A 57,465-nucleotide genomic window follows, 5' to 3' on the forward strand; every position below is an offset into this window, starting at 1 on the left:
ACCAGGCCCGGCTGTTCGGCCTCGACCACGCCCTTGAGCACCTTGGCGACGCCCAGCGGCTCGACCGTCTCGTCCGACTTCACCAGAATGGCGCGATCGGCACCCATGGCCAGCGCCGTGCGCAGCGTCTCCTGGGCCTGCTGCGGGCCGACCGAGACCACGACGATCTCCGCAACCTTGCCCGCTTCCTTCAGGCGGATCGCTTCCTCCACCGCAATCTCGTCAAACGGGTTCATCGCCATCTTCACATTGGCAAGCTCAACACCGCTGCCATCGGCGAGTGCCCTGACCTTCACGTTGGGATCGATCACTCTCTTTATCGCGACCAGCACTTTCATTAAACAGCCTCGACCTTGTTTTGTAGATAATGTTAAACTCCATAATATGAAATTATCGGATAATGGCGATTTTATAAAGGGGGTTGTTTAAAAAATCAAACTACCCTATGGTGAGGCCACTGAGAAACAGGTGTCCTCGCCAATGTCCATCGACAATGATTTCCGTAACCAGATCCTTTCGAGCGTGGAGCGTTTCGTCGCCGATCGCATTGCGCCGCGAGCATCCGAAATCGATGCCGCCAATCTTTTTCCGGCAGATCTCTACAGGGAGGCGGCTGCGCTCGGCGTCTTCGGCCTCTGGATTCCGGAAGAGTATGGCGGCATCGGGCCGGACATGGTCACGCCGCTTCTGATTTCCGATGTCATTGCGCGCGTCAGTCCATCTTTTGCCCTGATCTTCTCCAATTGCGGCGACGCCGTTACCCCCATTGTCAATTTTGGAAGCGATGAGCAGAAGCGTCGGTTGTTGCCGGGTATCGCGGCCGGCACCACTATTCCCTGCTTTGCCCTGACCGAGCCGGGCTCCGGGTCCGACGCGGCATCGATCTCGACGCAAGCAGAGGAGGTGGATCGTGGCTACCGGATCAGCGGGCGCAAGATGTGGATCACCAATGGCGGTGTCGGCGATGTGTTCACGGTTTTTGCCAAGACCGACCCGGACGCCGGCAACAAGGGCATCTCGGCCTTCATCATTGAGCGCGGAGCACCGGGCTTCACGATCGGCCGCAACGAGGACCTGATCGGCCTGCGCGGTTGCCCGGCGACGGAACTTGTTTTTGAGGATGTGTTCGTTCCGGCCGACCAGATGCTGGGCGAAAAGAACCGTGGCTTCAGGATTGCCATGTCGACGCTGGATGAGGCCCGCCTCAACTGTTCTGCCATGGCGCTGGGGGCCGCCACCGGCGCGCTGCAATGTGCCATCGACTACGCGAAGGAGCGCGTCCAGTTCGGCAAGCCGATCATCGAGCATCAGGGCCTGGCTTTCCTACTGGCCGACTGTGCGGCCCGCCTGACCGGCGCCCGCGCCATATGGCAACGCGCCATGACCATGCTGGAGCGGTCACGCAGCCGGGAGGCGAGCACCATCGCCGCCATGGCGAAACTGCTCAGCACGGAAGCGGCGATGCGCGTGACAACCGAATGCGTGCAGGCGATGGGCGCCAACGGCCTGTCGAAAGCCTATCCGGTGGAGCGCTTCATGCGGGACTGCAAGCCATTCGAGGTTTTTGACGGCACCAGCCAGATCCAGAAGCTGCTCATCGGCCGTCATCTCGAAAAATACGGACTGCCGGAGGTCTCGCACGAAGAGATCGCGGCGCTTGGAATCGCGGCCGAATAGCCCGCACCAATCTGGAGACTGACATGAGCAAGGGTACTGTTTTCGCCACCGGTGCAGCCGGGGGCATCGGGGAAGCTACAGTCGCTCGGCTGCTGGAGGATGGGTACACCGTCGTCGCTGCCGACCTCAGCCAAGACGGACTGGAAATCCTGGCCAGACGGCATGCGGGGCAAAAACTGCATATCGTGCAGGCGGACCTGACCGATGAGACGGCGGCGCGGGCGGCCGTGAACACGGCTCGCGAGAAGGCCGATCAGATCGACTATCTCGTCAATCTGATCGGCTGGTTCGGCACGCAACCTTTCGTGCAGGAAGACTCCGCCTACTGGCGCAAGACCATCGCCATCAATTTCGAGGCGCTGCTCTATGTGACGCACGAGATCCTGCCTGAAATGATCGCCCGCAAGAAGGGCAAGATCATCAACGTCACCTCGGATGCCGGAAAGGTAGGCCAGAGTGGCGAGGCGGTTTATTCGGGCATGAAGGGAGCTGTCATTGCCTGGACCAAGAGCCTCGCGCGCGAGAATGCACGCTATGGTCTCAACATCAACTGCACGGCGCCCGGACCGACGGAGACGGCGCTCGAACTGGCGCAGGACCCCGACATCATCGGCCGCGTAGTCAAGGCCATTCCTTTCCGCCGTTTCGCCAGGCCATCGGAGCAGGCCGCCATGATTTCTTTCCTGTGCGGGCCGGACTCCGACTTCATCACCGGTCAGGTCTACAGCGTCAGCGGCGGACTGACGATGATCTGACCGGTAACCGGTCCAACCTGAACTCAAGAGGGGATGCCATCCATATGGCCATCGATTTCCTGTGCAATCATTTCACTGCCGACAGCATCGCCAAGAACTACCTTCACAATGAGGAGGAGGCGGCGCGTTTCGCCCAGATCGGCCTGACCGACAATCTGGTTGGCAATGACCCCGAAGTCTTTCTGGCCGAGATGTCGAAGATCGGGGTGGAGAAGCTTCTGGTGCCGTCGATCGTCACCTGGTCCTACTGGCGTTCCGAGCCGGTCGAGCACACGACGCCGGAGGAGGTCATCGAGATCCGCAAGGCGGCGCCCGATCGCATCTACGGGCTCTATGGCGTCGACGTGCGCAAGCGCATGGCCGGTGTGCGAGAGCTGGAAATGCTGGTGCGCGAGCATGACTTCCGCGGCATCCATATTCACCCCCATGGCTTCGGCTTCCCGCCGGACCATGCCTACTACTTTCCGTTCTACGCAAAGTGCGAGGAACTCGGCGTTCCTGTCGTGATATCGATGGGCCACACCGTCGACCTGATGCCGATCGAGAACGGCAAGCCGATCCATCTCGACAAGATCGCCCTCTATTTCCCGGACCTCAGGATCGTCTGCGCCCATACGGGCTGGCCCTGGGTGGAAGAGGCGATCGCGCTCGCCTGGAAGCATCCCAATCTCTATATCGGCACCTCGGCCTACAAGCCCAGGAACTGGTCGCCGCAACTGGTGAAGTTCATCAATAGCTGGGGCAAGGGCAAGGTGATGTGGGGAACCGATTTCCCGCTCATCATGCAGAAGGAATCCATCGAGCAGGTGAAGGCGCTGGGCCTGAAGCCGGATGCGGAGGCATCGCTTCTGCACGGCACCGCACAGCATGTCTTCGGGCTCTGAACAGACAAGAGGGAGTTTCATCATGAGCGGAGAATCGGGACTTGAGGCCGCCTTCGAAAGCGGCGTGGCCAAGCTGATGATCGCGCGCGAGCGACGCCGCAATGCGCTCGACGATGCAACGATGGAAGCGCTACGCGATGCCCTGATCAGAGCCAAGCGCGAGAGCATCGGCGCCATCGTGTTGTGCGGCGAGGGCACCAAGGCGTTTTGTGCCGGATCCGACCTGAAGGAAATGGCGGAGCAGAGCTATGACGAGAGGCTGATGCACACTGAACTCGGCCAGGAGATCGGCGACCTCATTGAAGCGCATCCGGCAGTGGTGATCGCAGCGATCGAGGGGTATTGCCTCGGCGGCGGGCTGGAGATCGCCTCGGCCTGCGACTATCGCATTGCCGGGCGTTCGGCTGTCCTCGGCCTGCCCGAGGTGGCGATCAACGCCTTGCCGTCATGGGGCGGAACGGTGCGCATCCCGCGAATCGTCGGTGTGGGACGCGCACGCGAGCTGGTGATCTTCGGACGTATGCTCAGCGGAGCCGAAGCGGAGCAATGGGGGCTTGTCGCCCGCGCGGTAGACGATGGCGCCGCCGTAAACGAGGCCATGGAACTGGCGCGTCAGATCGCTTCCGGGCACGATCGCAGGACTGTGTCGATCGCCAAGCACCTTCTGAGTTTCGGCTATGGCATACCTGCCCGCAGCGGCCGGCATCTGGAATATCTTGCCGATATGAACCAGCTTGGCAGCGATGCTGTGGAGCAGGGCGTGGCCAGGTATAAGAGCTGACCGGCTGGCGCGGACGGGAGGAGAGAAGATTGAACGAGCAATTTGCCGAAGAGGCAAGGCCCGCACAGCGCCTCGACGCTTTGCTGTCACCACGGTCGATCGCGGTCATCGGCGCATCGCCGCGTCCCGACACGCCCGGTCACGATACGCTCAGGCAGCTTGCCCGCATCGGCTATGCAGGCAAGATCATCCCGGTAAACCCGAAATATGAAGAAATCGCCGGCCTGCGCTGCGTTCCCAATCTGGCGGCCCTCGACGAGGCACCGGACCATGCCGTCATCGCTGTTAACAACGACATCGTAGAAGCCGCTGTCGGCGAGGCTGCGGCACGGGGTATCAAGGCCGCGACCATTTTCGCAAGCTGCTATCTGGAAAATGACACCAGCCCGAAACTGGTCGACCGGCTGAGGAGGGAGGCGCAGCGGAGCGGCATGTCGATCGTCGGCGCCAATTGCATGGGCTTCTACAACATGGCGCATCGTGTTGCGGCGAGCTGGTTCCCGATCGAGGACCTGCCCTCCGGACCGATCGCGTTCGTCAGTCATTCGGGGGCGGTTTTTGCGGCATTCCTCGGTCTGGACCAGCGACTGGGTTTCAGTCTGGCCGTCTCGGCAGGGCAGGAACTGACAACCACGGTCGCCGACTATCTCGACTATGCGCTGGACCTGGAGGAAACGCGCGTTGCGGCGCTTTTCCTCGAAACCATACGCGACCCCAAGGGGTTCGAGAGGGCGCTTGAGAAAGCGCGCGCACGCACCGTTCCGGTGGTTGCCATCAAGGTCGGCCGCACCAGCCAGAGCGCCCGTCTTGCGGAAAGCCATTCCGGCGCCATCGCCGGAAATGACGCCGCCTATCAGGCGCTGTTCGACAGATATGGCGTGATCCGTGTCAGGGACGTCGATGAACTGGCGGCGACGGCGACATTGCTTTCGTCGCCAAAGCGCTATGTTTCCGGCGGTCTCGCGGCGATTACCGATTCCGGTGGTGCGCGCGGCCTGCTGATCGATCTGGCCGAGGACGAGAAAGTTCAGTTTGCCGATATCGGAAAGGCCACGCAGAAAATCCTGAGCGAACGGCTGGATTATGGCCTTGAGCCGGTGAACCCGCTCGACGCCTGGGGCTCTGGCCGCGACTATGTCGGCGTCTACCGCGATTGCCTGAACGCGCTTATGGCGGACCCGGCAACCGGTATCGGTATGTTCCTGTTCGACATCGGACTGGAGGACCATCTGTCTTGCGGTTTCGTGGATGCCTGCATCGAGGTCGCGACCGCCAGCGAAAAGCCGGTATTCGTTGCCACCAACTTCGGCAAGCTGCCGCGCACCGGACTGGCGAACCGGCTGCGTGAGGCGGGCATTCCGCTGATCGACGGAGTTGGCCCGGCGTTGCGTGCGGTCAGGCATCTGATGAATATGAAGCCTTTCGCGGCCGCCTCTGCCTATGGGGAACGCTCTGGAGCGATGTCGGAGGTCGCTGCCAACTGGAACGAGATGCTGACACGGCCATCGGGCGGCTTCGTTGACGAAGCCACGGGCTATCGTCTGCTTTCGGACTGGGGCATGAACACGCTCCAGTATGAGACGGTCGACAGCGCGCAGGCGCTCAGCGAGGCGCTTGACGGCTTTATCCTGCCGGTTGTCCTCAAGACGGCCGTTCCCGGCATCCTGCACAAGTCGGATGTTGGCGGCGTGCGCGTCGGCCTGCCCGACCGCGCTGCGGTGGAAGCGGCCTACTCCGATATGGCGACGCGGCTCGGTCCGCAGGCCCTGCTGGTGGAGATGGCGCCAAAAGGTGTCGAGCTCATCGTCGGCGGGCTGGTCGATCCGCAGTTCGGGCCGATCGTCATGATCGGTGCCGGCGGCGTCATGGTCGAGCTGTTCAAGGATGTGACCTTCGTGCTGGCTCCGGCCTCGCGGGACGAAATCCGCACCGCGATCAGCCGGCTCAAGGCCTCGGCCATCCTCGACGGGTTCCGCGGATCGGAGGCGGTTGACCTCGAGGCAGTGGTTGATGCCATCCATTCGTTCGCACAGCTGGTCGCCGACCTTTCCGACAGCATCACCGGCATCGAGATCAATCCGCTTCTGGCGACATCGAAAGGCTGCATTCCGCTGGATGTGCTGGTGACGCTGAAGCGCTGAGTTGATTTGCTCGTCTCGGGACTGGAAAGCCGGCGTCATGGTGTCGGCTTTCCAGTCCTGTTTTTATCAACGCCACCTGCGATGGGCGCCTGCTCCGATCATGGCGTGTGCGCCGTCCGGGCCGCATCTGAAATATAGTCGCGCTGGTCTTTCCATCGTCTGGCCTTGTACTCGCTGCGAGCAAGGCTTTCGGGCGCGAGAGCGGTGACTTCGAAGCGCAAAGCTATCTTGCTGCGGATTTCGCTGGCGATCCGTTCGCAAAGTAAGGCGGCCTGACCCGGCTCCAGAAAGCTCTTCGGCATAAAGCGCAGTTCCGCCTGGTCGGAGCCGTCAGGCGTGGTGCTGAGCAGGATCTCGTACTCATCGACTTCGTAAAAGCCGAGCACAACCTGCTCGATTGCCTGTGGCCACACATTGATACCCTTGATGCGATACATTTCGTCCAGACGGCTGATCGAACCGATTTCGATACCGCAGAATGGGCGACCGCATCGGCAATAGGAACCGCTGTGATAGACCGCCAGATCTTTCATACGGCAACGAATGACCGGCGTGTCGAGGTGATAGAGGCTGGTCAGAACCACCTCGCCTTTTTCCCCGTCGCGCGCATGTTTGCCGGTGGCCGGATCTATGACCTCAAGCAGTACATGCGGATCTATGTTGTGCAGCAGGCCCGGCCGGTTCTCCGCGCCCAGGCCTTCCTCGCATGTGAACATGTGATCGTTGCGCGATTGCGTCGAGCCATAACGGTCGAACACGCGTGCGTCCCAGCCGCGCTCGAGCCTGCCATACCAGCGCAGCGATGCGCCTTCCCCGCCGCAGAACAGCGCCTCCACGCCCGACACATCGGCACCCTCATCCCGGATCGCTGCCAGATGCCATAAGTAAGATGTCGTGCCAATCAGCCCTTTCGGTTTGAAACGATCGATAAGTTCCAGCTTGCGCCGGGCATCGTAGTTGCCGGCAGGAAGAACGTTGAGCCCGTAGTCGAGCGCCCCGTGATATTCCAGCCTGCCGCCGCCCAGCATGGTCAGCGGCAGAGTGAGCAAAGCCGTGTCGCCCGGCCGCAGGCCGGCCCATCGGTACATATAGGCGTAGACCGCAGAACTGCCCTGCAATTCGCGCAGCGTTTGCGCATGCAGTTCCTGCCCCTGTCCGGACGTGCCGCTGGTGGTGAAAAGCATGAGTGGCCCGGCATTCCCGATGAGATGCCGGAGACGGCTCCCATAAGGCGGTTCGTTCACCTGATCCGCGATGAAGTCGCTCTTCTCGACTGTGGGCACGCGCTTCGTGAAATCCTCCAGCGAATTGATCCTGGTGATATCCAGGCCATGCTCACGCCAGAGACGGGCATAGAAGCCATTGGTGTTAGAGACGTGATCGAGCAATGCCCTGACCCGGCGAAACTGCAGCGCCCGCAATTCGGCATGCTCCATCTGCTCGAATGCATCGCGCATGATCGGCAGGGAATTCAGCATCATTTTGTCTCTTTCGGACCGTCGCGCACCTCGGCTGCATCCTTCCGGGTTCCGGTCAGTGCCGTCAGGTTCAGAACGTCATCAATCCGTCGCGGACCAGATGGCGTGCTATCAACAGGCGCTGGATTTGCGGTGTGCCGTCGAAAATCTGGAAGGTCCGGGAGTCGCGCATCAGGCGTTCAGCAGGGTTTTCCTTAGACAGCCCGCTGGCACCCATCACCTGCACGCACTCGGTGGTGACGCGCACCGCCATTTCCGTACACAGCAATTTGGCGATCGAAGCGATTGCGCTGGTTTCCCTTGCTGCGCCGCGGCCCATGGCGTCGAGCCCTTTAAACCAGACCGTTCTGCACATCTCGATCTCTGCCGCGAGTTCGGCGATCAGAAACTGCAGGCCCTGATGATGGAAAACTGGCTTGCCGAATTGCTGACGCTCAAGCGCATATGAGCGGGCGATTTCAAGCGCTGCTCTTGCTGCACCAAGCGCCATGCCGGCAGCGTTGAGCCTGGCCGAGTCGAGCGTCAGCATGGCGATCCTGAAGCCTTCATTTTCCTCGCCGAGACGATGGCTGTCCGGCACGAAGACATCCTCAAGCACCAGTTCGCTGGTCGGATTGCCGCGCAGGCCGGTAAGCGGCTCGTCCCGGCCTCGCTCGAAACCCGGGGCGCCGTTCTCGATAAGGAATGCGGAGATGCCGCGTGATCCGGCGTCGGGATCGGTCTTGGCGAAAACGACGAAGACATCGCCCACCGAACCATTGGTGCACCACATCTTCCGGCCGTTGATGCGGTAACCTCCTTTGACCCGGACAGCGCGGGTGCGCATGGCGGATACGTCCGATCCCGCCAGCGGCTCTGACATCGAGATGCAGGGGACCCTGATGCCGGCAGCCACATCCGGAACGATCGAGGAGGAAAGGGCCGGCGTCGCTTTCGCGATAATCGGGGTCAGCACGTCGGCGCAATTGGCGAAGGTTACGGCAAATGCCGGGCTGGTCCGCGCGATGCGTTCCGCTGCCAGCAGCGGCAGGACGCGATCCTCGCCGATGCCGCCCAGCTCTTCCGGTATGTCCATGCGAAAAAGGCCGAGTTCACCCGCCTTGCGATACAGATTTTCCGGGAATTCGGCGGTGAGCTCCATATCCGGAACGGCTGGCCGGACATGCTCATGACAGAACCGGTCGACAGTTGCGAGGACGGAGGAGCGAAGGGAAGTGTCAGTCAATCTGTTGGCCCCGATGTTATGTTGGCTTTGCCGGAGAAATGTAGGATTGTTTAGAAAATAAAGTCTTTTTTCCGTTTAACCCTTGCCAGTTGCGTGAAAATACCCATAGATGTTTGAAAAAATCAACACACAAAAGAGAATATCGGAGGGGAAGGGAAGATGGAGGCGGAAGCCTGTTACCTGGATGTCGGGCAGTGGGCCCATCCCTTCGGCCATGCCCCATGGCATTTCGAGGGAGAGACCGTCAGCGTATTCGTGGAGGCGGAGCCGCGGTCGCTGGCTGCTTTCGTGCCGCTGCCATTGACCCTGTCGGGTCCGCCCGTTTTCAGGCTCACAGTGCATGCCCTGCGCTCCGATTGCGGCCTTGGTGCGGAATGGGCCGCGCGCAATCCGCAGCGGTCGCAGTTCCACGAGGCGGTAATTGCGTTCAACGCCGCCATCGATGGTGTCGACGGTAACTGGGACCCGTTCATGTGGACCGATGCGGAGGCGCAGCTCTGCGTGGGCCGTGAACTCTACGGCTTCTCCATGCGGTTGGGAGACGTTGCAATGACCAGACGCCCGGCCTTGAACGGCTGGCGCCGTGGCGATTTCGTCTCGGCCCGCGTCGGTCAGGATGGTGTTCCGATCATGTCGCTGGAAATGCAGATGGAAGGTGCAGGCTCGCAGGCGGCCGCACCACCCGTGCCGGGTACGCCGGTGTTCTATTCGCGCCGGACACTGCCAAGGCCCGACAGTCCGGCTATCTCCGATATCGTGCTCAGCCGCACGACGATGCAGAGCCTGCGATCGGGGGAAGTCTGGTCCGGCAGCGGCAGTTTCCGCATTTGGGACGAGCGGCTTGCAGCGCTGGCTGGCGGCAGGGTGCTTGGCGCGCGCTGGAGCAGTTTCGAGATGACCAAGCCGCCGGCCGAGGTCCTCGGACGGTGGGTGGCCAGGAGTGGAGAACTGACATCATGATAGACCTTCGCAACAAGACCGTTCTTGTCACGGGTTCGTCCCGCGGTATCGGCCGGGCGATCCTGGAAACCTGCCATGCGGCCGGAGCTGGCGTCGTGCTTCACTATGGCCGCAATGCCGGCGCTGCCGATGAAATCACGTCGCGGCTGGGCGCGGAGCGGTGTCTGGCGGTGCAGGGCGAACTCTCTGAACTCGCCGATGTGAAGCGGCTGTGGCAGACTGCCGTCGACTGGACAGGAAGAGTGGATGTTCTGGTGAACAATGCCTCGATCCGCATGGATCTCGATATCGAAGCTCCGGATGAGGAGTGGGACCGGGCGTGGCGGAAGGTACTGGACGTCAATCTCATAGCGCCCGCGCATCTCGCACGAATGGCAGTACGGCATTTCCAGCAGCGCGGCGGCGGAGCGATGATCAACATTGCCAGTCGGCCGGCGTTCCGCGGTGACACCGCCACCTGCCCGCATGATGGCGCGGCAAAGGGCGGGCTGGTGTCGCTTACCCGCCAGATCGCGCGGCATTACGGCGGTGACAATGTGAAGGCGTTTGTGGTCGCCCCTGGCATTATCGAGACCGATCAGGCCACGGAATTCTTTGAGGCCAGCGGGCGTGCCGCGTGGCTGGAAGAGATTCCGGCCGGACGCTTCGGCCGTCCGTCCGACATCGCCGGTATTGTGGCTTTCCTCGCTTCGGGACTGGCCGACTATGCGACCGGATCGACGATAGACGTCAATGGCGCCTCATATGTACACTGACCGATGCCTCAGAAGGACGGTGGGGTTGCTGCGCTGACGACCTCGCATATGTCCTCGCCCAGGTTGCGGAAGCGGTGCGGGAGAGAGCTGTTGAAATAATAAGCCTCTCCTGCCTGAAGGATCCTGCGTTCGGTGCCGACGGTGACTTCGAGCGAACCACTCAGAACAATCCCGCACTCCTCTCCCGAATGTTGCAACATTTCAACGCCCGTGTCGGCGCCCGGCTCGTATCGCTCCGTTACCATCTGCAGCTTGCGGTTCTTGTCCCTGCCATTCACGAGGAGGAAGGAAATATCTCCGCCGCCGATCTCAACAAGATCTTCCTTGCCGAAAAAGACATTGGAAGCGCTTTCGGTGTCGAGTGAGAAGAAATCGGCGATGCTGATAGAGAAGACCGACAATATCTTCTTCAGAGATGCAACCTGAGGGCTCGTGACACCTTGCTCTATGAGGGAAATCGTGCCGTTTGTCAGACCTGCACGCCTTGCCAGCTCCCTTTGGGAAAGGCCGTATGCGGCGCGCAGCGTGGCCAGGCGCTCGCCGACGCCATCAGGGTCATTGCCGTGCTTTGCTTCGTTCACTTTGATCTTCTTCTTGGTTCTTTGTTCATTTTTAACTACGCCAATCTCCCCCGGATGCACAAGGCAGAAATGACATAAGCCCGTTTCCGCAAGGACGACATTCTCATGTGGACAGCTCACGGGAAGTGTGTAATGTAGAAAAAATCAAACACATGCGAATGTCGGGAGGACCTCGTTGGACTTTGAGCTTACCAGTCAGCAGGCTTTGATAGCAGAGACGGCACGTCGTTTCGTGTCGGCGCATCTTATGCCGCATGAAGAAAATATCGAACGGCTGGGCGAGGTGCCGGATGAGCTGCGCCATCAGCTCAAGGCACTGGCGATGGAGGCCGGCCTCTATGCGGCCAATATGCCGGAGTCGGTTGGCGGAGCTGGCCTGAGCAATGTCGAGCTCGCCCTTCTGGAGCGCGAGCTGGGGCGGGTCAGTCTGCCGCTGGCAAGCTGCGTGCTTCGCCCGGCGCCTATTCTCAAGGCCTGTGCCGGCGAGCAGATCGAGCGCTATCTCAAGCCCGTCGTCCGGGGCGAGCGTGTCGATTGCTTTGCGCTGACCGAGCCGGGTGCGGGATCGGACGCCAACAACATCTCCACCGAGGCGGTGGCCGACGGCGACGACTTCATCCTCAATGGTTCGAAGCATTTCATCAGCCATGCCGATGTCGCCGATTTCGCTATCGTCTTCGCCGTCAGCGGCATGACCGAGGGCGCACGGCCGCGCAAGCTCATTACCTCTTTCCTCGTCGACAAGGGAACCCCCGGTTTCGAGGTTCGCCGCATGGGCCGTGCCGTCGGCAACCGGGGCTATCACCAGTGCGAGCTCTTCTTCACCGATTGCCGCGTGCCGGGAAGCCAGGTTCTTGGCGAAGTGCATCGGGGCTTCGATGTCGCCAAGGAATGGCTGTTCGCGAGCCGGCTGGCGATCGCGGCCAATTGCGTGGGGCGGGCCGAGCGCATTCTTGAGATGTCTCTGCAATGGGCGGCGACGCGCAGGACTTTTGGCAAGCCGATCGCGGATCACCAGGGAATTGGTTTCAAGCTTGCCGACATGGCGACCGAGATCGAGGCGGCGAAGCTTCTGACGCTGCAATGCGCATGGAAGATCGACCGGGGTGAGGGGAGCGAGGCCGTAGTCGCCATGGCGAAGATGTATTCCAGCGAGATGCTGGGCCGGGTTGCCGACAATGCAGTACAGATCTTTGGCGGCATGGGCGTGATGCAGGAGATGCCGGTTGAGCGCTTCTGGCGGGATGCACGCGTTGAGCGGATATGGGACGGTACGTCGGAAATCCAGCGTCATCTGATCGCGCGCGAGCTGACGCGCCCATACAAGCAGTAGGAGGAGCAAAGTGGACTCACTGATCAGAACCGCGCGCGAGGGCCGTGTCTTTATCGTGACGCTTGATCGACCCAGGGCCAATGCCATCAACATCGCCATGAGCGAACAGTTGGCTGAGGCGTTTACCACTTTTCGCGATGACGATGACCTCTCCGTCGCCATCGTCACCGGGGCGGGCGACAAGTTCTTCTGCGGCGGCTGGGATATGAACGAGGCTGCCAGCGGCGTGAAGGACAATGAGGAGCACGGCACCGGCGGTTTCGCCGGGCTGCAGGTGCTGCTCGACTGCAACAAGCCGCTTATTGCCGCGCTCAATGGTCTGACGGTTGGCGGAGGCTGGGAGATTTCGCTGGCCTGCGATCTGGTTCTCGCCACGCCCAACACCCGTTTCTGGTTTCCGGAAGTGCAGCGCGGCTTCATCGCCGATGCGGGGGGCGTGCAGCGTCTTCCGCGCATGCTGCCAAGGCGCATCGCCATGGAAATCCTGCTCACCGGCCGGTGGTTCGAGGTGGCGGAAGCTGAACGGTGGGGCATGATCAATGCCATCGTCGAAAGTGATGAGCTGATGCCGCGCGCCCTGGAACTGGCAAAGCAGATCGCCAAAGGGGCTCCGCTCTCGGTGCAGGCGACAAAGGAAGTCGTGCGTGCAACCGAGACGATGAGCGATCGCGATGCGCTGACGGGCCTGAACGGGCTTGCCCTGCCGCTTCACCAGAAGATGCTGGCCTCTTCGGATTTCCTTGAGGGACCGAAGGCCTTTACCGAAGGCCGCGCACCGGTATGGACAGGGCGCTGAGGAGTTTTAGCCGATGAGCAAGACCATCATCACCGCTGCCATCACCGGCTCTATCCACACGCCGAGCATGTCGCCCTACCTGCCGGTTACGCCGAAGGAGATTGCCGATCAGGCGATTGGCGCGGCGCGGGCCGGGGCGGCGATCGTGCATCTGCATGCCCGCAATCCCGAGACCGGAGAGCCGGCATCCTCGCCGGAGCTGTATCGGGAGATCGTCACGCGCATTACCGATGCCTGCGATGTCGTCATCAACATCACGACCGGTGGCGGCAACAACATGAGCGTCGAGCAGCGACTGGCAGCCGCCGTCGAACTGAAACCGGAGATATGCTCGCTCAACATGGGATCGATGAATTTCCCCATGCACACGCTGCTGCGCAAATACACCGAGTTCAGGCACGGCTGGGAGCGGGAATACATCGAGGAGAGCCGCGATTTCGTGTTCAAGAGCACGTTCAAGGACATCGAGGATACGGTGAGGTTGCTTTCGCCGCTCGGTACGCGCTTTGAATTCGAGTGCTACGATGTCGGCCACCTTTATACGCTCTCCTTCTTCGAGCGCGAGGGCCTCATAGAAGCGCCTTATGCGGTGCAGTTCGTCATGGGCATACTGGGCGGCATCGGCGCATCGCTGGAGGAGCTTGTGCACCTGAAGACGACGGCGGATCGCCTGTTTGACAGCCGCTATCGCTTCTCCGTTCTGGCAGGCGGCAAGGCGCAGATGCGCATCGCGGCTGGCGCGGCCATCCTGGGCGGCAATGTCCGCGTCGGCATGGAAGACAGCCTCTTCATCTCGGCCGGCCAGTTGTGCGAGAGCAATGCCCAGCAGGTCGAGAAGGCGGTGCGGATCCTGAGCGAACTGTCATGCGACATCGCGACGCCAGCCAATGCGCGGCAGATGCTCGAGCTCAAAGGCAGGGTGGGCTGACCGATGTCGGGCGAGCGGATATGCAGTCTGATCGCCAGCCCGCGCCGCGATGGCAATTCGTCGCTCATGGCGCGCGCCTTTGCCGAAGGCGCGGCCGCAGCAGGCCATGAGGTGGAGACCCTGCACATTGACGACTATGTGACTGCTTTCCTGCGCGATTGCCGTGAATGCCGCACCGCCGATGGGGAATGTGGAATCGAGGACCGCTACGCCGAATTGTTGCTGGAGCACATGTTGCCGGCATCAGCCATCGCCATTGCCTCGCCGATCTATTGGTACGGTTTGCCGGCGCGGTTCAAATGCGTGGTCGACCGGCTTGTCTGCTATACAAGCCATCGGCATCGCCGTTCGGAAGAAGTTCTGCAACGATTGCGCGGCAAGAAATATGCGCTGCTGCTGTCGTCGGAAGAGAGCAACCAGGGAATGAGCGTCGGCATTGTCCAGCAGATGTCGGATTTCTGTCGGTATACCCATGGAGCGCTGGTCACAGTGGTCAATGCCGTCGGCAATCGCCGTGGTGAGGTCGCGCGCGATCCCGCGCAGCCATTGGCATTGGCCCGGCGGACCGGTGCCGTTTTGCTGCAGGCCCGCGCTACCGATTTCAGGATCGATACATCGCGTTCCGGGACCGTATGGTCTGGAGGAGAAACCGGATGAGTGGTCTCACGCAAGAGACGCCCGCCATTGCGCGGGATATGGCAAGGAAAGTCCTGTGCCGCTTCAGGAATGTCAATAAGAGCTACGATGGCAAGGCGCGTGTCGTTGCCGATCTCGATCTCGACATTCATCAGGGAGAATTCCTGACATTGCTCGGTCCCTCCGGGTCGGGCAAGACGACGACGCTCATGATGCTGGCTGGCTTCGAGCAGCCAAACCATGGAACCATCGAGCTGGATGGCAGTTCGATAGTCGGTGTGCCTGCCTATCAGCGCAACATAGGCATGGTGTTCCAGAACTATGCGCTCTTCCCCCATATGACTGTTGCCCAGAATCTCGCGTTCCCCCTGCGCATGCGTGGCATTGCGAAGGCTGAGCGGGAGCGGCGCGTCAGCGACATTCTGGACATGGTGCGGTTGCCGGAGGTGGCCGACCGCCGCCCCGTCCAGCTTTCCGGAGGCCAGCAGCAGCGTATCGCCCTGGCGCGGGCGCTGATCTTCGAGCCGCAGCTCGTTCTGATGGACGAGCCGCTTGGTGCGCTCGACAAGCAATTGCGCGAGCAGATGCAGCTCGAAATCCGAAGCCTGCATGAAAGGCTTGGCATTACTGTTGTCTACGTTACCCACGACCAGTCCGAGGCGCTCACCATGTCGGATCGCGTGGCGGTGTTCGCCCACGGGCGCATCCAGCAGATCGCGCCTCCGGACGATATTTATGAGCATCCAGCCAATGCATTCGTTGCCGATTTCGTGGGAGACAACAATCGCTTGTCCGGTGTCGTCAGAAGCCGGGGCGGAGAAGAATACGAAGTTGACTGCAATGGTCTGGTGCTGCAGGCGGTCGCGAAGTCGGAGCATGGGATCGGCGACGAGGTTCTGGTCGTATTCAGGCCGGAGAACGGGGTGATAAATCATCCCATACCGCCAGCGCCGAACAGGTTCGACGGCAAGATTACCGAAAGGATCTATCTTGGAGATCACCTGCGATTGCGTTGTCAGTTGACAAATGGCGATCTGATAACGGTGAAGATTTCCAACAAGTCCCATCTCTCTACATGCGGAACGGGGTCCGCAATATCTTTATATTGGTCAGGAATGGACTGTTATGTTCTCCCCCAACCTGCTGGCAAGGCGTAGAAAATTTCAAACACACACTGGACGTGGCAGCTCTCGTTTGGTACAGTTTATTTAATTAAACAAAGCCCGATGGGAGCCGGGCAAATAAGGGGAGTGACACATGAAGACATATTTTTCCGCCCTTGCCTGCACGGCCGCACTGTTCGTGTTTCAGCCTGGACTGGCATCGGCGCGTGACCTGACCATCGTTGCGTGGGGTGGAGCCGGACAGGAGGCGCAGCGCGCTGCATTCTTCGGCCCCTACACGAAGGAAACCGGCAAGGCTATTCTCGAGGATCAGACCCCGTTGCTGGCAAAGGTGCGCAGCATGGTCGAATCCGGCAACATCACCTGGGATGTGCTGGATCTCGAATCGGCGGAAGCCATGATCGGTTGCGAGGAAGGACTGTTCGAACGGCTGGACTGGAGCCAGATCGACCAGTCGAAATACGTTGAGCATGTGCACAGCGATTGCGGTTATGGACTTTACACGGCCGGCAACATTCTTGCCTATGATGGCGACCGTTTCCCTCAGGATCCTCCCTCAAGCTGGGCGGATTTTTTCAACACCGAAAAATATCCCGGCAAGCGGGGGATCTGGAACACGCCGAAGGGCGCGCTTGAAGTCGCCCTGATGGCGGACGGCGTGCCGGCTGGCGAGATTTATCAGGTGCTGCGCACGCCGCAGGGCATTGATCGCGCCTTTGGCAGGCTTGACTCTATCAAGAGCGACATACTGCTCTGGAATTCGGGCGCTGAATTTGTCAGCCGGCTGGCTACCGGGGAATATGTCATGACCTATGCCTGGAACGGCCGCATCTCGACGACCAATGACAGCGACGGCAAGAACTTCAGGATCGCCTGGGATGCTGGCTATACCTACGTTACGGACCAGCTCGTCATCGTCAAGGGAAGTCCCAACAAGGAACAGGCGATGGAGTATTTCAAGTTCCTTCACGACCATCCCGAACTGCAGGCTGACTATACGAAGCGCACCTATTACAGCTCCACCAGCTTGGCCTCTCTCGATTATCTGCCGGCCGAGGTGAAGGAGCAATTGCCGCTGATACCCGAGCACCTGAAGAACGCTGTCCCGGTGGATGATGAGTTCTGGGTCGAAAACCTCGACAGCCTGACCGAGCGCTTCAACATCTGGGCAGCCCGGTAGCCGTTTCGCATGTCTCAAGACCGACGGCGCCTGTGGAAGTGCGCCGTCGTTCCATTCCGGAGAAAGCTGTGACGTTTCTTGTCAGGATGACCAGGACCAGGAGCTTGATCAGCCTCATGCTGATAGCACCGCTGTTTGCGTTCCTGATTGCCTTCTACTTCTACCCCATTGCCTCGTTTCTTCTGCGCAGTGCCAGTACTTCGGAAGTGACCGACACCATTCCCGATACCACGGCGGCCCTCGCCGGCTGGGACGGCGAAGGCCTTCCGGGTGACGAAATATACGCGGCGCTCGTCGCTGATCTTAGCGCATCGGATCAGAAGGCCGCTATTCTGGGCCGCCGGCTCAACGCTCTGGAGCCCGGCATGCGGACTGTCGTGCGCAAGGCGACGCTCGCGGCTCGGGAACTTGAAAAATCGTCACCTGCCGAAATCAGGGCAGGCCTGATCGAGGCAGACCCCAAATGGGGCGACATGGCCACATGGAGCCTGCTGCGGCGGGAAACCGGCATCGGTACAGCGACTTTCCTGCTTTCGGCCATCGACGTTCAGCGGGCGGCCGGGAGACTGGAACTGAAGACGGGAGGCGAGGCTCTGTTCCTGCCGATTTTCATGCGCACGCTTGCGATCTCGCTCGCGGTTACACTGATCTGCATTGTCATAGGCTATCCCGTCGCGTGGGTCATCGCCATGGCCCAGCCGCGAACCTCAGCCTGGCTGATGCTGCTGGTGCTCGTGCCTTTCTGGCTTTCAATTCTGGCGCGCACGGCGGCGTGGATTATCGTGTTGCAGGGAAGCGGTCCGGTGAACAGCGTGTTGATATGGGCTGGTCTCACCGACACCCCGCTTCAGCTCGTTTTCAACCGCTTCGGTGTGGTTCTGGTCATGGTCCATGTCATGCTGCCCTTCCTTGTGCTTCCGCTCACCAATTCGATCCGTGCCATTCCAAAATCCTATTTTCAGGCGGCGGCTAACCTCGGGGCTCCGCCATTGCGCGCCTTCGTGCATGTGATTTTTCCGCTTACACTGCCGGGCATGTGGGCGGGAGGTTTCATCGTCTTCATTCTGTCTGTTGGATATTACATCACGCCCGCGCTCGTCGGCGGCCCGAACGATCAGATGATAAGCTCATTCATCGCCTTCTACACCAACCAGTCGATCAACTGGTCGCTTGCGTCAGCCCTCAGTGCATGGTTGCTCGGCGGCATGCTGGTGCTGGTGATGATGAGCCAGCGCTTCGTTGGCCCGATGATCCGGAGGGTGACATGAAAGGCAGAGCTTCAGGGTACGGATGGACCATCCTGATACGCATCGCCGCCTTCCTGGTCTTTGCATTCCTGTTGCTTCCGCTGCTTGTGCTGATCCCGGTATCGCTCACTTCCGGCACGATGCTGGTGCTGCCGACGCCGGGATATTCGATGCGGTGGTACGAAGATGTCTTCTACAATCCGATCTGGCTGAATGCGTTGCGCAACAGCTTGATAATTGCTGCCGTAACCATGAGTGTTTCCCTGGTTCTGGGCACCATGGCTGCTATCGGCATCTGGCGCCTTGCGCCCCGCATGCGGGGTGTCGCGCTCGCCTTGATCAGCGTACCGATCGTCACGCCTGCAGTCATCGCGGCGGTCGCCATGTTCATCTTTCACGCCGGCATCGGCATCGGCGGTACGATGACCAGCATCGTTCTCGGCCATATCGCGATCTCGGCACCTTTTGTGGTGATCACGGTGCTATCGAGCCTCGACGTCTTCGATAACCGTCTCATGATGGCTGCCGCCAGTCTTGGGGCTCCGCCAGGAAAGGCGTTCTGGAATGTCATGCTGCCGATCATCACGCCCGGCATTGTGTCCGGCGCGATCTTCGCGTTTCTCACTTCGTTCGATGAAATCGTACTCGTTCTCTTCCTTGGCAGTCCGGGCATGCGTACGCTACCGCAGGAATTGTTCAGCGGTATTCGCGAGCAGATGACCCCTTCGATCGCCGTGATTGCCAATATGCTGATCGTGGTTGCAACTGCCGCCATAATCGCGGTCGAGATGCTGCGCCGCCGCATCGTGTCTGTCGTGGACAGGAAGTAGCGTCCGGATTGCGGGCCCGGTTGCCTGCTGACTCCATCGGCCGTCCCACGTCCGCTTGTTGCGGGTGGCTTGTTTGACTGAACTCGGCAGGCATCAGCTGGCAGCAGCCAGAGTCTAGGTGTTCAGTCCCGATATTCGATGGATTGGATTGATGAAGAATCGATCTGGCTGTGAAGTCCATCGTTTGCAGATGAACTCGCAGGGTGTGAGGCCCTTTAACATCTTGAGCCCTGTGCCGAAGTTGCAGGCGGCGATGAAGTCCTGGAGATGCCGTCGCAACTGGTCGTGGTTACCGTAGTGGAGGCGCTTGACAGTGGGGTCTCTGAAGGTGCGGTTCATGCGCCCGCCCTGATCGTTGATCCAGGGATGATTGATCTGGGGGGAATCTGTGCTTGATGTCTTTGTCAGTGGATCTTCTAACGCACCGCTTCGATCATAGAACGAGGAACGTCGGGGCAGACACATGATTGGCCTTTCCGGCTAGCTGCGCGCAGGCGAACTTTGAAGGCCGGTCGATGGCGACGAACATGTACAGCTGGGCTTCGGCTGTCTGCAGCTCGGCGACATCGATGCGGAAGTAGCCTGTCGGGCGGGCTTTGAACTTTTTCCTGGCCGGCTTGTCGCCGACAACTTAGGGCGCAGACAGCGATGGGGGGGCGTGTCACGCAAGGGATTACGGCCTCGGGTGCTTAGAGACAATCGCCGAACGGCAGCAGCGTATAGCGTCGGAAGGCGGCAATGACCGCGTCATCTTTCCGCGATAGCATCGTTGAATGCGGCTTCTTCGGTCCCGTCGGCAGGTCGGCTGTCGAGGTCCGCTTCGCTACTGTCTTCTGGTTGATCCCGTAGCGCCTGGCCAGTCCCCTCAGGCTTTCTTGACCATGGTGTATCGATCGACGCACCACCTGTGTTGCCGTGGCGCTCCCATGCGGCACCGGGCCCATAGCGCATCCTTCCATTGCTGGGAAAGATTGCAACATAAAAATCCGGAATCAAACACCGGGGATGCAGGCGGTGGGGTCGAGAGGGATTTGCTTCCTGCGGTCCGAGTCTGGTCGTCAGAATTCACATCAACGAAGGTACACACCGCATATTTCTACTTAACAACTCATACAGAGCATGGCTTGTTATCATGTGATTTAATATTAGAATTTTTTTCTAATAAATCGATACGAAGAAGTTCGATATTCCCCACAGGGCGCTTTGAAGCCTCTTGCATTAGCCCGTTTGCGGCGCTACGAATTTGTTGAGTTACTAAATATGTGACTTAACATGGCACATCGTGATCGGAGGATGCATGACCATAGACGAGGCCATTACGCTATTCGGACGGGAATGCGAGGCTATCTGGCTGACCCAGCCTGAGGAAATTCGCGTCCTCTCACGCGGGGAAAGCGTGCAGGGCGTCGGATCCAGAGGGCAATATCTGACCCCCCTGATCTTCGCGGAAGGCACAGCCCGCTCGCTGGCCGACGAAACGCTCTGGGTCATTCACCTGATGTGCGACCGCCCGGACACCGATCTGGCGACGCTCAAGGTGATGATCTCGGAACTGGTGGGCCGCAAGGCGGGCTTCTTCGAGCTGTTCGGGCTCGAGCACGCCGCCGGCCTCGTCCGCACTTATATCGGGCTTGCCCAGACCGCGCAGGATCTGGCCGAACTTCAGCGTCTGACCGACGCTGCCCTGGCCTATGCCAACCGCGTCCATGTCTGGCTCGACGCTGCCTTTCCCTGGGGCGTCTGCACCGGCTTCATGCGCGCCGGCTATGGTACGCGCAACGCCGATGGTCTGGAAATGGGAGCAAAGTCATGAAGCTGATCCTCAACATGGCCGGGCGCGACACCTGCGCCATCGAAATCTGGGAAGACCGCTATCCGGCCGTGGCCGAAGCGCTGCGCAAGATATTGCCGGTCACCAGCATTGCCCAGCACGGCAAGATCGTGGGCGACCTGCTCTATTTCTGCCTGCCGGTGGTGATGCCCAACGAAAAGCCGCAGACGCTGACGGAAATCTGCAAGGAGCGTCGCGCCGCCAAGGGCACGGCCGGCGGTTCGGTCTGCTTCTACGGCCCGCGCCAGCAGATCTGCATCTATTACGGCGATGACGTGTCGCCGGAGCCCTTCGAGCTTTCCTATTGCGGAGAGATCATCGAAGGGGCGACCGAAATGGAGCTGGCCGCCGTCAAGACCTGGACCAGCCCGGGCGTGCCGCTGACCTTGCGGCTCGCCTAGAAATAACCGTGTTCCCGGTGGGAGGCGGCTTGTGAACATGAACAAAAAAGGGGAAGTCATGACGCATCGTATGAACTGGCTGGCAAGGACCGGCCTGGCAATGGCAGTAGCGGCGACGCTGATGCAGGGGGCAAGCACCCCTGCATTGGCGCAGTCGCAGGAGAACGTGACTTTCGGCTTCTTCGCACCGTTGACCGGTCGCTTCGGTGCCAATGGCGAGCGCTTCAAGGAAGCGGTCGAGCTGTTTGTCGAGCAGACGAACGAAAGCGGCGGCATTGGTGGCAAGCCGCTGGTCGTCCTGACCGAAGACGATCGTGGCGAGCCGATGCAGGCGACCGCGATCGCGCAGAAGTTCTCCGAGAACAAGGATGTTGTGGCGGCCATCGGCTCGTTCACCAGCGGCAACTCCATCGCGGCCGGCGAAATCTTTGCCGCGGCCGGCGTACCGCAGGTCAGCCCGTCATCCTCGCATCCGGACTATACTAAGATCTCCAAATACCAGTTCCGTATTCCCAACACTCAGGACACCATGTCCCTGATCTATGTGAAGACGCTGGAAGAGAACGCGCCGCATGAGCGCGTGGCCATCATCTACTTCCAGGACGACTGGGGCATCTTTGTTGGCAACGCGACCAAGAAGGCGCTCGAAGCCGACGGTTCGGAAGTTCCGGTGTTCGAAGCCATGCTTCCCGACGCCCGCGACTTCCGTCCGCTGGTGACCAAGCTGCGTCAGGCCAATGTGGACGCCATCCTTCTGGCCAGCCATTACGGCCCGTCGGCCACCTTCCTACAGCAGCTGCGCCAGGCGGGCCTCGAAACGCCGGTCATCGGCCCGGAAACCCTCTACAATCCGGAGCTGATCACGCTGGCCGGCGATGCAGCCAACGGTGTCATCACCACCACCTACTTCTTCCCGGGCGATCCGTCGAAGGCCAAGTTCGTGGAAGAGTACAGCGCCAAGTTCGGCCGCGAACCGGATCTCTGGGCTGCCTATGCCTACGACGCCATCTCCATCGCTGCGGCCGGCGCCAAGGCCCTTGCCGATGCAGGTCAGCCGATCACCCGCGAAGCCCTGCGTGACGCCATCGACAACCTGCCGCCGTTTGACGGCGTTACCGGCGTTACCGAATTCGTTGATGGAACACCTGCCAAGGACCTGACGATTCTCAAGATCCAGAATGGCGCTTACACGCTGCTTAAGTGATCTCCCCCGGCGCCTGATATTCCGGAGGGCCTTCAAAGGCCCTCCGGAGATCGGTCCGTGACCCCCTGAGGTTTCCCTCCCATGTTGGAACTCTTTTTCAGTCAGGTCCTTAACGGGATCGTGATCGGCTTCGTGTACGCCATGATTGCACTCGGCTTCAGCCTTGTGTTCGGCGTCGCCAATATCATCAATTTCGCTCAGGGCGCCCTTTTGATGCTGGGTGCGTTTCTGACCTTTACCATGGTGCGGCTTCATGTGCCGCTGGCGTTAGCCATACCGTTGGCGATTGCCATCACCACGGTGACGGGCATGCTCATCGAGAAACTGGCTCTGCGCCCGCTCCAGAATGCGCCCTATATCGCTCCGCTTCTGTCGACCCTGGCGATCGCCATCATCTTTGATGCAGGCGCAGAAATGATCTGGTCTGCGGAAATCCAGTCTTTTCCTTCCCCTCTTTCAAGCTTCGTGATCCTGATCGGCTCAGCATATATTACCGGCGTCGATATACTGATCGTCGTCTTGTCGCTGGTCGTCATGGCGGCGCTGATGCTGTTCCTCTCACGAACCTGGACAGGCAAGGCGCTGCGCGCCACCGCCCAGGACCCGGAAGCCGCGCAACAGATGGGCATCAACGTTCCGCTGATGCGCCAGTTCTCCTTCGGCCTTGCCGGTGCCCTTGGCGCGCTGGCCGGCGTGCTGATCGGCATGTACTACCTGTCGGTCTTCCCGCAGATGGGCATTCCCTTCGGCCTCAAAGGCTTCGCGGCGGCGCTGCTCGGTGGCCTCTCCTCGGTTCCCGGCGCTATTGTCGGCGGCATGCTGCTCGGCATTTTTGAAAGCCTGGCTTCGGGCTATGTCGGCGAAGGCTGGCGCGATGTCACCGCCTTCAGCGTGTTGCTGCTTGTTCTCATAGTGCGCCCGCATGGTCTGTTCGGCAACAAGTCGCTCGACGCCCTCGGCGGCGCATCTGGCGCATCGGGCGGCATTCCCACAACCTCCGTCGTTGCATCCATGGCCGGCTCGACCGGCAGGACCAAACAGCGTGTCATCGATGCGCCCCTGCCCGTTCTGCTTGGCGTCATCGCACTCTTTGCGCTGCTGCCGGTGCTGAGCGGTTCCAACTACCTGATGCAGATCGGCGTGCAGGCCGCGATCTACGCAATGCTGGCCGTCTCGCTCACGCTGCTGACGGGTTCGGCCGGCGTCATCTCCATCGGCCATGCCGCGTTCTTCGGCGTGGGCGCCTATGCCGCAGCGCTGGCGAGCGTAGCCTGGAGCATTCCGGCAGAAGCCGCGTTCCTGTTCGCCGGCGTGGCGGGTGCTGTGTTCGCGGCAGTGCTCTACGCGCCGACGCTGCGCCTCTCGGGTCATACCGTCGGCCTTGCGACGCTCGCCATCGGGCAGATCGTCTATCTCGTGTGCCTCAACTGGGTCGACCTGACCCGCGGGCCCATGGGCATACCCGGCGTACAGCGGCCATCGCTGTTCATCGGCGGGCTCGACATGCGTTCACTGTCGGCCCAGTACTGGCAGGCGCTTGTGGTGCTCGGCATCGTCGTGGCCGTCGCCTTTGCGGTGCTGAACTCGCCGATCGGCAGGACGTGGCGCGCTATTCGCGAAGACAGGCTGGCGGCTCATGCCTCCGGAGTCCCCGTGGCACGCTACCTGACGCTGGCATTTCTCGTCTCCGGCTTCCTTGCCGGTCTGGCTGGCGCACAGTTCGCGTTCCTCCAGAACTTCGTCAGCCCCGACAGCTTCATCATCGACACGTCCATCGTGCTGATCTCCATGATCGTGCTGGGTGGGCTCGGAAACATTACCGGGGCGCTGATCGGAGGCGTGGTGCTTGCATTGCTGCCTGAAGTTCTGCGCGAATTCGCCGAATACCGCATGGTCGCCTATGGCCTCATCCTTCTCCTTCTTCTGCGCTTCCGTCCGCAGGGACTGGCAGGAACCCGATGAACACAAACGCAAACCAGAACCAGCCAGGCACGCTGACCATCAACAAGGTCAGCCGGCGTTTTGGCGGCGTGATCGCCGCCAACGGGCTGGACTTCACGATCCCCAAGGGCGAATTCCTCGCCGTCGTGGGGCCTAACGGGGCCGGCAAGTCGACCCTGCTCCAGATGATCAGCGGCATCATTCGGCCCAGTGAAGGCGAAATCCTGCTTGGCGACCGGCGCATCGACAGGTTGCGGCCGGAGGCGATCAACGCACTGGGCATCTCACGCACCTTCCAGACGAGCCGCGTGTTCCCGATGCTGACCATTCGCGACAGCATTATGGTCGGCACTCAGGTCGGCCTGATCGGGGGCGGCCGTGCCCCGCGCAAATATGGACCGGTGACCGAGCTGATCTCCGCGCTTCTTCGCCTCCCCGCCTATCAGGCGCGGGTCGCAGCATCCGAAAAGCGCGTGGAAGACGTGATGGCGATGTTCGGCGACCGGCTTCTGCCGCGCCGCAACGAACAGGCCTTTTCCCTGTCCTATGCCAATCGCCGGCGTCTGGAGATTGCCCGCGCGCTGGTGCAGGACCCGGACATTCTGTTGCTGGATGAACCTGCAGCAGGCATGAACCCGACCGAGACCGACGAACTGACCGAGGTGCTGGCGGATCTGCGGCGCAGACGGCCCGACATGACCATTGTCATGGTCGAGCACAAGTTGCAGGTCGTGCGCCAGCTGGCAGAGCGCTGCATCGTCATGGCCATGGGCACGGCCATCGTAGATGCGCGCCCCGAAGCAGCGTTGGAAGATCCGCGCGTCATCGAAGCCTATCTCGGCACGCGACGCACAGCCGCCGCATTCGGAAAGGTGAATGCCGATGACTGATACCCCGAAGAAAACTCCGCTTGCCTCACTGACCAATGTGGATGTGTTCTACGGCCCGGTGCAGGCGCTATTTGGTGTCAACGTCACCGTCATGCCGGGTGAAACAGTGGTGGTCCTTGGCGGCAACGCGTCGGGCAAGTCCACCACCGTCAAGACCCTTCTCGGGCTGGTGAAGGTCGCCTCGGGCGAGGTCGTTTTCGATGGCGAAAGCGTCAACAACCGTCCGGCCTACCAGATGATCGAGCGCGGCATCGGCTCGATCCCCGAAGGCCGTCGCATGTTCTCGGAAATGACCGTGCTCGACAATCTCAAGCTTGGCGCTTTCGTGCGCCGGGGTGAGCCGAAGGCGGTTCTGGATGCGCAGATCGAAGAGGCCATGGTGATGTTTCCGCGTCTGGCCGAGCGCCGCAACCAGATTTCCGGCACCATGTCCGGAGGTGAACAGCAGATGCTCGCCATGGCTCGTGCCTGGATGCGCAAGCCAAAGCTGCTCTGCATCGACGAGCCGTCCATGGGCCTGTCGCCTCTCTTCGTTGACCATGTCTATGAGATCCTCTCCAAATGGAAAGCGCAGGGCCTGACCATCCTCATGGTCGAGCAGAATGCGAATATGGCGCTGTCCATCGCCGATCATGGCTATGTGCTGAGACAGGGACATGTCTCCGTTGCGGGCACGGCCGCCGAACTGCGCGACAATGACGAAGTCCGTCGCGCCTATCTGGGAGGATGAGAGATGCAGATGGACCGTGACCTGCTTTACAGGCTGATCGAGGCTGCCGTCGGCACCGTGGACAGCCATTGGCAGGAGTTGACCGCACTCGATCAGGCCATTGGCGACGGCGACCACGGCGCGGGCATGAAGCGCGGCTTCGACGCCGTGATGGCCGACGCCGACAAACTGGCCGAACAGCCCCTGCCAGCAACCCTGACCGCAATTGGCCGGACTCTGGTGATGTCGATGGGCGGGGCTTCCGGCCCGCTTTACGGTACCTTTTTCATGGAACTGGGCAAATCATTGGATGCTGCACCGGACAGGGCGGCGCTGAATGCAGGTTTCACCCGCGCACTTGCCGCTGTTGCTGCCCGCGGCAAGTCCGAACCCGGCCAGAAGACCATGCTGGACGTACTGGCACCCGTCTCGGCCGCGCTTGATGCGGGAGCGGATGCCGGCACCGTTGCGCGTGTCGCGCACGACGCTGCTGAGGCAACTGTACCCATGCTGGCACTTCGCGGCCGCGCAGCCTTTCTGGGCGAGCGCTCCGTCGGCCATATGGACCCCGGCGCGCGGTCGTCATCACTGATCATTGGCGCTGTCTGCGCCGTTCTGGAGGAGCAATCGGCATGAATGTCGGAATTGTGATCGTCTCGCACTCATCCAAGGTAGCAGAAGGCGCCGCCGACATGGTCCGCCAGATGGTCGGCAACCAGGTAAGCGTGGCCTATGCCGGAGGTGACGAATCCGGCGGGCTCGGCACCAGCGTGGCCAGGATCATGGCCGCAATCGATGCGGCCTGGAGCGACGCGGGCGTCGCCATTCTCGTCGATCTGGGTGGGGCAGAGACGAACAGCGAGATGGCGATGGAAATGCTGCCGCCAGAACGACAGGGCAAGGTCGTGATCTGCAATGCCCCGATCGTTGAGGGCGCCGTCATCGCTGCCACCGAAGCGTCTGGCGGATCTTCACTTGAAAAAGTTCAGGCCGTTGCCGAAGAGCTTTCGGCCCAGTAAGGAAACTTCGATGTCGCAGGACTACCTCGTCGCCTCCGCCGTTCTGACCAATGATGCAGGCATGCACGCCCGTCCCTCGGTCAAGCTCACGCAATTGGCACGGTCCTTTACCGCAAATATCGAGGTGGCGACCGACAGCGCCGGCCCCTGGGTCGACGCCAAGAGCCCTGTCAAGCTGATGCGGTTCCGGGCGCCGCAGGGCGCTACGCTCTGGTTGCGTGCTGCGGGCGAAGATGCACAACGCGCACTGGATGAGGTGCTGGCGCTGGTAGCCGGCAATTTCGGTGAAGGTGCGCATGGCTGAGATCGTCTTCTCCGGCATTCCAGCTTCAAAAGGTCTGGCTCTGGGGTATATCTGGCGGCCAGCCACGGGAGCCGCATGTGGTGAGGCCACTCAGGGGGACGCTGCTCTGACCGGGGGCGATGCTGACGCCCTGCGCAAGGCCATTGCTACGGCGATTGGAGACCTGTCTCAGCTTGAGGGTACGCTCTCCGGCGAAGAAGCAGAAATCGTGGGCATGCAACTGGCATTCCTCAGCGACGACGAACTGGCCCGCCCCGCTTTTGAAGCGATAGAGGCCGGGCAATCGGCTGTCGTTGCATGGACAGAGGTCATGAATGCCGAAATTGCCACGTATGAGGTGTCCGACGACGAATATTTCCGCGCACGCGCCATCGATTTTCAGGACATACGTGACCGGGTTCTCGCCGCTCTGACGGGCGTGCAAAGCGGTGTGTTGCAGGTTCCCAGGGGCGCTATTCTGCTCGCCTCGGATCTGAGACCCTCCCAGTTTCTCTCCGCGCGCTGGGGCGCCGGCTGCGGCATCGCTCTCACCGACGGCAGCCCGACAAGCCATGTCGCCATGCTGGCGCGGGGTCGCGGCTTGCCGATGGTGGTGGGGCTGGCCGGCGAACTGCAGGACCTCGAAGGCACGGCTCTTCTCGACGGAACCACTGGAATTCTCGTTTCCGGTCCCGACGCAGAGCGACTGGCGGAGGGCAAGGCTCGCCTTGAAGCCGATTCGGCAGCTCGTAAACAGAGCGCGGCGCTGGCCGGCGAACCGGCCCTCAGTCGCAACGGCGTTCGGGTAGCCATCCATGCGACCATCGCCGATCCCGCAGAACTTGATGGACTTGACCCGAGCCATTTCGACGGCATAGGTTTGGTGCGGACGGAACTCTTCCTCGACAAACTCGAAAAACTGATGGACGAGGAAACGCAGTTTGCCACATACCGGCGCATCCTGACATGGGCTGATGGAAAGCCCGTCACCGTTCGAACGCTGGATGCGGGCGGCGACAAGCCGATCAAAGGTTATACCGTCGCCAATGAGGCCAATCCCTTCCTCGGGATACGCGGCATCCGTCTCTCGCTTCGTCAACCCGAGGTGTTCCGTGTGCAATTGCGCGCTCTGGCGCGCGCCGCAGCTTACGGCAGGCTCAGGATCATGTTGCCGATGGTGACGCTGCCGGACGAAATCACCACGGCAAGAGAACTGCTCGACGCCGAAATTACCGCTCTTGCCGCCGCAGGCGTGGACCATGGCCGTCCCGCGCTTGGCATCATGGTCGAGGTTCCGGCCGTCGCCATCACGCCAGAGCGTTTTGACGCCGATTTCTACTCGATCGGATCCAACGATCTGGTGCAATATACCTGCGCGGTTAGTCGCGACGAGGCAGGGGTTGCGCATCTCGGCTCCGCAATTGACCCGTCTGTTCTGGCCCTCATCGCGCGTGTGGTCGAACATGGCCGCGCAACCGGACGTGAGGTGAGCCTTTGCGGTGACGCCGGCAGCGATCCGCGAATGGTGCCGCATTTCCTCGCCGCTGGCCTGCGTTCACTTTCGGTGCAATACGGATTGGGAGGGGCCGTGAAGGCGACCATTGCGGGCCTTGATCTCGTCGATCACAGGGCAGGGCAGGCATGAGCGGCCCGCGCATTCCCAAGCCCGTCCGGCAATACAAGGAAGTTCTGCGCCGGATACTGGACAGCCGGCCATCGGGCACACGCCAGCGGCTGGCCGTTGCCCTGGGAACCAACCGGTCCTTTGTCTCGCAGATCAGCAGCCTGTCATACAAGGTGGCGGTCCCGGCGCATCACATCGATACGATTTTCGAGGTCTGCCATTTTTCACCCACAGAACGGGTCGAGTTCTTGGCTGCCTATGATGCGGCCCATCCTGACCAGCGCAAGCAGTCCGGCGGCAGCGTTGCAAGGCGCACCATTCAGGTCGTTGTGCCGGACATGGGCAGCGAACGCGCCAACCGGCTGGTGGATGACGCCATACGCGACATGGCCCGCAACATTATTCTGATTTTGCAGGAAAAATAGCCTGCCAGGAGGAGGATGCTTCATGAAGAAGCTGATCAACGATATCGCCAATGTCCTCGACGAAAGCCTTGACGGTTTTGCTGCCGCCCACGCGGATCTGGTCGCGATGGACCCCGGCCGCCGCTTCGTGCAACGCCGTACGCCTGCTCAGGCCAAAGTCGCACTCGTCTCCGGCGGCGGATCGGGCCACGAACCCCTGCATGCCGGCTTTGTCGGACGGGGGATGCTCGATGCCGCGGTTCCCGGCGCGATTTTCACCTCGCCCACTCCCGACCGTATCCTTGCCGCCATCGAGGCGGCCGACACAGGCGCCGGTGTCGTCCTGATCGTCAAGAACTACGAAGGCGACGTGATGAACTTCGAGATGGCCGCGGAAATGGCCGAGGGCGAGGTCGCGCGCGTTCTGGTTGATGACGACGTGGCGGTCGACAACTCGTCCTACACCATCGGGCGTCGTGGGGTTGCCGGAACGCTGGTGGTTGAGAAAATCCTCGGCGCTGCCGCCGAAAAGGGCATGGCGCTGCCAGACCTCGTCGCTCTCGGCGCCCGCGTCAATGCCGCAACCCGCAGCATGGGCGTTGCTCTCTCCTCCTGCACCGTACCCGCAGCCGGCATTCCGACCTTCCAGCTGGGAGAAGACGAGATCGAGGTCGGCGTCGGCATTCATGGCGAGCCGGGTCGCCGCCGCGCGCCGATGGTCTCTGCCGACGCCATCGTCGCCGAACTGCTCAAGGCGATCCTCGACGATCTCAAGCCCAAGGCTGGCAGCAAATGCCTGCTCTTCGTCAACGGCTTTGGCGGCACGCCTTCGAGTGAACTCTATCTGGTGTTCAACGCCGCTCGCAAACGTCTCGAGGTCGAAGGCCTCAGCGTCGCGCGCAGCCTCGTCGGCTCTTATGTCACCTCGCTCGAAATGGCAGGTTGCTCGCTGACGGTCACGGTGCTCGACGATGAACTGACGGCGCTTTGGGACGAGCCTGTGAGCACTCCGGCGCTGCGTTGGTAATCTCCGCTTCCTCCCGCCCGGTGGCAGCTTCGCTGGATCCGATCTTGCCGTATGTGACAAGCTGATCCATGATCCCGATTGCAACCGACGACGCCATTGGTCCCATATTCCCGGACGGTGATCGCAAATGGCCTGCCGTTCGTCTCCGGCCAGATGCGCTGGCGCCTCGCCGCTATCGGCGAGGCGGCCTGTGCCAGCCTTTCACGCATGGGCAGGTGTCGTATTCCATTTGATTTGGTTCTTCCTTCCTTTGTGTGATTCAACGATAGCATTCTCGCCCCCCTGAATTCCGGCACGGCGTGACCGCAGAGGGCTCTGTTCGATCCGATTGTTCAGGTATTTGTTCTTGCGTATCCTGATCGGCTTCAGCCGGCGCCGGGAGCGATCCTGACAACCTGCGGAAGGCTGGCTTCAAATTACCTATCAGCTGCCGCGCTCGTTTCTGCTCTCATCGCATGGGTTTTAATGCGCCCATCTCAGGCCGGCGCGAAAACGTGAATGGCTTCACGTGGCAGGCGGGCATGCAGCGTCTGTCCTGCGGCAATGGCTTTTGCCTGCTCGGCCTGGAACTCGACGTCGCCGAGCCTGAAAGCCAGAACGTGCCGGGCCCCCTGATAGACACTGTCGAGCAGCTCGACTGCGTGGATTTCGGCAGGGTCACTTTCCGGGTTGGTTTCCCCGAGTACGATCTCTTCCGGGCGGATCGCTGCCTTGACCAGTTCCCCAACTTCCACGCCGTCTATGGCGGGTGCAAGAATCTCGATGCCGCCGGCAAGGCCAAGCGTCAGTGTGCGTTCCTGCCTGCGCAGAACACGAGCTTCAAAAATGTTGTTCGAGCCAACGAAATCCGCGACGAACGGCGATGCCGGCTGCTGGTAAATTTGTTCGGGGGTTCCAACCTGGACGATGTGGCCCGCTTCCATCACCACGATACGATCGCTGAGCGCGAGCGCCTCAGTCTGGTCGTGCGTGACGTAGACTGTGGTCACGCCTGTGCGTCGTTGCAGGTCACGCAGCCAGTCCCTTGCCTTGTCACGCAGCTTGGCGTCGAGGTTGGACAGTGGCTCGTCCAGCAGCATCAGGCGAGGACCGTAGACAAGGGTGCGCGCGAGCGCGACGCGTTGCTGCTGTCCGCCCGACAACTCACCGGGATAGCGACCCGCGTAGCGGTCCATGTCTACAAGGTCGAGTGCGTGCGCGATCTTCTCACGCGCGACAGCGCCGGTGATCCGGCGGATGTCGAGGGTGAAGGCGAGGTTCTGCTGCACCGTCATATGCGGCCACAGCGCATAGGATTGAAACATCATGCCGAGATCACGGAACCGCGGCTCCACGAAGATACCAGCATCCTCGTCATAGAGCACACGCCCGCCGACGGTGATCCGTCCAGCGCTCGGCCGGTCGAGGCCGGCAAGCGCATTGAGCGTCGTCGACTTGCCACAACCGGAGGGGCCCAGCAGGGTGATGAACTCGCCTTCGGCAACCGAAAGCGACAAATCGTGCAGGATCTTCAGCGCGCCGATCGTGCGGCTCATGTTTTCGATAACGATGTCAGCCATTTAACTTGACTCCGAACAGGCGGGTGAAAACGAGCAGAAGCAGGCTCGTCAGCACGATCTGGATCACGGCCAGCGAGGCGACGATACCGGTGTAGCCCGGCACCCAGGCGTTGAGCATCGCCATGGAAATCACCTCATTGCCGGGGCGATAAAGGAAGATCGCCGCCGCATATTCCTTGAAGAAAAGGATCATCAGCAGCGCAAAGCAGGACAGGAACGCCGGCTTGAGGATGGGGGCAACGATGCGACGCATGATGGTCATCCATGACGCACCGGCAACGCTGGCGGCGCGGTCGAAGTCCTTCGTGACCTGCAACATCGCCGGCGCCACGATGCCGTAGCCGGCCGGCAGATGGCGGATGACGTAGGCAAAAGCCAGAACCCAGAGCGTGCCGCCGAAAACGGAAAGGCCCGGGATGAAAATCACCGCATAAAAGACGCCGAGGCTGACGATCAGGCCAGGCACAGCGCGGGGCAGCTGCACGGTAAGGTCGAGCAAACGGGCGAGGCGATAGCTCGAACGCTGCGCGACGAAGGTGATCATTCCGATGATGACTGTGCCGACGAATGCGCCGCCGATGGCGATCAGAACGGTGTTCCAGATCGCGCGCTGGTAGCTCGGATTGAACAGCACATCCTGATAGTTTTTCAGCGTGAGCACATCGAGCGGGTTGATGTAAGGGGACAACACCATGACGAAGGAGCGCAGGAACAACCCGAACACCAAAGCCACAATCCCCAGCAGAACATAGGAAAGCGTCGCCCCGAACACCCACCACTTCCATGCGCCGAGGTCCATCACCTGCATGCGGCTTCCTTTCGGACCGATGCTGAGGAAGCGATGGCTGCTGCGCAGCACAAAGGTCTGCGCAGCAACCAGCAATGCGACGAGTACAAGAAGCACCAGCGCAGCTGCGGCTACGAGGCCGTAATCCGGCCGTCCGTCCTCGAAGCCCTTGTCATAGATGAAGGTCGTCAAGAGCTGGATGCCGGACGGGCCGCCGAGCAGAAGCGGGATCGCAAACATTTCCAGCGCTGCGACGATGTTCATCGCAAGCGAGAAGATCAGCGCCGGCCGCATCATCGGCAGTGTAATGCGGCGCATGATCCGAACGGGCGATGCACCGGCGACCTGCGCCGCCTGTTCCAGCCGTGGGTCCTGCTGCCTTGCCGATGACAGGCAGTAGAGGATCGTCATCGGTGCCATCGACAGGCCGGAGATGAGCGACAGGCCGGTGAGCGAGTAGATGTTCCAGGGTTCGCTGATGCCGGTTATACGTGTCACCAGCGTGGTGATGTAGCCCGTCGGTCCATATGTCAGGATCGCGCCGAAGCCGATGACAAGCGGCGACACGAAAATCGGCCACAGCAGGATGCTTGTCAGCAGTCCGCGTGCCGGGATGTTGGTCCGAGCCACCACAATCGCCAGCCCGATCCCGAACACCATCGAGAAGATGATCGATATCGCGCAGAACAAAAGCGTGTTGCCGGCGAGTTCCGATATTTCAGGCAAGCCGAAGAGAGTGCGGAAGTTGCCGAGGGTCAGGGAGCCCTGCCATGCGTAGAGAGGCATGGGGCTGAACGCCTGAAGCAGCAGCGGCACCAGGGGCACCATGACCAGCGCGACGCATGAAAGCATCACGGCGTGCTGGATGAAAGGCTCTGCCAGGCTCCTCCCCGGGCGTGCGCCCGGGGATATAGGCCTGACGGAGAGGGTGGCGGTTGGCGCTGGCACTGAACCGTGTCTCTCTTGCATGTCGCCTCGTTACTTCTTGGCGAAGAACGCGGCCGACCACTTCTGGGAAAAGGCTTCGCGGTTCGTCATCAGTTCCGGGTCGTACTCGACGATGAAGATGTTCTCCTCGCCGACCTGCTCGCGGATCGCGGTCAGGCTGTAATAGGGCACGTCCTCTTTGGAAATGTCGTCGCGATAGGGGGTGAGGCCGTTCTCTGCGAGCGCGATCTGGCCATCACGTGACAGCAGGAGATTCATCATCAGCTTGGCCGAGGCAGGGCTCGAAGCTGCCTTGGTCAGCGCCAGTCCGCGCATGGAAAGCATCGTGCCGTCTTCGGGAAAAGCCCAGCCGACAATCGACGACATCTCCGGTGCGCTCAGGCGCGGGATGTTGACCCCGGATAGGAACATTCCAAGCGCGTACTCGCCGGATATGACCTTGTCGCGGATGGTGCCCGCACTGCGCTCCGGCCGCGAAGCAGCGCCGATGGCTTCCATCTGCGACCAGCCTTCCGGATGATTCTGATCCCAGGTCCAGAAGAGTGACAGGCCGAACGGATTGGCAGCGGCATCATATGTCGACACCTTGCCTTTGTAGTCGGGAGCGAGTGCCGCGATGTCGGCGACGGATTTGGGCCATTTGTCTTCCGTGACGACAAACTTGTTGTAGGCAATGATGATCGGGTCGACAGATGCAGTATAGAGACCCGGCAGCGGCCTGCTCCAGTCTGGCAGGGACGAGGCCTCCGGCGACACATAGTCAACAATCTCACCCTTTTCGGCAAACTCCAGCCAGCGGTCGACACCTGCGGTCAGGATAAGATCTGCCGTGCGGGTCGAGGTCGAGCTTTCCGCGTAATATTTCTCCCAGAGGTCGCCGCCCATATTGGTGGTTTCGACCTTGATCCACGGGTATTGTGCGTTGAATTTTTTCAGCGCAGCCGTCCAGAATTCGGGCTCGAGGTTCGAGTAAATCAGAAGGCCGGCTTCGGCCTTGCTCGTCTCCACCAGCTCGGCCTGCTCATCGGCGAAGGCATTTGTGCCAGCAACCAGCAGAGCAGCGGCTGCAACCCATCCAGTAAAACGTCCCATTGTGTTCTCCTCTAATTTTCTTGTCGATCCGCCCATTTCGGATCGCTTTTTCCACCCCCGGTGTCAGTCAGCCAGCGGGGAAACCTGGCTTTCAAGCAATGCACGGGAGCGCTCGATGTGCCGGCGCATCAGCAACGCTGCGAGTTCTCCGTCCCGCTGGCGCAACGCATCCAGAACCGCAGAATGCTCGGCATGCGCGATGCGGGTGCGGTCGGCGAGGTCCGGCCATACACGCCGGTAGTAACCGCGTGCGCGGCGCCACAGATCAGTTGCAAGCAGGCTCTGAAGCTCCGAATTGTCGGCTATCTCTGCCAGCCGGGCATGGAAGTCCCGGATCGGAAGTGGCCGGCTTTGCTCGCCGTGCTCAATGAGAGGAAGCAGCGACCGCTCGGCCTCGAGCATCGTTTCAAGTTCCTCGATCTGCGTGTCGGTGATCCTTGCCGCTGCGCGACGGCAGACGATTGCCTCCAGCGCGGCGCGAATTTCGTACAGCTCGGAGACCATACGGGCGGTCAAAGGAACAACGCGCACACCGGCGTAGGGCAGCCGCTCGATCAGCCGCCGCTCTTCAAGCAGCCGCATCGCTTCACGCAGCGGGGCACGGCTTACACCAAACCGTGTTGCGAGTTCCGCCTCCCGCAACCGCTCACCCTCAGCGAACTCGCCTGAAATGACCGCGTCGGAAATGATCTGCACGATCTGGTCCGAAAGGGGGGCTGAACTATCCACATCTCACCTTTGTCGACAAAATTGCGAGCTATCTAAAGAAGTGCGGTAAAATATTCGGACGTCAAGCCTGTTTTGTGAGTCTTGCGAAAATTTAGTCGACAATCTCGATTATCTGTGGTGAGTTGCCCCCACAATGAAGCAGCGGAGCTTGCCTTGACTGAGAGTGTGAAATTTGTGTGCTCGTCCGGCGCTGTCGGAAGTGGCATCCACCTGCCGGCCTTCCGTGCCGCTATGGAGCGGCAACCGGATTTTGTCGCGTCCGATGCTGGTACGATTGATGCAGGGCCATATCATCTCGGCGTCGGCAAGGGAGCCTACGCCACCGAGGCCTTGCGGCACGATCTTGAGATATTGCTGACAGAAGTGCCCAAGGGCACACCTGTTCTCGTCGGGTCCGCAGATACGGCAGGCGGCGACCCTCATGTCGATCGTACGCTCGACATCATCAAGGACATCGTCTCGCAGCACGGGTTGAAGCGCCGCATCGCGGTGATCCGTTCAGAACTTGATCCGGCGATGCTCCAGAACGCCTATGATGACGGACGCGTGGTCGCTCTCGACCATGCGCCTGCGCTGGACCGCGACGGCATCGGCCGTTCCACGCGCATCGTCGGCATGATGGGGGTCGAGCCGCTGCAGGAAGCGTTACAGGAGGATGTCGACTTCATTTTGGCCGGCAGATGCAGCGATTCAGCCCTCTTCGCCGCTCTGCCCATCATGCGCGGCATCCCTGAGGGACTTGCCTGGCATGCCGGCAAGATCGTCGAATGCGGCACGCTGACCTGCGAGACCTACGGCAAGGGCGCCATGTTCGGCGAGTTGTTTGCCGATCACGGTATCATCACCCCGGTGGGCGAGGGCCTGCGTTGCACGCCTCAAAGCGTAGCCTCGCACAGCCTGTATGAAAACGGCGATCCGTATCTGCATCGCGAATCATCGGGAACGCTCGACATCACCGACGCGCAGTTCGAGCAGCACGACCCGGTCAGCGTTCGCATTTCCGGCGCTCGCTACATTCCGGCGGACAGGCCGAGCATAAAACTGGAAGGCGTCGAATTCGCCGGCTATCAGTCGATGCTTATGGGCGGCATCAGGGATCCGTTCATCATTCGCCAGTTCGACAAATGGTTGGCGGAAGTGAAAGATGATGTGCGCCAGCGCGCCGCGCGCCTTTTGGGCGATGTGCTGTCGCCGAAAGACTGGAGAATTGACACGCACGCCTATGGGCACAACGCCGTGATGGGCGCTCGCGAGCCTTCCCACGCGCATCCACCGCACGAGATCGGTCTCGCCTTCTGTCTTTCGGCACCGACCCAGGAGCTGGCAAACAAGCTTGCAGAACTGAGCCGGCAGCCCCTGTTGCATCATCCGATTCCCGAATGGTCGGGCTCGATCACGGGCTTCGCCTGCCTGTTCAATCAAGCTCATGTAGAACGGGGACCGTATTGGAGGTTCTCGATGCACCATGTCCTGCTTCCCACGCCGGACGAAACCGTTTTCCGCAGAGAAATCCTCACTCTCGGTTGATCGATAAAGGCAGCCCCTATGAAACTGAGCGATTGCACCGCGCTGATCCGCAGCAAGAACGCCGGCCCCTTCTCCCTCACCTACGACATCATGTTCTCCGATGAGGCTACTTATCAGCATGTGAAACGTTCCGGCGTTATCACCTCCGAGGCCATGGCCGAGAAGATCGGTTGTGATGTCAACGATATAAAGTTCTTCGTCTGTGACAACGCGCTCGCGTTCAAGTTCACGATCCCGAGGTTGCTTCCGGCCGGTGACCCTGCCGATGCCGACCTTCACGGCGGCCAGCAATTCGCGCCGCTGATGGATATCGAGGTTCCGGAATTGTCAAAGTAGGGTGTGATCGATCCACGCCATGCATGTGTCATGCGGCGGGCTGCTGTTCCGTGGGCTGGTTTGTGCGGATGCCCGACCGTTAGAACTCACTGATGACGATCATGCATCCGAAGCAGCAGGGGCATCCCACCATTGACAGATAGTTTGCAATGCAACCTTCGCAACCTGTCGCAAGAGGTATACCGGGACCAAGATGCGCGCAGCCCATCATCGCGGCAGCAAGGAGGCTGAGATACGCGACATTCCGGAAACAACGATACTGCCCGTCGATCGTCTTCGCATCGGTTCGACTGTGGCGAATTGAGCCTCGAGGTCGGATAATCTACCGATCTCGGGGCGCCGGGGCAGATTGGAAACAAGACGTCCACCCGCCCATGGATTTCGAATAGAATAGTCCAACAGTACGGGGACAGACCTCAGACCTCAGACCTCACGCACGCCGCTGTAACCGGTGGCCTTGACCACCTTTGTTACCTTGCAGTCGAAACTCGCCATGCTCTCGCAATGTGCGGCGTTCCGCCTGATCGAGTGCGACACCCACAACAGCGGCGTCTGTCGGCAGAGCCGGGATCTGGCCCGAAATCTGGCCGGTGATCTGGAACGGCTCCGGATCATTGGCGTTGCGGGTATTTCGCAAAAGGGCTATCGGAAATCAGGCCGACCTCAATCGTGGCGTATTCGCAGCGGCGCAGCGCCACAGTTTCCTGTTCCGACATGACCACGACCCTTGCCGATATTTTCCTGAGCAATCGCAAATCCATCATGTGGAGCGTGTTGCGGATCGTGCGTGACCCGCAGACGGCGGAAGATGTCGCGCAGGAGACCTATGTCAGGGCCAGAAAGGCCGTCGAGCACGGTCCCATCGACCACATCGAAGCCTTCCTGTTCCAGACGGCCCGCAACATTGCGCTCAACCACCTGCGCCACCAAAGAACTCGTGGGGCTGTCGAATGCGACGACCTGCCGGCGGCTGATGTCGGCAACATCGCCTCGGATACGCCCTCGCAGGAGGCCGATCTCATCCATCGCCAGAGGTTGCGCCATCTGCACGAGGCCGTGGCGAAGCTACCGCAGCGGGCGAGGACGGTGTGGGTGCTCAGCCGCATCGAGAAATGGTCCTACCCCAGGATTGCCGAGCATCTTGGCGTTTCGCCGAATACCGTCTTCAATGATCTGAAGCTGGCGCATGCTCATTGCGTTGAGGCTCTGGCGAAGATCGACCGCAACTGAACAACCACCTGACGGGCGAGTGGCCGTCGCCGGTATTTGGAGTGCATTTTGTGAGATTACAGCCCGCGATGTGTCTCACCTACAGGGTCGCTCTCATGACGACCTGCCAGACCGGATTGACCTGAGTGGAACGTGACAAGCCAGATCAGAGCGAGGAGGAGGGGTTCGTCCATCCCGACGCAGCGATGGATGCTGCGCTGAGCTGGCTCTTTACGCTTCAGGCCGAACCGAACGACAGGCAGCTGCGGACGGCATTCGAGGCATGGCGTCAGGCGGATGCTGCAAACGCCCGGGCATTTGCCACGGTCGCCGAGGCTTGGGAACTTCCGGAAATGGACATGGTTGCAGGCGAGGTGGCTTTACGTGCCGGCCACGTCGCTCTCGACCGAAAGCCGGTCGCCATCGACGGCGGGAGGCGGAAAAGGAAGGTGTGGAGCCGGGCGGTTCTCGCGGCTGCCGCGGCAATCTTGATTGCGGTCTGTGTCCAGCAATACCCCGCGCTGATGCTGCGATGGCAGGCGGATTACATCACCGCCACTGGCATGCGCGACGAAATCATGCTGCCCGACGGTTCGCGCATGATCCTCAACACGGCCTCGGCCGTCGCGCTCGATTTCGAAGGCGGCAGGCGCGCCGTTTCGCTGCTTGGGGGAGAGGCGTTTTTCGATGTCGTTCCGGACCCTGCGCGGCCCTTCACCGTTGCCGCGGCCTTTTCCTCGGTGGAGGTGAAGGGAACGGCGTTTTCCGTCCGCACAGAAACGGATCATGACGTCGTCGTGCTGGAACGCGGCCATGTCGATGTGACGCGACCCGCCGCACCGGGTGAAAAGGTGGCGCTGGAACCCGGCGAAAGCGTGACGGCCACAAACACCAGACTTTCCGCGGTGGAGAAAATGGATACGGCAACAGCGCTTGCCTGGCTGAACGGCCGGGTGATTTTCCGGGATCGTCCGTTCGGCGAGGTCTTGCAGGAAATCGGCCGATATCACAGCCCGCCGGTCATCGTTGCGAACACACGGCTCAGGCAGGTGAGGATCAACGGCAACTATCGGCTCGAAGATCCGGAGCGGGCGATCCGCTCTCTTGCCACCGCTGCAGGCGCTTCCGTTACCCGACTTCCCGGCGGAATCCTAATCCTGCGATAAAAACTCAACTTTTTTTGTGAGATTTGCCCCGCCCGCGTGTCAGGTGTTTACAGGCCGGGTCCTCGCAGCAGCGAACCGGCCCTCATGACCAGTTTGCAGGGGATTGCCGATGGGGCGGATTGCGTATGGTGACGGCCGGGTTCGGGCGGATGGAGGAGGCATGCTGCGCGGCGGACGGCGTCTCGCCTTTTTCTTCATCACCTCGACGATGCTCGGATCGGCAAGCCTCTTTTTCCCGGTGATCTCGCATGCCCAGCAGCGGGTGGCAGAACAGACGCGCTTCGACATTCCCGCGCAGCCCCTTTCGGCGGCGATCGCCTCCTTTATCCGAGCCACCGAATGGGACGTGGGCTTCACCTCCGCGACCGTCTCGGGCAAGCGCTCGGCCGCCGTGTCCGGCACGATGACGCCCGCACAGGCATTGCAGGCAATGCTTGCCGGCACAGGCGTGAGCGCCGACATTTCCGGTCCCTCCACCGCCGCGCTGGTTTCCGGTTCAGGCGGTGCTGCTCAGAGAGCCCCTGTCAATGCGGATGGCTCGCTCGTGCTCGACACCATAACGATCAGCGGCGGCGGCAATCCGGCGGATGCGCCCTACAGGAGTTCCGGTTCGGGTGCATACATATCTGCCCAACAGATCGAGCGGTTTCGGGGCACCTCCACCGGCGACATGCTAAAGTCGACGCCCGGCGTCATTGCCTCGGCGAACCGCAACGGAGCGTCGCTCGAGGTAAACATTCGCGGCGTTCAGGGCATGAACCGCGTCAAGGTCACGGTCGACGGCAGCGAGCAGACAATCGCGGAAGGGCAGGGCTATCCCGGCAGCCGCACGCGTTCCTATATCGATCCCGATCTGATTGCGGGAGTTGAGATCGAGAAGGGCCCGCAGATGTCGGGCGCCGGTGCCGGCGCGATCGGCGGCGCGGTCAACATGCGCACGCTGGACGTGCAGGACATCCTGAAGGATGGCAAGCAGTTCGGCGTGCGGCTGAAGGGCGGGCTGATGTCCAACAACAGGCCGCCGCCACCGACCGGAACCACGACATTTCGCAACGACCCCACCAGCCTGTTCGACTTCGACAATCTCAACGGAAGCGTGGCCGCGGCGGCGACGCTCGGCGGCATAGACCTTGTCGCCGCCTATTCGCGGCGCAGGCACGGCAACTATTTTGCCGGCCGGCATGGCAAATCGACATATGCCGACGACTGGGGCAACGAGCAGACCTATTCCCTCTACAGGCCGGGCAGCGAGGTCCTCAACACCGGGCTGGAGACGGAGTCCTTCCTGCTCAAGTCCGGCTTTTCCTTCCTTGAGGACCACAAGGTCCAGCTTTCGTGGCTGCGCTCGGACTTCTCCTACGGCGAGACCTGGCCTTCCGATCTCCTCTATGGCGCGCTGAAGCAGAACGATCCGCGTAAGACCAGAACCAACCGGCTGACGGCGAAGTATGAGTGGGACCCCGCCGAAAACGACGCCATAAGGCTACGGGCCAATGTCTATTATGCGGACACCAACGACGAGGGGGCGGCCTATGCTTTCGCCAAGCCCTATACGTCGCAGAACTATGGCTTCGACGTCGAAAACGTATCGCAGTTCCACTTTGGCGCACTGGGAAGCCTGGCACTGACCTATGGCGGCTCCTATGCCGTGGAGGATCTCAATTCCAGCCAGGGCAGGGTCAACGGCAGCAACTTCTTCTTTGAAGGCAGGCGGGACGTTGCCAGCCTCTACGCCAAGGCGGACTGGAACCCGACGGACTGGCTCGCCCTCAATGCGGGCCTGCGCTACCTTTCCTACAAGACGCAGGACAACAGCCCGGTTTCCGGCAGTTACGGCGAGTTCAATGATCTGTCGGGCAGTTCCTTCTCGCCCGGTCTGGGGGCAAGGCTTGAGCCCTGGGACGGCATCCAGTTCTTCGCCCAGTACAATGAAGGCTATCGTCCGCCGAGCCTGCGGGAGTCGGTTTCGAACTATGATACCAGCCTCGTGCCCAATCCGTTCCTGAAGGCCGAACATGCCCGCAATCTGGAGGCCGGGATCAACCTGCTGCGCGACGATGTGCTTGTCGGGGGTGACAAGCTGCGGGTGAAGGGCGTGTTCTTCAACAACGACATAGACGACTACATCATGAGGCTGTGGCCGAAGTCTTCCGCCTATTTCATGATGGACAACATCGACAGGGCCCGGTTCTCCGGCATAGAGCTTTCGGCGAAATACGACACCGGCACCTTCTTCGTGGATGGCAGCTTCACCTATTTCACGAAGGCGGATTATTGCTATGTGTGGACGCGATGGGAGACCCAGCCGGACGGCACCAACCAGCAGGTGGAAAGCGATGTCTGCAGCTCCACTCCGCCCGACGTGGATTTCTCGGCCGGCTTCGTCCAGCCGCGCTTCACGGGCAGTGTGACGGCAGGTGCGCGTTTCATGGAGGAGAAGCTCACTGTTGGCGGACGCGTTTCCTATGTGGGGACCAACCCCGTCGCCAATTTCGCGCCGTGGCCCTCCTACACGCTGGTCGATCTCTTCGCCAGCTACAAGGTCAGCGACAGCTTCCGGGTGGATGTGGCGGCCGACAACATCTTCGACCGCTACTATCTGGATGCGCTGAGCAACAACGCCGTCGTCGCCCCCGGCCGCACCTTCCGCCTCGACCTGACCGCGAAATTCTGACGTGCGGCTTTCCGATCCATGGCGGCGATCCTGATATCGAACCGGGAAGGAGCTGTGAGCGTTCAGGGGTAAGGCGATGATCCGCTCATGGCATGTCCTGCGGCTCAATGTCTGATATCCACGGAAGACGGACAGATCGGGAGTGTTCGTTCGCTGCCTGTTGCGAGCGCGCACGGTCATTGCCTTGGATAATCGCGGCGGCAGTGGGCGCCTGCCTCGCGCCCATGGAAACAGTTAAGGAAGATTTCCATCCACCGTCAGGTGACTGAGCTTTTGAGCAGGGTTCGGATAGTGTCAACAAACGCCTGTGCGGCAATCGACAGGCTCCGGTTGGGCATACGGCAGCAGGCAAGCACATTGCTGCCCCATTGAGGTTCATCTATCGGGATATAGGCAATCCTGCCTTCGCTTGCCTTTCTGCCGCTGTGCCCGGTCACGATGCTGATTCCGGCTCCCGATGCGACGAACCGCAGGATCAGATCAAACGAGTTGGTTTCGACCAGTATGTTCAATTGCAGTCTGGACTGCCGGACCGCATGATCGAAAGCCTGTCGGATAAGCAGCGAATTATCGGGGAAGATCAGCTTGTGGCGTGCCAGATCGGGTAGAGTGATGCGCTCACGCGACTCCAGCGGGTGACCAATCGGGACCACAACATGGAGGTGTAATGGGATCGCCTCGTCAAACACCAGGCCAACATTTGCAGGAAAATTGTATCCGACAGCGAAGTCGATCTCCCCTTGCCGGAGGCGTCCGACCAGAGCGCGGGTGTTGTCGACCTTTATGTCGAAGTCGATGCCCGGATGCTGCTCGTGAAACTGATTGAAGGCGGTGGGCATGATGTCGCCGGCCAGGCTCTCATTGACGCCAACGATAACATGTCCCCGCTGAAGGCCTTTTATCGCCGTAATCTCATCGTTTGCGATGCGCAGCTCATTGTAAGCAGAGCGAAGCCGTGCACGAAGAATGTGTCCCGCCTCTGTCAGCTGAAGTCCCATGCGACCACGCTGGCGATCAAAAAGCGGCGCGCCGAGGTCGATCTCCAGATTGGTTATCTGACGATTGATCGCCGATGCCGCAATGCCCAGTGATTCCGATGCGGCACGAAACGATCCATGTTCAGCGACTGCGGAAAAATAGCGCAGCGCAGCCAGTCGGGCAATGCGAGGGGCCGAGTTGAGGTCGTTGGCCATGAGAATTTATGCGCTAATTATCAGATCATAGCTATGCCAATTTTGTGTTTTACGAGTGAGTTCCTTTGCGTCAGGATCAGCATCGCGGGGATGGGAGGAGCCAATCCCGTCTTATACGGGCCGAGAGGGAGCCGGCCCCGTGTATCTGACAGGAGCAAGAATGCTGACCAACAACCTGCGTCAGGCCCCTGACGCGCGTCGTGCATGCACGTCCATGGAAAAGTTGCTTTATCCGAAGCGGATTGCCGTTCTCGGCGCGACAGAGCGCGTAGGCGCTCCCGCCGGAATTGCCTTCCGCAATCTTCTCGACGCAGGCTGGCGCGGGAACATTTTCCCGGTCCACCCCTCGGCCGAAACCGTGTTCGGCGTTCCTGCATTTCGCAAACTTGCCGATCTTCCTGTGCCTGTCGATTGTGTCGTCATCGGCCTTGCTGCGGACAAAGTGGTTTCGGCCATAGACGAAGCCGCCGATGCCGGGATCGGTGCCGCGGTCGTTCTGGCCAGCGGCTTTGCAGAGCTCGGTTCCGGGGGGCGTAAACGTCAGGCCGAACTGGTGGCGGCAGCGGAGCGGGCCGGCATGGCCGTGTGTGGGCCGAACTGCCTCGGCCTCATCAATGTCGGCGCCCGTATCCCCCTCTACGCTGCCGACAACTGGGCCAGCGCACCAAAAGGCCGGCTGGCGCTGCTGTCCCATTCAGGGTCTGGCGCGATTACGCTCTCCGCCACCGGCAGGCTTGGCTTCAGCCATGTTGTCTCATCCGGGAACAGCGCGGTCTGCGATCTGGCGGAATATCTCGAATTCCTTGCCGATGATGAGCAGACAGGCGCTGCGGCGCTTTTTCTGGAGACCATTCGCGATCCTGCAGCCTTCGAGCGTGCGATGGAGGCGATGCATAAAGCAGGAAAGCCTGTAGTCTGCCTTCGCATTGGCCGCTCATCGGCAGGAGCGGCCGCCTCCGCCGCTCATACCGGGACACTGGTGGGATCAAACGATGCTTTTGACGCCTTCTTCCGCCGCACGGGCGTCATCGCGGTCGATGACATGGACGAGTTGATTGAAGCCTCCTGTCTCGTGACCGGACTGAAGGTGCGCGCGCCGGGGAATGGTGTCGGGCTTATCAATTGCAGTGGAGGCGAGGTTGCACATGCCTGCGACATAGCCGAGACAATCGGCCTGTCGTTTCCACCTCTGGCAGAAACCACGACCCGGGAACTGGCCACCGTTCTGCCGGCCTTCGCCACTCCGGGCAATCCGCTGGATGTTACGGGTGCGGTGTTCGCGGATCGGACGATGTATCCGGCGGCGCTGAAGGCGTTTGCAGGGGACCCGTCCGTCGGGTTCCTCGCCGTGGTTCAGGATGCGCCGGCGGGTCTGAGCGAAGAGGGTGCGACCAGCTACCGCCGTATTGCAGAAGATGTCGCTGAGTTCGCCCGTAGCACTCCCGAATTGCCGGTCGCGTTCATCAGCAACCTGTCCGGAACTATGCATCCGCATGTCCGGCAACCGCTGGACGAGGCGGGCGTTCCGGTCCTGACGGGAACGCGGGCAGCCTTGAAGGCCGTGCTTAACGTGGTGTCGGGCGGCCGACCTGTGGCCGCACCGGAGGGGCTGTCTGCGCGCCCACGGCTGTCAACACAGCCGGAGTGGATTATGCGTCTTAAAACGGGACGCCCGTTCAGCGAGCATGAGGCAAAGGCGTTCCTGCGCGATCACGGTATCCCGACCACGCGCGAGATCCTTGCCACGAGTGAAGATGAGTGCACCGCCGCGGCAGCGAAGCTTGGCTACCCCGTGGTTCTCAAGATCGCCTCGGAGGATCTGCCGCATAAGACGGAGGTTGGCGGTGTCGCCCTCCACCTCACCTCTGAAGCGGAGGTGCGTGATGCCTTTGGACGGATCATGGCCTCGATCGGGAAGCATGCACCCAAGGCACGTATCGACGGGATCCTCGTTCAGGAGATGATTGGCGACAGCATAGAGGCGATCGTCGGACTGGCTCGGCATCACCCGTTTGGTCTGGCCGTCGTGGTGGGCAGCGGCGGCATCATGGTGGAACTGCTGCGCGACGCAGCGCTGGGGTTACCCCCATTGAGCGATCATGATGCCCGCGGGCTTGTCGAGAGAACCCGGCTGGCCACGCTGCTCGATGGTTTCCGTGGTGCGGCACCTGCCGACCGCAAGGCTCTGGAAACGATCCTCACAGCGGTCTCTGACATCGCGCTGGCCTATGGCGAATGGATCGAGGCGCTGGACCTCAATCCGGTTGCCGTCCTGCAGAATGGGCAGGGCGCCTGTGTTCTGGACGCATTGATTGTGCCCGTGGGACAGCGCCGATGATCGAGATCAGGGGACTGAACAAGGTTTACGATACGCGCGACGGCGAACCGATCATTGCGCTTAAGGATATCAATTTCGACATCGAGCAGGGTGAGTTCGTCACCGTGGTTGGCCCCAGCGGCTGCGGCAAGACGACGATGCTGAAGATACTTGCCGGTATCATGCGTAAGACGTCCGGCGAGATTCTCGTGCGTGGCACGCCAATTGACGGCCCGAACAGGCAGATAGGCGTTGTGTTTCAGGAACCGCTTCTGCTGCCCTGGCGCAACATAATCCAGAACGTCATGGTTCCAATCGAGATACAGGGTCGAAGCAAGGCGGAGTATGGGCCTGTCGCAGCGGAGCTTCTGCGCCTCGTGGGACTGACGGGCTTCGATAAAAAGTATCCGAACGAACTCTCGGGTGGCATGCAGCAGCGTGTCGGCATCGCGAGGGCCCTGGTGCATGATCCCGCTTTTTTGCTGATGGACGAGCCTTTCGGGGCGCTCGATGCCATGACGCGCGAACAGATGAACCTGGAACTTCTGCGGATCTGGCACGAACGGCAGAAGACGGTTCTGCTCGTAACGCACAGCATTGCCGAGGCGGTGTTTCTTGCCGACCGCATCGTGGTGATGAGCCCAAGGCCGGGACGCATCGCGGAGGTGATCGAGGTCGACCTGCCACGCCCGAGAACGCTGGCCATGATCAATTCGGACGCTTTCGGAACCTATGTGGCGCGCGTGCGCAAGCACTTTGGCGCGGAAGGATTGGACGGATGACCGCGAAAAAGGAAACGAGCCTGCCGGCGGGCCGCATCCGGGATCTGCTCTACCGGCGACCTGAGATCGTGTTTTCGGTCCTTCTGCTCATCCTCATCATCGGCGGCTGGGAGGCCATCATCGCGCTGTTCAACATCCCGCCGATACTGGTGCCGGCGCCAAGCGCGATAGCCAGGTCTCTATGGGCGAACCTGACGACGCCGCGATTTTACTCGCATGTGGGCGTTACGCTCTGGGAAATCCTCGCCGGCTTTGCGATCGGCTCGGTGGTCGGGCTCTTCATCGGGGTGTGCATCGGCCAGTGGAAGATGCTCGAAAAGACCGTCTATCCCTACATCGTGGCGTTCCAGACAGTACCGAAGGTAGCGATCGCGCCGCTTATCGTCATCTGGTTCGGTTACGGCATCATGTCCAAGGTGGTCATCACGGCCCTGATCGCGTTTTTTCCGGTCGTCGTGAACTGCATCGCCGGCATGAATGCCGCTTCCTATCAGCAGGTCGACATGCTGCGCTCGTTTACCGCGACCCGGTGGCAGGTGTTTCGCATGGTGAAGATACAGGCCGCGATGCCCTTCATTTTCGCAGGGCTCGACATTGCCATCGTTCTGGCCGTGATCGGGGCGATCGTGGGCGAGTTCATCGGGGCGCAGGCGGGCCTCGGCTTCCTGCTGCTGCAGCGCAATTTCTCGATGGATACCGCCGGCACCTTCGCAATCCTCATCGTGCTTTCCGCGATCGGAATGATCCTTCACCTTCTGATGAACATGATACGTCGCCGCATCGTGTTCTGGAACGAACGGGATGAAATTCTCGCGCAGGGGTCATCCTGAAGCAGCTGCGACAATAACAACAAAGCAAAGGGGAAATGTCATGACTGCAAAAACGAATGGTATATTCCGTACATTCCTGCTGGCAGGTGCTGCGTCTGTGGCGGTGCTTGCCGGCGCGTGCAGCGCACAGGCGCAGGACCTTCAAAAGGTCAAGATCGGTGTGGGTGGATCAAATTTCCTCAATCTGACCTACTACTACGTGCTCCTGCCCGGTCCCCTCGGCTACTGGAAGGAGGAGGGCTATGACGTCGAAGTGTTTCCCGTCAGTGGCTCGGCCGAAGCTGCTCAGCAACTGGCGATAAACAACCTCGACTTTGCCGAAATGAATGCAAGCGCCATCATTCAGGCCAACACCGAGCAGAAGTTGCCGATACAGGCCATCATTACCAATGGCACTATCGGCTGGGGCCTGTCGGTTGCGAGGGATGGCCCGATCAAGACCGTTGCCGACCTCAAGGGCAAGTCAATCGGAGTGGTCAGCCTTTCAAGCGGCGGCATCCCGTTGCTCAATTCCTTTTTGAAGACGAACGGCCTGGACCCTGAGAACGATGTCACGCTGATCTCGACTGGTGTCGGCGCGCAGGCGATCTCGGCTTTCAACAGCGGCCAGGTGGATGCGCTGATGTATTGGGGGACGGCTACCGTCGGCTTCCGGAACGCCGGTCTGGAGCTCGAGACCTTGAGCGACCCGGCCTGGAAGGGATTTCCGGACTTCACGTTCTCGACCGTCAAGAGCGTTGTCGAGAAAGATCCTGCGATGGTGGAGAGCATAGCGCGCGGCATGGCCAAAGCCATGGTGTTCGCAGCTGCCAACCCGGACTGCGCACGAAAACTTCAATGGAAGCATTATCCGGATACCAGGCCGACTGGGATGGACGAGGATCAGGCTGCGGCCAATGACCTTTCGCTGATTTCCGTCATTCTCAGTGAACAGGCTGCGGCTGCAGAGCTTAACGGGAACGGACAGGTGGCGGGTGCCAGTGTCCCGGCTTTCGGTACCTATCAGGACTTCCTCTTTGATGCAGGCGTCCTGACGTCAAAGGTTGAGCCTGCGCAGCTCGTAGCCGGCGACGATGCATTCCGGGAGAGAATCAACAACTTCGACAAGGCGGCAATCGAAGCCCAGGCCAAAGCCTGCGACTTCCCCGGCTGAAAATACTTCCAGCAGCGTGGCCCGGCTGAGGGCCTCTGTCGTTCGGAACGGTGTTCTGGACGGTGGCGCCCGTGCGCCGCCGAGCCCGAAATCATGCCCATGAAGTCAGGAAAGGACAAGAGATGGACTATCAGAATATCAAGCTGAAGAAGGAAGACTGGCTCGCCACGCTCACCCTCAGCCGGCCGCAGAAGATGAATGCATTGAGCAAGGAACTGCAGCTTGAGATGCAGCATGCCATGGATGATCTGGAAGCAGACGAAACCATTCGTGCGGTCATCATCAACGGTGAGGGCAAATGCTTTTCGGCCGGCTTCGACATCACCGGGACCGGCGGCGAACCACCAACGGTTCAGGACTGGCGCGCAGGGGTGAAGCGTGAGAACGATACGTGGTTTCGCATCTGGCGTTCGCGGCTGCCTTATATAGCCGCCGTCCATGGCTATTGCCTGGGTGGCGCGTGCGAGCTGTCCATGGTGTGCGATATTACCATTGCAGCCGAGGACGCGCAGTTCGGCGAGCCCGAAATCCAGTTCCAGTCGGCCCCTCCATTTCCGATCATGCCATGGGTTCTCGGCATGAAGAAGACCAAGGAACTGCTGCTGACCGGTGACCGTATCGACGCGATGGAGGCCCACCGCATCGGTCTCGTCAATCGCGTGGTGCCGACGGATGAGCTGGCTGGAAGTGCGCGCGAGCTTGCCCGCAAGCTCAGCATGATCCCGCCGCCCGCGATGCATCTGAACAAGCAGAGCCTGAACCGTCAGTATGACATCCGGGGTTTCCAGTCGACCGTCGACTACGGGGCGGAAATCTTCACCCTGGTCCTCACGTCGGACTCCCAGGAAAAGCGCGACTTCGACAACATTGCCGCCGAGCATGGCCTCAAGGCCGCTTTCAAATGGCGTGACGATAAGTTTGCGGCGCCGCGAAACTGAACCCGGACATATGATCATGAACATCGGGACATCGACATCCCTCCAGGTACATCGGGCACTTGCCCGATCCCTCGCCGATCATGGCATGCGAACCCTGTTTGGCCTGATCGGAGATGCCAACCTGTTCATGGTCGACAGTTTCGTTCGCGAGCAGGGCGGTCGCTTCGTCGCGGCCGCCCACGAGGCGGGCGCGGTGCTGATGGCGCAAGGCTTCGCGCAGGTCTCGAACCAGATCGCGGCCGCTACGATCACGCATGGCCCCGGCCTGACCAACGCTGTCACCGCACTCGTGGAAGCCGTCAGAAGCCGCGTGCCCATGGTCGTGCTGTGTGGCGATACCCCTGCCGATGCGCCCGAACACCTGCAAAAGATAGACCAACGTGAAATAATCCTGGCGACCGGAGCGGGCTTCGAGCAGATGCGCACGGCTGAAACCACCCTCGACGACATTGCCAATGCTTTCCGGCGGGCCGCCATCGAGCAGCGCCCCATTGTCTTCAACATGCCGGTCGATCTTCAGTGGGAGACTACAGTTTACCGCAAACATATCCTGCGGATCCCGGATCGTCGCGCCCTTGTCCCCGACAGCAACGATCTCGACGATGCGCTGGGCATCATTGCAGCCGCAAAGCGTCCCGTGATACTGGCGGGCCGCGGCGCGGTTGATGCGCGCGATGCATTGTTACGGCTGGCCAGAAGGATTGAGGCGCCGCTATCCACGACGCTGCGGGCCAGCGGATTGTTTGGTGGAGAGCCCTTTGCGCTGGGCGTCTTCGGTACTCTGAGCACGCCGGTCGCGACAGACATCATTCTGGAAAGTGACTGCGTCGTGGCCTTCGGCGCGAGCCTCAACATGTTCACCGGCTCCCATGGCAGCTTCCTGCAGGGTAAGCGCGTCGTTCAGGTCGATCTGGATCCCAAAAACCTGGGAAGCAGATGGAAGCCGACCATCGGCATCGTTGGTGACGCCGCGTTGACGGCGGAGCGGATGATCGGGCTGCTCGATGAAGCCGGAATACCCGGGTCAGGCCATAGTTCGCCCGCCATGGCGCAGGCAATCGCCGGTTACAAACCAGAGCCCCGCTTTCCCGACTGGGCGGGCGAACCCAAAGCCGGCACCGTAGAGCTGCATGAGGCGCTGCGGCGCATCGATGCGGTTGTGCCAGCGCAGAGAACCATTGTTACCGACCTCGGGCGGTTTGTCGGCGAGGCTCTTCGGGTCTTTCGCATTCCGGATCCGCGTGCCTATGCGCATACGATGAGCTTCGGCGCCATCGGTGCCGGCCTCCCATGCGCTATCGGCGCTGCGGTTGCCGAACATGAGCGCCCGACAGTGCTCATCTCCGGCGATGGTGGGTTCATGATGGGAGGGCTGACGGAGCTCAACACGGTCGCCCGCAACCGGCTCGACATGATCATCGTGGTGTGCAGCGACGGGAGCTATGGGGCCGAACATGTTCAGTTTCGAAACCGGTCGCTCGATCCGCGTCAGTCGATGTTCGACTGGCCCGATTTTGCGCCTGTTGCCGAGGCTCTCGGGGTGCGCGGCGTAACCGTCCGGAACCAAGGCGATCTTGACGCTGCAGTACAGGCAATTGCCGCACGTGACGGCCCGCTGCTCATCGACCTCAGGATAGATCCGGAACGCATAGCCTGGGGCTGATGGTCCCTGCGTGTCGCATCAGGGCAGGGGCCTGTCCACCGCATTGTGAACGTTGTTCCAGTCACCAATCATGGGAGTATCCAATGACCGAATCCTTTGCTGCGATGATCATCGATCAGGACGAAGCGGGCCGCCCTAACGGGAGGCTGCGGGAGATCACGTTGGCCGATTTGCCGGATCATCCGGTTCTTGTGGAGATCAGCCACTCCAGCCTCAACTACAAGGACGGGCTGGCGATTTCCGGCAAGGGCCGTATTGCGCGGCGAACGCCGTTGATCGCGGGCATCGATCTGGCAGGGGTGGTGGTTGAGTCCCGATCGCCCGAATGGAAAGCCGGCGACAAGGTGATCGTCAATGGCTGGGGCCTGTCAGAGACTGAATCGGGTGCGTTTACCCGGTTCCAGCGGCTGAAACCGGAGTGGCTGACACCGCTGCCGTCAGCGTTCAGCGCCGAACAGGCGATGGCGATCGGGACTGCTGGTTATACGGCAGCACTCGCCGTACTGGCATTGGAGGATTGGGGCAATCTCATCAAGGCCCGGGGTGACGTGCTGGTGACTGGCGCGGCGGGCGGTGTTGGCTCCATGGCGATCAGCCTTCTCTCTGCCCGTGGCTATCGGGTGGTGGCGTCGACCGGACGGGCAGGCGAGCACGATTATCTGCGCTCGCTTGGTGCCGCCGAATGTATCGACCGGAGCGAATTTTCGGCTGTTTCCCGGCCGTTGCAAGCCGAACGCTGGAGCGGAGCAGTCGACAGTGTCGGCTCGACAACGCTTGCCAACGTGCTGGCCCAGACGGGCTATGGCGGCGCAGTCGCGGCCTGTGGCCTCGCGGGTGGTTCCGATCTGCCCGCAACTGTATTGCCGCATATTTTGCGGGGCGTAGCCCTGCTGGGCATCGATTCCGTCATGGCTCCACCGGACAAGCGCCAGCGTGCATGGGATCTGCTTTCCGGGAGTCTCGAAGCGGAGAAGCTGGCTTCCATGACATGCGTCGCGCCCATGCGCGATTTGCCGGTCCTCGCGGAAGAAATTGTCGCCGGCAGGGTTCGCGGCCGCGTGGTGATCGAAATCGCCTAGAGGTCTGGCGGGCACGGTGCCTGCTGCGGTTTGTGCAGAAAGCTACCCGGTGGCGGGCCAGCAGCAGGCAAAAAACAACGGTTAACAAGGGCATGGCTGAAGAGGCGCTGCTCGCTTTATTATGCGATAGCCTCGTTATCGGGGCGCCACTTTACTCGTCCGAGGATCTGGACGCCCCGCTACGTCATCAACGGAGGAACATTGTTCGATGGCCAGACCGATAAGCCCGCCAACACTGCCTGATCCATTGTCAAATTACAGTCATGCGATGCTGGTGCCTGCCGGTTCGCAATTGCTGGTCTGTTCCGGTCAGTTGGGCGCAAGGGCGGACGGAACGGTTCCTGAGGGTGCGGGTGCTCAGGCCGAAATCTGCTTTGCCAATGTCCGGGCCTTGTTGGCGGAAAGCGGAATGGACCTGTCGAACGTCGTGCGCATCAACGCTTATGTGACAGGCCGCGAGCACATGGCGCCTTACATGGAGGTGCGCAATGCTCTTTTTCCTGAACCCTGGCCCGCTTCCACCTTGCTGATCGTCAGCGGCTTTTCCAGACCGGAATTTGTAGTCGAGGTGGAAGTAATCGCAGCAAAATCCGCATAGATCGTGATCTTCTTACGAATGCTGAACACTTGGCAGCGGTCATCTGCCTGTTGGAAGAGGTCCGTTGCGCGTGTCGCCAAAGATGTCAGCCGATGCGGATCGGATACGGCAAGGTGTGGCTTATTCGGCAAGGTTGAGAAAAGTGCTTCCGCAACCGTCGGAAAGTGCATGCCTGCTCGCAACATCAGGCCCGTTAGCTGAGGCTTGCCAATACTGCGCGACGTAAGTGTCCGAAAGGAAGCAGTCGGCGGACTGGAGCTCTATCCCTGGCGTTCGGGTATCCTCACGACCAGCCCATCGAGTGCATCGGTCACCCTCAGCTGGCAGGAAAGCCGCGAATTGGCCGATGGTTCCCAGGCGAAGTCGAGCATGTCGGTTTCCATGCCATCGGCTTCGCCGACTGCTTCCATGAATTCCGGCTCTATGTACACGTGGCAGGTTGCGCAGGCGCAAGCGCCTCCACATTCTGCCTCGATGCCGGGGATGCCGGCCCGAACCGCTGCTTCCATGACGGTGGACCCGTTTTCCGCATCCAGCTCGAAGCGCTGGTCGTCGTGGGTCACATAGATGATGCGTGCCATGGCTGTTGGTCTCTCGGATGCTGTCTGATGCAGCCGCGACTGATTTTGCTGTCGCGGCCTGTTTGTGCGGACGGGTGGGAAGCTGAAGCGCTATTCGAGCCCCAGCGCGCGCAGGAAAAGGGAGGCGACCTCTTTCTCGATCTGCTCGTAGTCAGGTTCCTCGCCATCCCCCAGATGCATCATGTTGCGAACCTGAACTTCAAAATCCGCATAATGCTGGGTAACGGCCCAGATGTGCATCTGGAACAGCAGCGGATCGACCGCTCTGACCAGTCCCTGATCGACCCAGGACTGTATCAGCTTGACCGCCTCTTTCGTTGAAGCCTGATAAGGTGCCCAGTGGCGGCCCAGTACCGGCGCGCCATTCGCGATCTCGGTGGTAAAGAGGCGCGAGGCCTTGGGGTGTCTGCGTCCATATTCCAGCTTTTTATGCACATAGGCCCGGATGACATCTGCAGGCGTGTCGCCGGTGGAGGCGCTGAGAAACAGCTCCTGCCACTCGTCGAGGATATAAACCAGTATGTCCTCGTACAGCTCCTCTTTGCTGGAGATGTAGTAGTGCAGCTGCGGTTTGGTCAGTCCGGCACGCTGGGCTATAGCTTGCGTGGAAGCCCCGATGAGTCCCTTGCTGGCAAACTCATCTATTGCCGCATCGCGGATGGCGGCAAGGATCATGCGCCGGCGCTCAAGGACCTTGTCCCTGGGGCTCGACATCTGCGGTTCCGGATTTTCAGCCTTTTGCTGCGTCATTGCCTGTGCACGAAGGTGATGGGCAGAAAGGCCGCCCATCACTCCATTTTCCGTTCTCTGTTTATGGGGTGAGCTGCTTCTTCACGTCGAGCCCGACGCCCTTGTTGACAAAGGCGTCAGTCGCAACCTTTGAAATATCGACCTTACCATCCTCGACGATACCAGATTTGACTGCAAGGTCGTAAAACTGCTTCACGCGGTCAAGCGAGATCGCGCCGATGCCCTTTTCCAGCGTATCGCCGCTGTCGATCATCTCCAGCTTCTTCAGCATCTCGATCTCGCCATCCAGCGTCTCGGTGCTCATGTCGGGATTGTCTTTGAGGATCAGCTCATAGGCCTTGCTGCGGTCGCCATAGAGGAAATTGTTCCAGCCGATGATGCTCGCATCCACGAAGCGCTGAACGAGATCCGGATTGTTCTCGACCAGATCGAGGCGCGTTTCAATGGTGTTGGCGTAGGTGCTGTAGCCGTAGTCTGCCAGCAGATAGGTGGTGACCTTCGCACCTTCCTTCTGCGCATAGAGCGGCTCGGCGGTGGCATAGGCCTGCTGAACCATCTTCGGGTCGCTCAGGAACTGGGCGAGGCTGTAGCCATAGGGGCGGATCTGCTCGTCCTTGAACCCAAAATCGTTGACCAGCCAGCGCCAGAAACCGTACTGGGTGTCCTTTGCCATCAGCACCGACGGTGCATTGGTCAGATCCTGAAAGTCCTTGTAGGCGCCTTCATGCGCCATCAGCGCCTGCGGGTCCTTCTGGTAGAAGGAAGCGATGACGGTTGTCGGAATGTCGTTGGCCGTGTTGTGGAAGGACAAGAGCAGATTTCCCGTCAGCAGGAAATCCAGCCGGCCGGCGGCCAGCATCGGGCGGTTGTTGACCTGCGGGCCGCCCATTTCGATGGTGACGTCGAGGCCATGCTTCTCATAAGTGCCATCGGCCACCGCCTGATAGAAGCCGCCATGGCCGGCCTGAGCCAGCCAGTTGGTGCCGAGTGTAACCTTGTCCAGCGCCAGAGCAAATTGCGTGGACACCACAAGTGTTGCGGCGGTCATCGCCACTTTGAGCATGCTTTTCATCAGAACTTTACTCCCATTGGTTCTTCGGTTCAGTCTGCGGCGGCCATGTCGGCCGTCCAGCCACGTGTCTTGCCGGGATTGAGCAGGCCAAAGGGATCGGCCAGCTTCTTGAATTCGATCTGCATGGTGTCGATCTCTTTCATCCCGCCATCTTCGATCGTGAAGGCGTGCGGATCGTAGATGTCGCAGCCGTCCTTCTCCTCCAGCTCCCGGATGACGCGGTAGGTATCGTCGCGATCCTTGTAACGAACCAGGGGCAGGCCGAAGATCTGTATTTCGCCTTCCAGCCGCGCCATCTCATGATGCATGTACTGGTCGTCGCCATAGCGCTCCATCTGACGCAGAACCACATCCGGGTCGAAGGGGCGCGGATAGGCGACCTGAAGATAGGTCCAGCCTTCCTCGGCCTTCAGCGCCTGCAGGGTGGTGTGGTTCCAGCCGCATTCGTAAGCGGGCTGCAATCCCTTTGCATGAAGCGCGTCCTGCGTCATGCCGAACGAAACGCGGCCGCCGAACGACGCCACCAGTTCGGCAAAGCGGGCCTGCTCTTCGGGTGCGATCATTGCGAACACCGCATCGCGGTCGGCCGGGAACAGGTCTCCGAACTTGGTGTAGAAGCGCGAGAAGCGGCGATCCACCGTGGTCAGCAGATAGCAGTCCAGCTTGTCGTCCAGCGCCTTCAGGCAGAAACGCAGCGTCGCGTCGTAGCTCTCGAAGAGGGCTGCGGTGTGAATCCAGTCGGTCGCTTTCGTCAGGCCGATCTCCAGCTCCATGACGATGCCGTTGGTGCCATAGGCATGCTGCACCTTCTGGATGTCGTGGCCATGCAGTTCGATGATCTTCGGCTCCGGCTCCACCGTCATCACCTTCACCGAATAGATGTTGCCATCGTCGCGCAGCATGCCGTGGCGCAGCGAGCCGATGCCGCCCGAGCCGCCAGTGAAGAAGCCGCCGATGGTGGCGATGCGACGCGTCGACGGATACATGAGAAGCTCCTGTCCCGTTTCGCGCACGGCATCGTCCAGCCGCGAGATGCGCGCGCCGGCCTGCACGCGCACGCGGCCCGGCTCGATCGAAAGCACCTTGTCGATCTTGGTCATGTCGAGAATGATGCCGCCTTCCAGCGGCACGCACTGGCCGTAATTGCCGGTGCCGCCACCGCGAATGGTGATCGGGATGCGCAGTTTCGCGGCCGCTGCCGCCACTCGGCGCACCTGATCCTCATCGGCCGGGATGACGACGAGGTCACCCACGAAATGGCCAATATCTTCGCTGAGGATGGGGCTGTACCAGAAATAATCGCGCGAACGCAGTTCAACCTGCTTCGGATCGTCGTAGACACGGATGCCATCGATCTCGCTGCGGAAGGCGGCCCAGTCATAGGCGCGCACGGGCTTGGTCGCGACGTTCATGCGTTTCTCCAATCGTTGTTTGCTGCCAGCAGTGGCGCACCGCTGCGATAGACAATGCGTTCGCTCCGGGGACGGCTGATGAGGTCGCCCATATCGGTTGCGCCATGCCAGATGAAGTCGGCCTGCATGCCCTTCTCAATGGGCCCAAAGGCATTGCTTGCGCACCAGCGCGCGGGCAGTGAGGTTATGCTGTCCAGCCACGCATCCGGTTCCAGATGCGCGGATGGCACCGCCAGTCTCAGAATGGAAAGCGGGTCGTAATCTCCATACGGATAGAAGGCGTCGCCGACATTGTCGGAAGCGATCATCACCTCCATGCCCGCCGCGCGCGCCTCCTTCAGTGTGGCAAGGCCGCGCAGGCGTGGCGTGCGGCCGATGCCGCGATCCTGCAGGTAAAGGTTCGTGGTTGGCAGAACCACGAGCCCC

The 57,465-nt window shown here is 60.8% G+C and carries 54 protein-coding genes and 2 pseudogenes (1 of these 56 only partly in view); 40 read left to right on the top strand and 16 right to left on the bottom strand.

The annotated features are described in order from the left end of the window. Positions 1–338: electron transfer flavoprotein subunit beta/FixA family protein (locus HNR59_RS17125; protein WP_425488672.1), on the bottom strand; the 338-nt coding region annotated here is incomplete at its 3' end. A gap of 142 nt (positions 339–480) precedes the next feature. Between HNR59_RS17125 and HNR59_RS17130 the strand changes: the two genes are divergently transcribed. Genes HNR59_RS17130 through HNR59_RS17150 form a run of 5 tightly spaced genes read left to right on the top strand, consistent with a single transcriptional unit; the run spans position 481 to position 6,238 of the window. After that, positions 481–1,677: an acyl-CoA dehydrogenase family protein gene (locus tag HNR59_RS17130; RefSeq protein ID WP_183832266.1), complete on the top strand. Its 1,197-nt coding sequence runs from the start codon at positions 481–483 to the stop codon at positions 1,675–1,677. A 23-nt stretch (positions 1,678–1,700) separates the two neighbouring features. Next, positions 1,701–2,432, top strand: a complete 732-nt coding sequence (locus HNR59_RS17135; protein WP_183832267.1) for an SDR family NAD(P)-dependent oxidoreductase — start codon at positions 1,701–1,703, stop codon at positions 2,430–2,432. Positions 2,433–2,476: 44 nt separating this feature from the next. Then, positions 2,477–3,316: an amidohydrolase family protein gene (locus HNR59_RS17140; protein WP_183832268.1), complete on the top strand. Its 840-nt coding sequence runs from the start codon at positions 2,477–2,479 to the stop codon at positions 3,314–3,316. Positions 3,317–3,338: 22 nt separating this feature from the next. Next, positions 3,339–4,097: an enoyl-CoA hydratase/isomerase family protein gene (locus tag HNR59_RS17145; RefSeq protein WP_183832269.1), complete on the top strand. Its 759-nt coding sequence runs from the start codon at positions 3,339–3,341 to the stop codon at positions 4,095–4,097. A gap of 29 nt (positions 4,098–4,126) precedes the next feature. Then, positions 4,127–6,238: an acetate--CoA ligase family protein gene (locus HNR59_RS17150; protein WP_183832270.1), complete on the top strand. Its 2,112-nt coding sequence runs from the start codon at positions 4,127–4,129 to the stop codon at positions 6,236–6,238. A 98-nt stretch (positions 6,239–6,336) separates the two neighbouring features. On the opposite strand, the gene HNR59_RS17155 is transcribed toward HNR59_RS17150, so the two are convergent. Continuing rightward, the gene (locus HNR59_RS17155) at positions 6,337–7,719 is read right to left on the bottom strand and encodes a phenylacetate--CoA ligase family protein (protein ID WP_183832271.1); all 1,383 of its coding nucleotides are present in this window, start codon (positions 7,717–7,719) and stop codon (positions 6,337–6,339) included. Positions 7,720–7,786: 67 nt separating this feature from the next. Continuing rightward, positions 7,787–8,941 carry an acyl-CoA dehydrogenase family protein gene (locus tag HNR59_RS17160; protein WP_183832272.1) on the bottom strand — a complete coding sequence of 385 codons (1,155 nt, stop codon included), beginning with the start codon at positions 8,939–8,941 and terminating at the stop codon, positions 7,787–7,789. Positions 8,942–9,100: 159 nt separating this feature from the next. Here HNR59_RS17160 and HNR59_RS17165 point away from each other — a divergent pair, with 159 nt between their 5' ends. Further along, complete coding sequence (locus tag HNR59_RS17165; RefSeq protein ID WP_183832273.1) at positions 9,101–9,901, top strand: acetoacetate decarboxylase family protein; 801 nt, start codon at positions 9,101–9,103, stop codon at positions 9,899–9,901. Continuing rightward, the gene (locus HNR59_RS17170; RefSeq protein WP_183832274.1) at positions 9,898–10,656 is read left to right on the top strand and encodes an SDR family NAD(P)-dependent oxidoreductase; all 759 of its coding nucleotides are present in this window, start codon (positions 9,898–9,900) and stop codon (positions 10,654–10,656) included. Before HNR59_RS17165 ends, HNR59_RS17170 begins: the two co-directional genes overlap by 4 nt. Before the next feature lie 8 nt (positions 10,657–10,664). Here HNR59_RS17170 and HNR59_RS17175 read toward each other — a convergent pair whose 3' ends face one another. Further along, positions 10,665–11,237, bottom strand: a complete 573-nt coding sequence (locus HNR59_RS17175) for a cupin domain-containing protein (protein WP_425291428.1) — start codon at positions 11,235–11,237, stop codon at positions 10,665–10,667. A 175-nt stretch (positions 11,238–11,412) separates the two neighbouring features. Here HNR59_RS17175 and HNR59_RS17180 point away from each other — a divergent pair, with 175 nt between their 5' ends. The 8 genes from HNR59_RS17180 to HNR59_RS17215 all read left to right on the top strand — a co-directional run bounded on the left by HNR59_RS17180 (position 11,413) and on the right by HNR59_RS17215 (position 19,311). After that, entirely contained in the window at positions 11,413–12,570 is a 1,158-nt protein-coding gene (locus tag HNR59_RS17180; RefSeq protein ID WP_183832275.1) for an acyl-CoA dehydrogenase family protein, read from the top strand. A gap of 10 nt (positions 12,571–12,580) precedes the next feature. Then, positions 12,581–13,366 (top strand): enoyl-CoA hydratase-related protein, encoded by a 786-nt coding sequence (locus HNR59_RS17185; RefSeq protein ID WP_183832276.1) that lies wholly within the window; start codon positions 12,581–12,583, stop codon positions 13,364–13,366. A 13-nt stretch (positions 13,367–13,379) separates the two neighbouring features. Next, positions 13,380–14,294, top strand: coding sequence for a 3,5-dioxohexanoate:acetyl-CoA acetone transferase (kce, locus tag HNR59_RS17190; protein ID WP_183832277.1), 915 nt, complete (start codon positions 13,380–13,382; stop codon positions 14,292–14,294). 3 nt (positions 14,295–14,297) lie between these two features. Continuing rightward, positions 14,298–14,951 carry a flavodoxin family protein gene (locus HNR59_RS17195; protein ID WP_183832278.1) on the top strand — a complete coding sequence of 218 codons (654 nt, stop codon included), beginning with the start codon at positions 14,298–14,300 and terminating at the stop codon, positions 14,949–14,951. After that, positions 14,948–16,087: an ABC transporter ATP-binding protein gene (locus HNR59_RS17200; RefSeq protein WP_425488673.1), complete on the top strand. Its 1,140-nt coding sequence runs from the start codon at positions 14,948–14,950 to the stop codon at positions 16,085–16,087. The genes HNR59_RS17195 and HNR59_RS17200 overlap by 4 nt, the downstream gene beginning before the upstream one ends. Positions 16,088–16,187: 100 nt before the next feature. After that, on the top strand, positions 16,188–17,234 hold the full coding sequence (locus HNR59_RS17205; protein ID WP_183832279.1) for an ABC transporter substrate-binding protein: 1,047 nt from the start codon (positions 16,188–16,190) through the stop codon (positions 17,232–17,234). 104 nt (positions 17,235–17,338) lie between these two features. Then, positions 17,339–18,502 carry an ABC transporter permease gene (locus HNR59_RS17210; protein WP_210307416.1) on the top strand — a complete coding sequence of 388 codons (1,164 nt, stop codon included), beginning with the start codon at positions 17,339–17,341 and terminating at the stop codon, positions 18,500–18,502. Further along, on the top strand, positions 18,499–19,311 hold the full coding sequence (locus HNR59_RS17215; RefSeq protein ID WP_183832281.1) for an ABC transporter permease: 813 nt from the start codon (positions 18,499–18,501) through the stop codon (positions 19,309–19,311). Before HNR59_RS17210 ends, HNR59_RS17215 begins: the two co-directional genes overlap by 4 nt. A gap of 121 nt (positions 19,312–19,432) precedes the next feature. Here HNR59_RS17215 and HNR59_RS17220 read toward each other — a convergent pair. Further along, positions 19,433–20,255, bottom strand: a pseudogene (locus tag HNR59_RS17220) (transposase family protein); the annotation flags it as partial. A 353-nt stretch (positions 20,256–20,608) separates the two neighbouring features. On the opposite strand from HNR59_RS17220, the gene HNR59_RS17225 reads away from it, so the two are divergent. The 12 genes from HNR59_RS17225 (at position 20,609) to dhaK (ending at position 30,644) form a co-directional block, all read left to right on the top strand. Continuing rightward, entirely contained in the window at positions 20,609–21,124 is a 516-nt protein-coding gene (locus tag HNR59_RS17225) for a cucumopine synthase-related protein (RefSeq protein WP_183832282.1), read from the top strand. After that, positions 21,121–21,543 carry a hypothetical protein gene (locus HNR59_RS17230; RefSeq protein WP_183832283.1) on the top strand — a complete coding sequence of 141 codons (423 nt, stop codon included), beginning with the start codon at positions 21,121–21,123 and terminating at the stop codon, positions 21,541–21,543. Before HNR59_RS17225 ends, HNR59_RS17230 begins: the two co-directional genes overlap by 4 nt. Positions 21,544–21,601: 58 nt before the next feature. Then, positions 21,602–22,747, top strand: a complete 1,146-nt coding sequence (locus HNR59_RS17235) for an ABC transporter substrate-binding protein (protein WP_183832284.1) — start codon at positions 21,602–21,604, stop codon at positions 22,745–22,747. A gap of 81 nt (positions 22,748–22,828) precedes the next feature. Next, entirely contained in the window at positions 22,829–24,709 is a 1,881-nt protein-coding gene (locus HNR59_RS17240; protein WP_183832285.1) for an ABC transporter permease, read from the top strand. Continuing rightward, entirely contained in the window at positions 24,706–25,578 is an 873-nt protein-coding gene (locus tag HNR59_RS17245; protein WP_183832286.1) for an ABC transporter ATP-binding protein, read from the top strand. Before HNR59_RS17240 ends, HNR59_RS17245 begins: the two co-directional genes overlap by 4 nt. After that, on the top strand, positions 25,571–26,308 hold the full coding sequence (locus HNR59_RS17250) for an ABC transporter ATP-binding protein (RefSeq protein ID WP_183832453.1): 738 nt from the start codon (positions 25,571–25,573) through the stop codon (positions 26,306–26,308). The genes HNR59_RS17245 and HNR59_RS17250 overlap by 8 nt, the downstream gene beginning before the upstream one ends. 9 nt (positions 26,309–26,317) lie before the next feature. Further along, complete coding sequence (dhaL, locus tag HNR59_RS17255; RefSeq protein WP_183832454.1) at positions 26,318–26,923, top strand: dihydroxyacetone kinase subunit DhaL; 606 nt, start codon at positions 26,318–26,320, stop codon at positions 26,921–26,923. Beyond that, entirely contained in the window at positions 26,920–27,306 is a 387-nt protein-coding gene (dhaM, locus tag HNR59_RS17260; protein ID WP_183832287.1) for a dihydroxyacetone kinase phosphoryl donor subunit DhaM, read from the top strand. The genes dhaL and dhaM overlap by 4 nt, the downstream gene beginning before the upstream one ends. A 10-nt stretch (positions 27,307–27,316) precedes the next feature. Then, positions 27,317–27,610 (top strand): HPr family phosphocarrier protein, encoded by a 294-nt coding sequence (locus HNR59_RS17265; RefSeq protein ID WP_183832288.1) that lies wholly within the window; start codon positions 27,317–27,319, stop codon positions 27,608–27,610. Then, the gene (gene ptsP / locus HNR59_RS17270; RefSeq protein WP_183832289.1) at positions 27,603–29,234 is read left to right on the top strand and encodes a phosphoenolpyruvate--protein phosphotransferase; all 1,632 of its coding nucleotides are present in this window, start codon (positions 27,603–27,605) and stop codon (positions 29,232–29,234) included. The genes HNR59_RS17265 and ptsP overlap by 8 nt, the downstream gene beginning before the upstream one ends. Then, a complete protein-coding gene (locus HNR59_RS17275; protein WP_183832290.1) occupies positions 29,231–29,638 on the top strand; it encodes a hypothetical protein in 408 nt (135 codons plus the stop codon). The genes ptsP and HNR59_RS17275 overlap by 4 nt, the downstream gene beginning before the upstream one ends. A gap of 22 nt (positions 29,639–29,660) precedes the next feature. Then, entirely contained in the window at positions 29,661–30,644 is a 984-nt protein-coding gene (gene dhaK, locus HNR59_RS17280) for a dihydroxyacetone kinase subunit DhaK (protein WP_183832291.1), read from the top strand. A 315-nt stretch (positions 30,645–30,959) separates the two neighbouring features. On the opposite strand, the pseudogene HNR59_RS17285 reads toward dhaK, so the two are convergent. The 5 genes and pseudogenes from HNR59_RS17285 to HNR59_RS17305 all read right to left on the bottom strand — a co-directional run. Further along, positions 30,960–31,031 (bottom strand): annotated as a pseudogene (locus HNR59_RS17285) (IS6 family transposase); the annotation flags it as partial. An 89-nt stretch (positions 31,032–31,120) separates the two neighbouring features. Beyond that, on the bottom strand, positions 31,121–32,203 hold the full coding sequence (locus tag HNR59_RS17290) for an ABC transporter ATP-binding protein (RefSeq protein WP_183832292.1): 1,083 nt from the start codon (positions 32,201–32,203) through the stop codon (positions 31,121–31,123). Beyond that, on the bottom strand, positions 32,196–33,842 hold the full coding sequence (locus HNR59_RS17295; protein ID WP_183832293.1) for an ABC transporter permease: 1,647 nt from the start codon (positions 33,840–33,842) through the stop codon (positions 32,196–32,198). Before HNR59_RS17295 ends, HNR59_RS17290 begins: the two co-directional genes overlap by 8 nt. 126 nt (positions 33,843–33,968) lie before the next feature. Then, a complete protein-coding gene (locus tag HNR59_RS17300; protein WP_183832294.1) occupies positions 33,969–35,030 on the bottom strand; it encodes an ABC transporter substrate-binding protein in 1,062 nt (353 codons plus the stop codon). A 63-nt stretch (positions 35,031–35,093) separates the two neighbouring features. Then, positions 35,094–35,759, bottom strand: a complete 666-nt coding sequence (locus HNR59_RS17305) for a GntR family transcriptional regulator (protein ID WP_183832295.1) — start codon at positions 35,757–35,759, stop codon at positions 35,094–35,096. Between the two features lie 81 nt (positions 35,760–35,840). Here HNR59_RS17305 and HNR59_RS17310 point away from each other — a divergent pair, with 81 nt between their 5' ends. The 5 genes from HNR59_RS17310 to HNR59_RS17330 all read left to right on the top strand — a co-directional run bounded on the left by HNR59_RS17310 (position 35,841) and on the right by HNR59_RS17330 (position 42,671). Next, positions 35,841–37,286 (top strand): acyclic terpene utilization AtuA family protein, encoded by a 1,446-nt coding sequence (locus HNR59_RS17310; protein ID WP_246374814.1) that lies wholly within the window; start codon positions 35,841–35,843, stop codon positions 37,284–37,286. 18 nt (positions 37,287–37,304) lie between these two features. After that, entirely contained in the window at positions 37,305–37,622 is a 318-nt protein-coding gene (locus HNR59_RS17315) for a DUF4387 domain-containing protein (RefSeq protein ID WP_183832296.1), read from the top strand. 714 nt (positions 37,623–38,336) lie between these two features. Then, on the top strand, positions 38,337–38,852 hold the full coding sequence (locus HNR59_RS17320) for an RNA polymerase sigma factor (protein WP_183832297.1): 516 nt from the start codon (positions 38,337–38,339) through the stop codon (positions 38,850–38,852). A 125-nt stretch (positions 38,853–38,977) separates the two neighbouring features. Then, positions 38,978–39,997, top strand: coding sequence for a FecR family protein (locus HNR59_RS17325; RefSeq protein ID WP_343060855.1), 1,020 nt, complete (start codon positions 38,978–38,980; stop codon positions 39,995–39,997). Positions 39,998–40,106: 109 nt separating this feature from the next. Continuing rightward, positions 40,107–42,671 carry a TonB-dependent receptor gene (locus HNR59_RS17330; protein ID WP_183832298.1) on the top strand — a complete coding sequence of 855 codons (2,565 nt, stop codon included), beginning with the start codon at positions 40,107–40,109 and terminating at the stop codon, positions 42,669–42,671. Between the two features lie 257 nt (positions 42,672–42,928). On the opposite strand, the gene HNR59_RS17335 is transcribed toward HNR59_RS17330, so the two are convergent. After that, the gene (locus HNR59_RS17335; protein ID WP_183832299.1) at positions 42,929–43,864 is read right to left on the bottom strand and encodes a LysR family transcriptional regulator; all 936 of its coding nucleotides are present in this window, start codon (positions 43,862–43,864) and stop codon (positions 42,929–42,931) included. Between the two features lie 160 nt (positions 43,865–44,024). On the opposite strand from HNR59_RS17335, the gene HNR59_RS17340 reads away from it, so the two are divergent. The 8 genes from HNR59_RS17340 to HNR59_RS17375 all read left to right on the top strand — a co-directional run bounded on the left by HNR59_RS17340 (position 44,025) and on the right by HNR59_RS17375 (position 53,224). Continuing rightward, positions 44,025–46,202, top strand: a complete 2,178-nt coding sequence (locus HNR59_RS17340) for an acetate--CoA ligase family protein (protein WP_183832300.1) — start codon at positions 44,025–44,027, stop codon at positions 46,200–46,202. Next, positions 46,199–46,963, top strand: coding sequence for an ABC transporter ATP-binding protein (locus tag HNR59_RS17345; protein WP_183832301.1), 765 nt, complete (start codon positions 46,199–46,201; stop codon positions 46,961–46,963). The genes HNR59_RS17340 and HNR59_RS17345 overlap by 4 nt, the downstream gene beginning before the upstream one ends. Then, positions 46,960–47,793 (top strand): ABC transporter permease, encoded by an 834-nt coding sequence (locus HNR59_RS17350; protein WP_183832302.1) that lies wholly within the window; start codon positions 46,960–46,962, stop codon positions 47,791–47,793. Before HNR59_RS17345 ends, HNR59_RS17350 begins: the two co-directional genes overlap by 4 nt. A 40-nt stretch (positions 47,794–47,833) precedes the next feature. Further along, positions 47,834–48,946: an ABC transporter substrate-binding protein gene (locus HNR59_RS17355; protein ID WP_183832303.1), complete on the top strand. Its 1,113-nt coding sequence runs from the start codon at positions 47,834–47,836 to the stop codon at positions 48,944–48,946. Positions 48,947–49,068: 122 nt separating this feature from the next. Continuing rightward, positions 49,069–49,884 (top strand): enoyl-CoA hydratase/isomerase family protein, encoded by an 816-nt coding sequence (locus HNR59_RS17360; RefSeq protein WP_183832304.1) that lies wholly within the window; start codon positions 49,069–49,071, stop codon positions 49,882–49,884. 16 nt (positions 49,885–49,900) lie between these two features. Then, the gene (locus HNR59_RS17365; protein ID WP_183832305.1) at positions 49,901–51,547 is read left to right on the top strand and encodes a thiamine pyrophosphate-binding protein; all 1,647 of its coding nucleotides are present in this window, start codon (positions 49,901–49,903) and stop codon (positions 51,545–51,547) included. An 83-nt stretch (positions 51,548–51,630) separates the two neighbouring features. Then, a complete protein-coding gene (locus HNR59_RS17370) occupies positions 51,631–52,626 on the top strand; it encodes an MDR family oxidoreductase (RefSeq protein WP_183832306.1) in 996 nt (331 codons plus the stop codon). Between the two features lie 208 nt (positions 52,627–52,834). After that, on the top strand, positions 52,835–53,224 hold the full coding sequence (locus HNR59_RS17375; RefSeq protein ID WP_183832307.1) for a RidA family protein: 390 nt from the start codon (positions 52,835–52,837) through the stop codon (positions 53,222–53,224). Positions 53,225–53,484: 260 nt separating this feature from the next. Here the strand turns inward: HNR59_RS17375 and HNR59_RS17380 are convergent, their stop codons facing one another. The 5 genes from HNR59_RS17380 to HNR59_RS17400 form a co-directional block, all read right to left on the bottom strand. Further along, on the bottom strand, positions 53,485–53,805 hold the full coding sequence (locus HNR59_RS17380) for a 2Fe-2S iron-sulfur cluster-binding protein (protein ID WP_183832308.1): 321 nt from the start codon (positions 53,803–53,805) through the stop codon (positions 53,485–53,487). A gap of 90 nt (positions 53,806–53,895) precedes the next feature. Continuing rightward, positions 53,896–54,594 (bottom strand): TetR family transcriptional regulator C-terminal domain-containing protein, encoded by a 699-nt coding sequence (locus HNR59_RS17385; protein WP_246374815.1) that lies wholly within the window; start codon positions 54,592–54,594, stop codon positions 53,896–53,898. 22 nt (positions 54,595–54,616) lie between these two features. Further along, positions 54,617–55,627 carry an ABC transporter substrate-binding protein gene (locus tag HNR59_RS17390; protein WP_183832309.1) on the bottom strand — a complete coding sequence of 337 codons (1,011 nt, stop codon included), beginning with the start codon at positions 55,625–55,627 and terminating at the stop codon, positions 54,617–54,619. Between the two features lie 29 nt (positions 55,628–55,656). Beyond that, positions 55,657–57,039, bottom strand: coding sequence for an FAD-binding oxidoreductase (locus HNR59_RS17395; RefSeq protein WP_183832310.1), 1,383 nt, complete (start codon positions 57,037–57,039; stop codon positions 55,657–55,659). Further along, a protein-coding gene (locus HNR59_RS17400) for an amidohydrolase family protein (RefSeq protein WP_343060856.1) crosses the window boundary here: on the bottom strand, positions 57,036–57,465 show its final stretch. It continues 824 nt past the right edge of the window; only the last 430 of its 1,254 coding nucleotides appear in the window; its start codon lies off the right edge, out of view — the gene reads right to left on this strand; the stop codon is at positions 57,036–57,038. The genes HNR59_RS17395 and HNR59_RS17400 overlap by 4 nt, the downstream gene beginning before the upstream one ends.

It is taken from the genome of Aquamicrobium lusatiense, from assembly GCF_014201615.1.
GTDB lineage: Bacteria > Pseudomonadota > Alphaproteobacteria > Rhizobiales > Rhizobiaceae > Mesorhizobium > Mesorhizobium lusatiense.

Coding starts and splice junctions, on each gene's coding strand:
- HNR59_RS17265 (WP_183832288.1), top strand. CDS start 27,317: ATGTCGCAGGACTACCTCGTCGCCTCCGCCGTTCTGACCAATGATGCA.
- HNR59_RS17195 (WP_183832278.1), top strand. CDS start 14,298: ATGTCGGGCGAGCGGATATGCAGTCTGATCGCCAGCCCGCGCCGCGAT.
- HNR59_RS17165 (WP_183832273.1), top strand. CDS start 9,101: ATGGAGGCGGAAGCCTGTTACCTGGATGTCGGGCAGTGGGCCCATCCC.
- HNR59_RS17140 (WP_183832268.1), top strand. CDS start 2,477: ATGGCCATCGATTTCCTGTGCAATCATTTCACTGCCGACAGCATCGCC.
- HNR59_RS17230 (WP_183832283.1), top strand. CDS start 21,121: ATGAAGCTGATCCTCAACATGGCCGGGCGCGACACCTGCGCCATCGAA.
- HNR59_RS17295 (WP_183832293.1), bottom strand. CDS start 33,842: ATGCTTTCATGCGTCGCGCTGGTCATGGTGCCCCTGGTGCCGCTGCTG.
- HNR59_RS17170 (WP_183832274.1), top strand. CDS start 9,898: ATGATAGACCTTCGCAACAAGACCGTTCTTGTCACGGGTTCGTCCCGC.
- HNR59_RS17315 (WP_183832296.1), top strand. CDS start 37,305: ATGAAACTGAGCGATTGCACCGCGCTGATCCGCAGCAAGAACGCCGGC.
- HNR59_RS17275 (WP_183832290.1), top strand. CDS start 29,231: ATGAGCGGCCCGCGCATTCCCAAGCCCGTCCGGCAATACAAGGAAGTT.
- HNR59_RS17385 (WP_246374815.1), bottom strand. CDS start 54,594: ATGGGCGGCCTTTCTGCCCATCACCTTCGTGCACAGGCAATGACGCAG.
- HNR59_RS17375 (WP_183832307.1), top strand. CDS start 52,835: ATGGCCAGACCGATAAGCCCGCCAACACTGCCTGATCCATTGTCAAAT.
- HNR59_RS17205 (WP_183832279.1), top strand. CDS start 16,188: ATGAAGACATATTTTTCCGCCCTTGCCTGCACGGCCGCACTGTTCGTG.
- HNR59_RS17240 (WP_183832285.1), top strand. CDS start 22,829: ATGTTGGAACTCTTTTTCAGTCAGGTCCTTAACGGGATCGTGATCGGC.
- HNR59_RS17345 (WP_183832301.1), top strand. CDS start 46,199: ATGATCGAGATCAGGGGACTGAACAAGGTTTACGATACGCGCGACGGC.
- HNR59_RS17390 (WP_183832309.1), bottom strand. CDS start 55,627: ATGAAAAGCATGCTCAAAGTGGCGATGACCGCCGCAACACTTGTGGTG.
- dhaK (WP_183832291.1), top strand. CDS start 29,661: ATGAAGAAGCTGATCAACGATATCGCCAATGTCCTCGACGAAAGCCTT.
- HNR59_RS17235 (WP_183832284.1), top strand. CDS start 21,602: ATGACGCATCGTATGAACTGGCTGGCAAGGACCGGCCTGGCAATGGCA.
- HNR59_RS17330 (WP_183832298.1), top strand. CDS start 40,107: ATGGGGCGGATTGCGTATGGTGACGGCCGGGTTCGGGCGGATGGAGGA.
- kce (WP_183832277.1), top strand. CDS start 13,380: ATGAGCAAGACCATCATCACCGCTGCCATCACCGGCTCTATCCACACG.
- dhaL (WP_183832454.1), top strand. CDS start 26,318: ATGGACCGTGACCTGCTTTACAGGCTGATCGAGGCTGCCGTCGGCACC.
- HNR59_RS17340 (WP_183832300.1), top strand. CDS start 44,025: ATGCTGACCAACAACCTGCGTCAGGCCCCTGACGCGCGTCGTGCATGC.
- ptsP (WP_183832289.1), top strand. CDS start 27,603: ATGGCTGAGATCGTCTTCTCCGGCATTCCAGCTTCAAAAGGTCTGGCT.
- HNR59_RS17245 (WP_183832286.1), top strand. CDS start 24,706: ATGAACACAAACGCAAACCAGAACCAGCCAGGCACGCTGACCATCAAC.
- HNR59_RS17250 (WP_183832453.1), top strand. CDS start 25,571: ATGACTGATACCCCGAAGAAAACTCCGCTTGCCTCACTGACCAATGTG.
- HNR59_RS17225 (WP_183832282.1), top strand. CDS start 20,609: ATGACCATAGACGAGGCCATTACGCTATTCGGACGGGAATGCGAGGCT.
- HNR59_RS17200 (WP_425488673.1), top strand. CDS start 14,948: ATGAGTGGTCTCACGCAAGAGACGCCCGCCATTGCGCGGGATATGGCA.
- HNR59_RS17365 (WP_183832305.1), top strand. CDS start 49,901: ATGAACATCGGGACATCGACATCCCTCCAGGTACATCGGGCACTTGCC.
- HNR59_RS17135 (WP_183832267.1), top strand. CDS start 1,701: ATGAGCAAGGGTACTGTTTTCGCCACCGGTGCAGCCGGGGGCATCGGG.
- HNR59_RS17350 (WP_183832302.1), top strand. CDS start 46,960: ATGACCGCGAAAAAGGAAACGAGCCTGCCGGCGGGCCGCATCCGGGAT.
- HNR59_RS17155 (WP_183832271.1), bottom strand. CDS start 7,719: ATGATGCTGAATTCCCTGCCGATCATGCGCGATGCATTCGAGCAGATG.
- HNR59_RS17355 (WP_183832303.1), top strand. CDS start 47,834: ATGACTGCAAAAACGAATGGTATATTCCGTACATTCCTGCTGGCAGGT.
- HNR59_RS17215 (WP_183832281.1), top strand. CDS start 18,499: ATGAAAGGCAGAGCTTCAGGGTACGGATGGACCATCCTGATACGCATC.
- HNR59_RS17290 (WP_183832292.1), bottom strand. CDS start 32,203: ATGGCTGACATCGTTATCGAAAACATGAGCCGCACGATCGGCGCGCTG.
- HNR59_RS17370 (WP_183832306.1), top strand. CDS start 51,631: ATGACCGAATCCTTTGCTGCGATGATCATCGATCAGGACGAAGCGGGC.
- HNR59_RS17130 (WP_183832266.1), top strand. CDS start 481: ATGTCCATCGACAATGATTTCCGTAACCAGATCCTTTCGAGCGTGGAG.
- HNR59_RS17360 (WP_183832304.1), top strand. CDS start 49,069: ATGGACTATCAGAATATCAAGCTGAAGAAGGAAGACTGGCTCGCCACG.
- HNR59_RS17145 (WP_183832269.1), top strand. CDS start 3,339: ATGAGCGGAGAATCGGGACTTGAGGCCGCCTTCGAAAGCGGCGTGGCC.
- HNR59_RS17300 (WP_183832294.1), bottom strand. CDS start 35,030: ATGGGACGTTTTACTGGATGGGTTGCAGCCGCTGCTCTGCTGGTTGCT.
- HNR59_RS17395 (WP_183832310.1), bottom strand. CDS start 57,039: ATGAACGTCGCGACCAAGCCCGTGCGCGCCTATGACTGGGCCGCCTTC.
- HNR59_RS17335 (WP_183832299.1), bottom strand. CDS start 43,864: ATGGCCAACGACCTCAACTCGGCCCCTCGCATTGCCCGACTGGCTGCG.
- HNR59_RS17320 (WP_183832297.1), top strand. CDS start 38,337: ATGACCACGACCCTTGCCGATATTTTCCTGAGCAATCGCAAATCCATC.
- dhaM (WP_183832287.1), top strand. CDS start 26,920: ATGAATGTCGGAATTGTGATCGTCTCGCACTCATCCAAGGTAGCAGAA.
- HNR59_RS17380 (WP_183832308.1), bottom strand. CDS start 53,805: ATGGCACGCATCATCTATGTGACCCACGACGACCAGCGCTTCGAGCTG.